This is a genomic window from Sphingomonas sp. (assembly GCF_039595165.1).
GTDB lineage: Bacteria > Pseudomonadota > Alphaproteobacteria > Sphingomonadales > Sphingomonadaceae > Sphingomonas.
In genome coordinates, this window is the sequence record NZ_JBCNMA010000018.1 from 1 (window position 1) to 48,606 (window position 48,606).

A 48,606-nucleotide genomic window follows, 5' to 3' on the forward strand; every position below is an offset into this window, starting at 1 on the left:
GTGCAGGCCTCCGGTGGCGTCCGCGATGTCCAGCCGCGCGAACCGCTCGACATGCTCGCGCCAGACGAAGGCGCGCAGCCGCAGCAGCTGCGCCGGATCGGTCAGGTCGACCGGCGCGACGTCGCAGCCCCAGATCGTCTCGAACCCCCAGCCCGGCGGCACCTCCGGCGGCCGCGGACCATGCCACTCCGGCGCGATCCGCATGCCGGACCCAACCGGCCCGACGCCCACCCCGCCCAGCTCGTAGCGATAGCGGTCGATCATCAGGTTGATCCCCGCGCTCGACCCGATCTCGTTGCATTCCCAGCGTGGCGGCAGCCCCTGCTCCGCCAGCCACAGCATCGCGGCGACATAGCCCCAGGAGCGTCCCGCCTCGTTGGTCTGCGGCGGCCCGTCGAGCCACGGCAGCAGCGCCGCATCGTGCCGCGCGATCGCCTCGCCCACCAGTCGCTCCGCATCGGCCAGCGCATCCGCCTCACCAGCATAGAGCGGCGCCAGTGCCGGCTCCGCCCCGGTCAGGTTGAGCGCATGCAGCCCAGCCGCCGCCCGCAGCGGCAGCGCATCGGCCATCGGCACGCCCTGCCACTCCCGGATCGCTTTCAGGAACACGCCCGGCCCGTCGATGTTCGCCAAGATCGCCTCGACCACCCGCATCGTGATCGTCCCGCCATTCGCCCGGCAATAGGCGACCTGGTTGGCGAACGCCGCCCGCACATCGTTCGAAGTCATCCAGTCCCGCATGCCCGAATCTCCCGCCGCTTGTTGCGCCCAGCCCACCCCCCAAGTAAAGGCGCGCCACCTATGTCCGAACCGATCATCCTCGCCGTGCCCAAGGGACGCATCCTCGAAGAGGCGCTTCCCCTGCTCGCGCACGCCGGGATCATCCCCGAACCGGCCTTCGCCGACGAAGGCAGCCGAGCGCTCCGCTTCAAGACCAATCGCCCGGACATCGACCTGATCCGCGTGCGCGCGTTCGACGTCGCCACCTTCGTCGCGCACGGCGCGGCGCAGCTCGGCATCGTCGGCTCGGACGTGCTCGCCGAGTTCGCATATTCCGAGCTCTACGCCCCGGTCGATCTCGGCATCGGCCATTGCCGCCTGTCGGTCGCCGAGCCCGCCGCGCTCGCCGCCACCGACGATCCGCGCGGTTGGAGCCATGTCCGCGTCGCGACCAAATATCCCGCGCTCACCCGCCGCCATTTCGAGGCGCGCGGCGTGCAGGCCGAGTGCATCAAGCTCAATGGCGCGATGGAGCTGGCGCCGCTGCTCGCGCTCGCCCCGCGCATCGTCGATCTTGTCTCGTCGGGCCGTACGCTCAGGGAGAACGGGCTGGTCGAGGTCGAGACGATCATGGAGGTGTCGAGCCGCCTCGTCGCCAACCGCGCCGCGTTCAAGACCCGGCCCGAGATCGTCCCGCTCGTCGACGCCTTCCGCCGCGCGGTCGAGCGCGAGGCCCAAGCCCCCGCAGGGACTAAAGCGTGATCAAGCTCTCCACCTCCGAGCCCGGCTTCGCCCGGGCGTTCCGCGACCTCGTCGAAGCCCGGCGCGAGGCCGATGCCGATGTCGCGCGCGACGTGCGCACGATCGTCGCCAGCGTCCGCGACGAAGGCGATGCCGCGCTCCACGCCTTCACCAGGAAATTCGACCGCCACGACCTCAACGACACCGGCTGGCGGATCGAGAAGGCCGATTGCGCCGCCGCGCTCGACGCGCTCGAGCCCAGGCTGCGCGACGCGCTCCGGCTCGCCGCCGACCGCATCACGGCGTATCACGAGAAGCAGAAGCCGGCCGACAGCGACTCCACCGACGCCGCGGGCGTGCGCACCGGCGCGCGCTGGCAGGCGGTCGAAGCGGCGGGCGTCTACGTCCCCGGCGGCCGCGCGGCCTATCCCAGCTCGGTGCTGATGAACGCGATCCCCGCCAAGGTCGCGGGCGTCGACCGGCTGGTCATGGTCACTCCCACTCCGGACGGCGAGATCAACCCGCTGGTCCTCGCCGCGGCGGAGATCGCCGGCGTCGACGAGATCTGGCGCGTCGGCGGCGCGCAGGCGATCGCCGCGCTCGCTTATGGCACCGGCCGCATCGCCGCGGTCGACGTGATCACCGGCCCGGGCAACGCCTGGGTCGCCGAGGCCAAGCGCCAGCTCTACGGCGTGGTCGGCATCGACATGGTCGCCGGCCCCTCGGAAATCGTCGTGGTCGCCGACGGCAAGAACGACCCCGAATGGATCGCCGCCGACCTGCTCAGCCAGTCCGAGCATGATCCGACCAGCCAGTCGATCCTGCTCACCGACGACGCGGTCTTTGCCGGCAAGGTCGCCGAGGCGGTCGATCGTCAGATCGGCACGCTCTCGACCAAGGCGGTCGCGCGCGAAAGCTGGGACGCCAACGGCGCGATCATCCTCACCGGCTCGCTCGACGAGGCGGTCCCGCTGGTCAACAAGCTCGCCCCCGAGCATCTCGAGCTTGCCTGCGACGATCCCGACGCGCTGTTCGCGCGCGTCCGTCACGCCGGCTCGGTGTTCCTCGGCCGCATGACGCCCGAGGCGATCGGGGACTATGTCGCCGGCCCCAACCACGTCCTCCCCACCGGCCGTCGCGCACGCTTCGCCAGCGGCTTGTCGGTGCTCGACTTCATGAAGCGCACCAGCTTCCTCGCCCTCGACGACGCCGGTCTCGCCGCGATCGGCCCCGCTGCCGTCGCGCTGGCCGAAGCGGAAGGTCTTCCGGCGCATGCGAAGTCGGTCGCCGTCCGTTTAGGAACCCTGTAATGCCCAGCTCTACCGCTAAGTCCCGCTCGAAAGCCCGCGCCGCAGCGCGCCTCGCCGCCGTCCAGGCGCTCTATCAGCAGGAAATGGAGAAGACCCCGCTTCCCCAGCTCCTCCACGAGTTCCACCAGCATCGCCTCGGCGCGACGATCGAGGACGTCGAATATGCCGATGCCGACGCCGATTTCTTCGACGACATCGTCAAGGGCGTCGACGCGCGCCGCGGCGAGATCGACGCGCTGATCGCGTCCAAGCTCAGCAGCGACTGGAGCTTCGACCGGCTCGACCGCCCGATGCGCCAGATCCTGCGCGCCGGCGCCTATGAGCTGCTTGCCCGCAACGACGTGCCCACCGGCGCCGCGATCAGCGAGTATCTCGACGTCACCGACGCCTTCTACGACCGCCGCGAAAAGGGCTTCGTCAACGGCCTGCTCGACGCCATCGCCAAGGCGGTGCGGAGCTAAGTCCGCCGAGCCCCTTGCGTCACCCCGGCCTTGAGCCGGGGCCGGGTTTGCTTTGCCCGCTTGCAATGTTGGAACTGATTTGCTCGACTCGGGGGGCGCGCCGGATCGCCGGCCCGCTCTTTGATATCGCAATCCGCAGGCCCGCGCGTTTGACTCCCTCGCGCGAAAACACCTCGATAGTGTCAACCTTCCGTCAACTTCGATCATTTTGGGCAGGCTGGTTTCCGCTTATCGCGGCGTCACATCCTTCACGCGTCCCAACGCGGGTGGATCGACCACCTGCCCGCGCGCGAACCATGCCTCCAGCGCGTCGAGGTCGAGCATCCCGCCCGCGACGTCCTTCCCGGCCTTGAGCGTCGAGAAGCCGTCGCCCCCACCGCCAAGGAAGCTGTTCACCGTCACGCGGTAGACGGCATCGTCGCGCATCGGCTTACCGCCCACCATCGGCGCGATGATCCGCTGCCCCTCCGGCTTCGACAGGTCGTAGCTATAGCTCAGCCCCGCCGGGAACAGCAAAGCGGTGCCGTCGGTCTTGGCGAATTGCTGCTCGAGCACGGCACGCAGTTGCGCCCCGCTCATCTCCTTGACCTGCAGATTGTTGCCGAAGGGCTGCACCGTGTAGATGTCGCCGAAGGTGACCTGGCCGCCCTCGGCACTGATCGAGGCGCGCACCCCGCCCGGGTTCATCAGCGCGACCTGCGCCCCGCTCGCTCGCGTCGCGGCGAGCTGCGAATCGGCGATCAGCAGCCCCAGCGGCGACTCCTTCATGTCGTCATGCTCGTCACGCAGGATCGGCGCGGAGGCGCGCCCCACCACCCGCCTGGCCCGCGGCTCGGCCGCGGCGGCGTAGCGCGCGACATGCGCCGCGACCGCCGGATCGGCGGCAAAGGCCGGGAAGGCGGCGCTGGGCTTTACCGGCCCCGCGCTGCTCGTCACGCCGTCGCCCTGCACGATCACCTGGCGTGCATGCTTCGCCGTCACGCGTTTCGTCGCGGGATCGAAGCTCAGGTCGATATCGGTCAGCATCACCCCGTTGTTGCCCGCGCTGGTCAGCAGCAGCGGCTTGGCTGGGTCGGTCACGCCGTAGTCGCAGATATAGGCACGGTGGGTATGGCCCGAGACGATCACGTCCACCGCCGGGGTCAGCCGCTTGGCGATATCGACGATCGGCCCCGACAGACCATCGCACTTCTCGGGCTGGTCCGAGCGTGCGGGATAGCCGCCCTCGTGCACCAGCATCACCACCGCGTCGGCGCCCTTGGCCTTGAGCTCCGCCGCGAGCTTGTTGGCGGTGTCCGCCTCGTCGGCGAAGCTGATCCCCTTGATCCCCGCCGGATCGACATAGTTGCCGGTCAGCCGCGTCGTCAGCCCGATGAAGCCGATCGTGACCTTGCGCCGCCCGCTGCCGAAACTGCGCAGCGCGGTGCCCGGGAACAGGCTGGTCCCGTCCGCCTGGATCGTGTTGCCGGCGAGGTAGGCGTAGCTCGCGCCCTTGAACGGCTCGAGCTGGCACGGCTCGGTCTTGGTCAGCTTGGCGCAGCCGCCGTTCTGCAGCCGCTTCAGCTCCGCAGCGCCGCGATCGAACTCGTGATTGCCCGCGGCGTTGATCTCCAGCCCGGCCATGCTCAGCGCCTTGACCGTCGGCTCGTCGAGGAACAGCGAGGAGACCAGCGGGCTCGCGCTGGTGAGATCGCCCGCCGCGACGACCACGCTGTTCGCCGCCTTGGCGCGGAGCGACTTCACGGCACTCGCGAAATAGGCCGCGCCGCCCGCCGGCACCTTGACCACCGATCCGTCGGCCGCCTGCAGGTCGATCGCCCGCCCCGGCGTCTCGAGCGCGCCGTGGAAGTCGTTGAACGCGACGATCTTCACCGTCAGCGGCGCGCCGTCCGGCCCCGCTGCCCGCGGTTGCGCACAACCGGCCAGCGCCAGCGCGCCGAGCGCTGCCACGGTGATCCGGTTCATGGTCAGCCGTCGCCGACGCGCTCGATATCGGCGCCGACACCCTGGAGCTTCTCCTCCAGCCGCTCGTAACCGCGGTCGAGGTGATAGATGCGGCTCACCTGAGTCTCGCCCTCGGCGATCAGGCCGGCGAGGATCAGGCTCATCGATGCGCGCAGGTCGGTTGCCATCACCGGCGCGCCGACCAGCTTGTCGACCCCGCGCACCACCGCGGTCCGCCCGCTCACCGTGATGTCCGCGCCCATCCGCGCCAGCTCGGGCACGTGCATGTAGCGATTCTCGAAGATCGTCTCGGTCAGCACGCTCGCGCCCTCGGCCTTGCACAGCATGGCCATGAACTGCGCCTGCATGTCGGTGGCGAAGCCCGGATAGGGCGCGGTCGAGAGCGTCAGCGGCTTGAGCGGCCCGTCGGCCGCGACGCGGACGCCGCCCGCCTTCTCCTCCACCGTCACGCCGGCCTCGACCAGCGCGTCGAGCGTGGCGCGCATGTCGTCGGCCTTGGCGCCCTCGAGCAGCACGTCGCCGCCGGTGATCGCCGCGGCGCAGGCATAGCTGCCCGCCTCGATCCGGTCGGGCATCACCTTGTAGGTCGCGCCGTGCAGCCGCTCGCGGCCCTCGATCGTCAGTGTCTCGCTGCCGATGCCGTGGATCGACGCGCCCATCGCCACCAGCAGGTTGCACAGGTCGACGATCTCGGGTTCGCGCGCGGCATTCTCCAGCACCGTCGTGCCCCTGGCGGTCGCCGCCGCCATCAGTGCATTCTCGGTCGCGCCCACCGACACCACCGGGAAGCGATAGCGCCCGCCCGCCAACCGTCCGCCCGGGGCGGTCGCCTTGACATAGCCCGCCGCCAGCTCGATCTCGGCGCCCATCGCCTCCAGCGCCTTGAGGTGCAGGTCGATCGGCCGGTTGCCGATCGCGCAGCCGCCGGGCAGCGATACCGTCGCCTCGCCCGCGCGGCCCAGCAGCGGCCCCAGCACCAGGATCGAGGCGCGCATCTTGCGCACGATGTCGTAGGGCGCGACCGTCGAGGTCAGGCGCGGCGAACGCACCGTGAGCACCCGCCCGAACTCGTTGGGCCGCGTGCCCTCGATCTCGGTCGAAGCGCCGAGCTCGTTGAGCAGATGCCCGAAGCCGTCGGCATCGGCGAGGCGCGGCAGGTTGCGCAGCGTCAGCGGCTCGTCGGTGAGCAGCGCGCAAGGCATCAGGGCGAGCGCCGAATTCTTGGCGCCGGAGATCGGGATTTTGCCGGAAAGGCGGTTGCCGCCGCGGATGAGGATACGGTCCATTTGCGGGCTTCTACCGCTTCGCAACGCCCGCGCAAGCACGGCGGACCGTTCGCCCGCTTGATCGATGTTAATGCATTGATTTCACTGCGCTGCTTTGCAGAGAACAGCGGGGGAAAGGTGTAGCGTGTCAGGCAGTTGTTTCGCGGACGTTCTCGGCGAGCTGGTTGAGCTCACGCCGGCCGAAAGGTCTGCGCTCGAGCGGCTGGAGGAGCGCCAGCGCAACGTCCGGCGCGGCGCGGCGCTGCTGCGCGAAAACGAGCCGGGCGGCGAGCTCTTCATCCTGCGCAAGGGCCTGATGATGAGCTATGTGCTGCTCGACGACGGCAGCCGCCAGATCCTGCGCTTCCTGTTCCCCGGCGACATGCTCGGCGTATCGAGCATGGTCTATCGCGAATCGCCCGAGACGCTGTACGCGCTCTCGGACTGCATCGTCTGCCCGTTCGAGCATGGCGCGTTCAGCGAACTCGCGGTCGCGCATCCCCGCCTTTCCGCGCTGATCCTGGTGTTCAGCCAGATCGAGCGCGTCGCGCTCACCGACCGGCTCGCCGCGCTCGGCCGCACCTCGGCCAAGGCGCGGATCGCCGCGCTGCTGCTCGACCTGCGCAATCGGCTGCGCTCGACCGACAAGTCGATCGACAAGGTGTTCGCGCTCGGCCTGACCCAGGAGGAGATCGGCGACGCGACCGGCCTCACCGCGGTCCATGTGAACCGCATGCTGCGCCAGCTCGAGCAGGAGGGGATGATCGGCCGCGAATCGGGCCGCGTGACGCTCAAGGACGTGCGCGCGCTGGCGAGCGCCGCCAATTACGTGAATCGCTACGAAGGGCTCGACCTCAGCTGGCTGCCACCGGCGCGGTAATGGACCGGCCAAAAACGGCGGCGGCGACGCATCGCGCCTAGACCGCTTCTCGCGGGCGGCGCTTGCGCTGCGATTCCGCCTTATCCAGCCAGTCGAGCACATGCCGCACATCGGCGGCCGCGAGCGTTCCCAGGCCGATCCGATGCGGACGGTCACTGCCATCGGTCGTAACGCGAACCTGCGCCGGCGGACTGTACTCGGAATAGGGATGCATGGTTTCGAAGCGAACGACTTCATCTGCGCGGATCGATCCGCGCCGGACCCAGACGCCGTCGAACCATCGAAAAGCCAAGCGGTCAGCCGTTAGCGTGATCGACACCGGCGCCACGCTAAGCATCAGATAGCCGCATAGGCATCCCATGAGCAGAATACCGCGCGGATCGAAATCATCGCCTCTCGCAAAGGCGACAAGGGTCGCGACGGTGACTAGCATGAGCGGGACAGCCCCAAGGCTCCCCATCATCCAGAATGCGGCCGGCGAAGCTGCGATGCGCCGTTCGTCAAGCGACGGAGAAGCGCTCAAGCTTTCTCCAGCGTACATTGCAGCGGGTGCTGGTTCTGACGCGCGAAGTCGATCACCTGCGCCACCTTGGTCTCGGCGACCTCGTAGCTGAACACCCCGCACACCCCCACGCCGCGCTGGTGGACGTGGAGCATCACCCGCGTCGCCTCTTCCATGTCCATCTTGAAGAAACGCTGGAGCACCAGCACGACGAACTCCATCGGCGTATAGTCGTCGTTGAGCATCAGCACGCGATACGGCGTCGGCTTCTTGGTCTTGGCGCGGGTGCGCGTGGCGACGCCGGTGGCGTTCCCGCCGTCGGTATCGTCGTCGCGGTCGGCATCGTCTGCCATGAGGATCGGAAACGGCGCTGTCATGAGGGCTTCAAAAATATGGCACCGGGGAATCGAGGGCAAGGGCGCTAACCTCAAAATTGTGCGGTATGACTTGGCGGTTCCCAATCCTCCCCCGCCAGGGGAGGTGGCGCCGAAGGGGACGGAGGGGAGGACTCCCCACAGTCGTGTCGTGTCCGCCCCCTCCGTCAGGCTACGCCTGCCACCTCCCCCTGGCGGGGGAGGATTCAGCTGCCATTATGACGCGCATCCGAACAAGAAGGGCGGCCGCTCGCGCGACCGCCCCTTTGTTCGGTTCCGAGCGAAAGGCTCAGGCCGCGGTCTTCACCTTCTCGACGGCAACCGCGAAGCGGTTCGAGACCGGCTGCGCGGCATCGCCGGCGAGCTTGATGAAGGCTTCGGTGTTCTTCGAGGTCTCGGCGACCATCGAGTCGAACGCCGAGCGGACATAGTCGCTCTGCAGCTTGAAGAAGTCGGCCGGGGTCTTGACCGCCGACAGGTTCTTCAGCGTGGCGGTCGCGTTCTCGAACGAACGGCGGCTGTACTCGGCGGCGTCCTGGCCCAGGGCCTCGAAGCCCTTGGCGGCGATCTTGCCGCTCTCGACGAACGCCTCGACATTGCCCTTGGCGAATTCGGTGAACTCGCCGGCGAGCTTGGTGTTCTTCTCGACCGCGGCCTTGGCGCGCTCGTTGAAGTCGGCGAAAAAGGCCTGGCTCTTCTCGATCGTGGTTTCCATGATGTCAGTTCCCTTGGTTGCGGTTTCCGCCATCCGGGGGGCGGTTTCCTCGACGATGTTGGTGACGGGTGCGGCTTCCGCGACCGTCTCGGCTGCAGTCTGCGTGACGTTCTGGGCGGCTTCCGCCGCGACTTCGACGGCCTTCGCCACCGGCTCGGCAACGATCACCGGCTTCGCCGTCTCGACGACCGGAGCCGGAACGGGCTCGGGCTTGGGAGCGACGGTCTTCTTCTCGGCCGGCGCAGCCGCCTTGGGCTTTACCGGAGCGGGGGTCTTGGCGGCCGGCTTCTTCGTGCCGGTGCCGGGAACCTTGCTGGCCATATACGGTCCTCGCAGCGATTGTTGCGACGCAACATATACGCGGCCGGCGAGACAGTTTCAAGACACTTTTTGTGCAGTGCACAAAAAGCCGCTATCGGGCTTGGACGTAGCGCCCCGGTGCATCGCCAAGTTCCTGATCATGCTTGGGAATTCGCGCACCTTTGGTAGCAACGCGCTTGCCGTCCAGCGCCTCGATCCAGCCGATCCAGTCGGGCCACCAGCTACCCTTGGTTTCTGTCGCACCCGCAACAAACTCGTCGAGGGTCGCCGCCGGCGCGTCGTTGGTCCAATATTGATACTTGCCCGCGGCGGGCGGGTTGACCACCCCGGCGATATGCCCGGATCCGGCCAGCACGAAGCGCATCGGCCCGCCGAAATGCCCGGTCATCTTCCACACGCTCCGGGCCGGCGCGATATGGTCCTCGCGGCCCGCCTGGATATAGGCGGGCACCGTCACCTTGCCGAGATCAACCGGCGTTCCGCCGATGCTCAGTGCGCCCGCCTGCGCCAGCAGATTGTCGCGGTACAGGTCGGACAGATAGCTCGCATGCCATTTGGCGGGCAGGTTGGTGACGTCCGAATTCCAGTGCAGCAGGTCGAACGGCACATAGTCCTCGCCGAGCAGATAGTTGCTCGTGACATAGTTCCAGATCAGGTCGCGCCCGCGCAGCAGGTTGAAGGTCGCCGCCATGTAGCGCCCGTCGAGGAAGCCCTCGGTGGTCAGCGACTGGATCAGCGCGAGCTGCTCGTCGTCGACGAAGACGTTGAGGTCGCCTGCCTCGGTGAAGTCGACCTGCGCGGTGAAGAAGGTCGCGCTCCGCACCTTGTCGGCCTGCTGCCGGGCGGCGAGCACCGCCAGCGTCGCCGCCAGCGTCGTCCCGGCGACGCAATAGCCGATCGCATGCACCGCCTCGACACCGAGCAGCTCGCGCACCGTGTCGATCGCGTCGATCTGACCGCGCTCGACATAATCGTCCCACACCACGTCGGCCATCGACGCGTCGGCCGACTTCCACGACACGACGAACACGGTCAGTCCCTGCTCCACCGCCCAGCGGATGAAGCTCTTCTCCGGGCTCAGGTCGAGGATGTAGAAGCGGTTGATCCATGGCGGGAAGATCACCAGCGGCGTCTCGAACACCGTCTCGGTGGTCGGCGAGTACTGGATCAGCTCGTAGAGCGGGGTGCGCTTGACCACCTTGCCCGGCGTCATGGCGATGTTCTTGCCGACCTCGAACACGCCCTCGGCGGTCTGGGTCATCTGCCCCTTGCCCAAGTCCTTGAGCATGTGCGCGAGCCCCTTGAGCAGGTTCTCGCCCTTGGTCTCGATCGTCCGCTCGAGCACGATCGGGTTGGTCGCCGGAAAATTGGACGGGCTCATCGCGTCGATGAAGCCCTGAGTGGCGAAGCGCAGCTGCTCCTTCTGCTTCGGGGTCAGCCCCTCGATCGTCTCGACGCCCTTGAGCAGGTGCCGCGAGAGCGTGAAATAGCTTTGCCGGATGAAGTCGAACACCGGCTGCTCGCGCCATTGCGGCGCCTTGAAGCGCTTGTCGCGCGCCTGTTCGGGCGTCTCCTCGAACGGCGCCGCCTTGGCCGGGTCGAGGAAGCGCTGCCACAAGCCCATCGTGTCGGCCCAGAAATCGGCGCCCGCACGCATCGCCGCGGCCGGGTCGAGCGGGGCCGCAGCGGGCAGCTGCGGCACCTTGGCCGCGAGGTCGAGCCCCTGCTCCATCATCATCTGCTGCGCGCGGCCGAGCACCCAGGTCCAGTGCTGCAGGTCCTCCAGCGTCGGGGCGGCCGCCGCCTCCGGTTCCGGGGCGCGATCGGGAGCGGATTGGCGTTCGCTCTTGGGCTTGTTCGCCGCGGGCTTGCGGGGCTTGGGTTCGGTCGCGGCCTTGGGCGCCGCCGTCTTTTTCTTTTCCGCCGCCACTCGCCTCTCCTCTGGCACCCCCGCCCGGGCCCTGTATAACGGCTGCGCGCATCCCGCGCGACCTTAAGAGGAGCTCATCGAGAAATACGATGTCCGAGGAATTCTACCGCATCAAGCGCCTGCCGCCCTACGTCATCGCCGAAGTCAACGGCATGCGGGCAGCAGCACGTGCGGCAGGCGAGGACATCATCGATCTCGGCATGGGCAATCCCGATCTGCCGCCGCCGCAGCACGTCATCGACAAATTGTGCGAGGTCGCGCAGAAGCCCTCGGCGCACGGCTATTCGCAGTCCAAGGGCATTCCCGGCCTGCGCCGCGCCCAGGCCAACTACTACGGCCGCCGCTTCGGGGTCGATGTCGATCCCGAGAGCGAGGTCGTCGTGACGATGGGATCGAAGGAGGGCCTCGCCAGCCTCGCCACCGCGATCACCGCGCCGGGCGACGTGATCCTCGCGCCCAACCCGTCCTATCCGATCCACACCTTCGGCTTCATCATCGCCGGCGCGACGATCCGCGCGGTGCCGACCACGCCTGACGAGCGCTATTTCGAGAGCCTCGAACGGGCGATGAACTTCACCGTGCCGCGGCCCAGCATCCTGGTGGTGAACTATCCGTCGAACCCGACGGCGGAGACGGTGGATCTGGCCTTCTACGAGCGGCTGGTGGCGTGGGCGAAAGAGAACAAGGTGTGGATCATATCCGATCTCGCCTATTCGGAGCTGTACTACGACGGCAAGCCGACTGTCTCGATCCTGCAGGTCAAGGGCGCCAAGGACGTGGCGATCGAGTTCACCTCGCTCAGCAAGACCTATTCGATGGCGGGCTGGCGGATCGGCTTCGCGGTCGGCAACAAGCAGCTCATCGCCGCGATGACCCGCGTCAAATCCTATCTCGACTATGGCGCCTTCACCCCGGTCCAGGCGGCGGCATGCGCCGCGCTCAACGGCCCGCAGGACATCGTCGGGAAGAACCGCGAGCTCTATCACAAGCGCCGCGACGTGCTGGTCGAGAGCTTCGGCCGCGCCGGCTGGGACATCCCCGCCCCGCCCGCCTCGATGTTCGCCTGGGCGCCCTTGCCGCCCGCGCTCGCGCATCTCGGCAGCCTCGAATTCTCCAAGCAGCTGCTCACCCATGCCAAGGTCGCGGTCGCGCCGGGCGTCGGCTATGGCGAGAATGGCGAGGGGTTCGTGCGCATCGCGATGGTCGAGAACGAGCAGCGCCTGCGCCAGGCCGCGCGCAACGTGCGCAAGTACCTCCAGTCGATGGGCGTCAACACCGGCGCGAAGACCGCCTGAACGGGACCGGCCGCGAAGGCCTGGACCGTTCGATCCGACTTCGCGTCCGCCCAGCGTCAACCGGGTCTTAACGCCGCGCGCCTAAGGGTCGGCTGCGATGGTTCAGCTTGCCCGAACCGGCCGGAGCTCCCTCGTCCTGGGTGGGGTGGGCTTCGCCTATTTCCTGCTCGCGCTGGCCGCGATCTCGTTCACGCGCCTCAGCGACAATGTGGCGCTGCTGTGGCTCGCCAACGCGATGCTGCTGGCGGCGCTGTGCACGCGCCCGTCGCGCGAGCATCGCCAGCTGCTGCTGGTCGCCGCCCTCGGCTCGTGCGCGGCGACGATGGTGGTCTCCCCCTTCTCGCCGCTCGCGCCGATCTTCGTCCTCGCCAATATCAGCGAGGCGCTGCTCGCCTGGATGCTGCTGCGCTATCTCGGCAACGCACGGCGCGTCTTCCTGCGGCTGCGCTCGATCCCGGCCTTCGTCCTCGCCGCGGGCATCGTCGCGCCGGCGGCAAGCGGCTCCATCGCCAGCATCACGCTGTGGCTGGCGCGCGGCGCCGATCCTGGCTTCACCTGGACCAACTGGATGATCGGCCACGGCCTGGGCATGCTGATCGGCACGCCGGTCGCATTGCTCGTGCTGGGCGGGCGCGCCTATCGGGAGGCGCTGACCCGCCGGCTCGACGTCCCGAATTTCCTCCTGGTAATGGCCGGCACGATCGCCGTCGCGTCGGCGACCTTCTCGCAGAGCACGCTGCCCTTGCTGTTCCTTCCGATCCTCCCGGCGATCATCGCCACCGCGATGTTCCGGTTCGCGGGGGCGGCGCTCAGCGTGTTCGCGATCGCGGTGATCGGCGGCCTGTTCACCATCGCCGGACAAGGACCGATCGAACTGGTCGCGGGCAGCATGGCGACGCATCTTCAGTTCTTCCAATTCTATCTCGGCGTGGTGTTCCTGATCGCGCTCCCGTTCGCCACGCTGATGGCCGAGAACCGCCGGCTCGCCGACGCCGTCGCGGCGAGCGAAGCGCGCTACCGCATGATCGCCGACCATGCGTCGGACGCCATGCTCACGCTCGACCCCTGGGGCACGATCCGCTTCGCCTCGCCGTCGGTGCGCGAGCTGACCGGCTTCGAGCCGCTGGCGCTGATCGGCCGCAATGCGCTCAGCCTCATCGCCGAGGACGATCGCGAACGCGTGCGCGCGGTCCATCTCGCCGCGATCGCCGCACCCGATTCCGCGCATCGCGTCGAATATCGCGGCATCGTCGCCGGCGGCGCCACGCGCTGGTTCGAGACCACCGCGCGCGCCGTCGCGAAGGAGAATGGGCGGATCGCCAGCATCGTCAGCGTCGTCCGCGACCTCAGCCAGCAAAAGGCGCGCGAAGCCGATCTCGAGCGGCAGGCGGCGACCGATCCGATGACCGGCGTGCTCAACCGCCGCGCCTTCCAGAAGCGGCTCGCCGAGATCCCGCCGCGCGATTTCGGCCATGTCGGCTCGCTGGCCGTGCTCGACCTGGATCATTTCAAGCAAGTGAACGACCGGCTCGGCCATGCCGCGGGCGACGCGGCGCTGCTCAGCTTCGCGGACGTGATGCGCGCCAACCTGCGCGGCGAGGACGTGATCGCGCGGCTGGGCGGCGAGGAATTCGCGATCCTCTTCCCGACGCTTTCCGCCTCCGCGGCGCTGGCGGCGTGCGAGCGGCTGCGCCATGCGCTGGAGACGACGGAGATCGTGACAGCGCCGGGCAGCTTCCGCATCACGGTGAGCATCGGGCTCGCGCCGATGCATGCCGGGGTGCCCGCCGACGAGCTGCTGCAGCGCGCCGACGCCGCGCTTTACCGCGCCAAGGCGGCGGGGCGGAACCGCACCGTACTTGCCGACTAGGCCGTTACTCCGCCGCCTCCTGCGCGGCGTGACGGCCCTCCCCCGCAACATCCTCGGGCAGGGACCAGAGCAGGTCGTGCTTGGTCAGCGGGCGGCCGTCATGGCTCATCACCTGCACCGGTGCGATGCGGCGGCGGTCGCGCGCGTCCACCAGCACCGGCGTTGCCGGCTCGCCGGTCTCCCAGCGTTCGCCCCATTGCCGCAGCGCCACCATCGTCGGCAGCAGCGCGAAGCCCTTCTCGGTCAGGCGATACTCCACCTTGCGCCGGTCGTCGTCGCAGGTCTGGCGGGCGAGGATGCCGTGATCGACCAGCCGCGCCAGCCGGTTGGCGAGGATGTTGCGCGCGATCCCCAGCTCCGACTGGAACTCCTCGAAATGATAGAGGCCGTTGAACGACGCACGCAGGATGAGGAAGGACCAGCGCTCGCCCATCGCCTCCAGCGCGGCCGGGAGGCTGCATTGATTTGCCAGCTGACGAAGCGGCTCTCGCAGTCCGTTATGACCCATGACCGATGAACCTACTCCAATTTCCCTTGCCGACAAACCGCTTAAGTTGCGGCGGCGCAGCACCAGTTTTCGATTGCAACTTAAAACCTAATCAGATAAGTAGCGATTCGCAACCTTTGTTGCGCCTACCCCAGGGAGAACCGCCATGATCCGCCTCGCCCCGCTCGCCGCCGCCGCGCTGTCGCTCGCGGCGTTCATGCCTTCGGCCGCGCTCGCCCAGTCGGGCGGCCACTACGCCGCAACCGCCGTCGATGCGCCGAAAAAGACCAGCTTCGTCACCCAGAACACCATCTGGAAGTGCAAGGACGGCGTCTGCATCGCGCCCAAGACCTCGACCCAGGACAAGGTGATGTGCGAGCGCGCCGTGCAGCGCATCGGCACGCTCTCGGCGTTCAGCGTCGGCGGTTCGGCGTTCGACGCGGAGGCGCTCGCCGCCTGCAACGCGCGCGCCAGGTAAGTCACACCAAAGCCACACCCGAGCGGGCATCGGCATCGCCGGTGCCCGCTTCGCATTGAAACTTATTGCAAAGCAGCAGTCCGCCGCACCATCTTGAGACCGTGCTGCGTCAATATGAACTGGTCGATCGGGTCCTTGGCTACGATCCTGAAGCGGATGAAGCGCTTCTCAACCGCGCTTACGTCTTCTCGATGCACGCGCATGGCAGCCAGAAGCGCGCCTCGGGTGATCCCTATTTCAGCCACCCGATCGAAGTCGCCGGCATCCTGACCGACCTGCATCTCGACGACGAGACGATCGCCACCGCGATCCTCCACGACACGATCGAGGACACCGTCGCCACCCCCGACGAGATCCTCGCCAAGTTCGGGCCCAGCGTCGCGCGGCTGGTCGACGGGGTCACAAAGCTGTCGAAGATCGAGGCGCAGACCGAGAACGAGCGCGCCGCGGAGAATCTCCGCAAATTCCTGCTCGCCATGTCGGACGACATCCGCGTGCTGCTGGTCAAGCTCGCCGACCGGCTGCACAACATGCGCACGCTGCATCACATCCCGAAGCCCGACAAGCGCCGCCGCATCGCCCGCGAGACGATGGACATCTATGCCCCGCTCGCCGAGCGGATCGGCATGTACGAGTTCATGAACGAGATGCAGACGCTGGCCTTCCAGCAGCTCGAGCCGGAAGCCTATGAGTCAATCACCAAGCGGCTCGAGGCGCTCAAGGTCGAGGGCGAGGACCGCATCTCGAAGATCGGCTCGGGCCTCAAGCTGCTGCTCTCGCGCGGCGGGATCGAGGCCGAGGTGTCGGGGCGCGAGAAGCACCCCTATTCGATCTGGAAGAAGATGTCGGAGCGGCACGTCAGCTTCGAGCAGCTCTCCGACATCATGGCGTTCCGCGCGATCGTCGGGAGCGAGGAGGAATGCTATCGCGCGCTCGGCATCATCCATCGTCGCTGGCCGATGGTCCCGGGGCGGTTCAAGGACTATATCTCGACCCCCAAGCGCAACGGCTATCGCTCGCTCCACACCAGCATCATCCATGCCGGCGACACCCGCGTCGAGATCCAGATCCGCACGCGCGAGATGCACGCCCAGGCCGAGTACGGCCTCGCCGCGCACTGGGCCTACAAGCAGGACAATGTCCGCCCCGACACACAGGTGCGCTGGATCCAGGACCTGGTCGAGATCCTCGAGACCGCCGAGAGCCCCGAGGAGCTGCTCGAGCATACGCGGATGGCGATGTACCAGGATCGGATCTTCGCCTTCACGCCCAAGGGCGAGCTGATCCAGCTGCCCAAGGGCGCGACGCCGATCGACTTCGCCTATGCCGTCCACACCGATCTCGGCGACCAGTCGGTCGGCGCCAAGATCAACGGCCGCGTCGTTCCGCTGCGCACCGAGATCGCGCAGGGCGACCAGGTCGCGATCCTGCGCTCCAAGGCGCAGCGGCCGCAGGAGAACTGGCTCAACTTCGCGATCACCGGCAAGGCGCGCGCCGCGATCCGGCGGCACCTGCGCCACAAGGAGCGCGACGAGACGATCGCGCTCGGCCGCAAGCTCTATGACGACATCGTCCGCCGCCTGCCCGTGCCGATCGGCGAGGAGGCGCTCGGCGCCGCGCTCACCCGCCTCAAGCTCGACGATGCCGATGCGCTCATGGAGGCGATCGCGCGGCAGAAGTTCACCGACGCGCAGGTGATGGAAGCGCTGATGCCGGGTTCGACCGAGGGCGACGCACCCGCCCTGCCCGCCGCGCGCGAGCCGATCTCGATCAAGGGCCTGACCCCCGGCGTCACCTTCACCCTCGCGCCCTGCTGCCACCCGATCCCCGGCGACCGCATCGTCGGGGTGCGCCAGCCCGACGCGCCGATCGAGGTCCACCAGATCAGCTGCCCCAAGCTCGATGATGTCGAGGACAGCGACTGGATCGACATCGGCTGGGGCGACAAGGCCGAGGGCGGCACCGCGCGCATCGCGGTCACGCTCAAGAACGAGCCCGGCGCGCTCGGTGCGGTCGCGACCTTGCTCGGCCAGCACAAGGCGAACATCCTCAACATCCGCTTCGACACGCGCGACACGACCTTCCACACCAACATGATCGACCTCGAGGTGCGCGACGCCGCGCATCTCATGAAGCTGGTCGCCGCGCTCCGCGCCGCCGATGCGGTGAGCTCGGCGGAGCGGGTGTGATTAGTTCAATCCTCCCCCGCCAGGGGGAGGTGGCAGGCGTAGCCTGACGGAGGGGGAGGGTTCCAGAACGCACGTTGGAAGTCCCCCTCCGTCGCCTTCGGCCGCCTCCGCCGCCGGAGGGAGATTTTTCCACGGGCCCACATAATTCGACCAACAGCGTTGCAATGTTGGAATTGATTTGCTTGCCTCTCCGGATGCGCTTGCGCCCACCCGCACCGGCCTCCTTCCGCTCCCGGCCGACCGGGGGGCGCAGGCGCGGGAAGCAGGCTCGATAGTGTCAAGCTAGTGTAAACTTCCGCGCTCCCGGCGGCTTGCCCGGCGCTCGACCACGCCCTGAAAGGAACGCTCTTGGACCGCCGTACCTTCCTCGCCGCCGGCACCGCGACCGCGGCGCTCGCTGCCTCTCCTGCCGTTGCGCGCACGCTTCAGGCGGCCGCGCCCCGGCCGGGCCCGGGCGATGCCGGGCTCAACGCGATCTTCGACGGGCTGCTCAAGGACATGATCCAGCGCGCGCCCGAACTCGCGACCTCGATCGGCTTCGACAAGGGCCCGGGTGCCGCGCTCAAGCGCCAGCTCACCGACCGCTCGCCCGAAGCCAAGGCCAGGGCCCAGGCCGACACCAAGGCCTATCTCGGCAAGATCGAGGCGGTCGATCCCGCGACGCTCTCCGACTCCTCGAAGCTCGACCGCGAGATCGTGATCTATTCCCTTAACAGCCAGCTGCTGCCGCGCGACAAGTTCCAGATCGATTCGGTGATGCGCCCCTTCGCGATCTTCCAGCAGGGCGGCGTCTATTTCTCGATGCCCGACTTCCTCAACACGACGCACACGATCGCCACCAGGGAGGATGCCGAAGCGCTGCTGTCGCGGCTCGAGCAGGTCGGCCAGGCGCTCGACTACAACACGCAGGAGCAGGCCGAGCTCGGCAAGCGCGGCGTGGTCGCGCCCGATTTCTCGCTCGACCTCACGATCGAGCAGATGGGCAAGCTGCGCGCTCCCGCCCCGATCGACAACACCATCGCCAGGTCGCTTGTCCAGCGCACCGCCGCCAAGGGGATCGCCGGCGACTGGGGCGCCCGCGCGGCGAAGATCATCGAGGGTTCGGTCTATCCCGCGCTCGACCGCCAGCTCGCGCTGATCAGGCAGCAGCGCGCCACGGCCCGCACCTCCGCGGGCGTGTGGGACGTGCCGCAGGGCGATGCGATCTACGCCGCGGCGCTGGCGCAGGCGACCACCACCAACTTCTCGCCCGACGAGGTCCACAAGATCGGGCTCGAGGAAGTCGCCGAGATCAGCGCGCAGCTCGACACGATCCTCAAGGCGCAGGGCCTGACCCAGGGCAGCGTCGGCGCGCGGCTGACCGCGCTCAACCAGCGGCCCGACCAGCTCTATCCCGACACCGCCGCGGGCCGCGCCGAGCTGCTCAAGTCGCTCAATGCCGACAATGAGAAGGTGGCGAAGCTCCTGCCCAGGATGTTCATCAATCCGACCGACGCGCCGCTCGAGATCCGCGCGGTGCCGGTCGAGATCCAGGACGGCGCGTCGAACGGCTATTACAACCGCGCCGCGCTCGACGGCTCGCGCCCGGCAATCTACTTCATCAACCTCAAGAGCGTGGCCGACTGGCCCAAATTCTCGCTGCCCTCGCTGACCTATCACGAGGGGCTGTCCGGCCATCACCTGCAGATCAGCACCTCGCAGCAGGCCGAGGGGCCGATGATCCGCAAGTTCAGCTTCTTCGGTGCCTATACCGAGGGCTGGGCGCTCTATGCCGAGCAGGTCGCCGACGAGCTCGGCGCCTATGCCAACGACCTCGAGCGCGCCGGCTATCTCCAGTCCTTCTTGTTCCGCGCCGCGCGGCTGGTGATCGACACCGGCATCCACGCCAAGAAATGGACTCGCGAGCAGGCCACCGATTACATGGTCGACACCGTCGGCTTCGCCCGCCCGCGCTCGCAGCGTGAGATCGAGCGCTACTGCACCCAGCCCGGCCAGGCGTGCAGCTACAAGATCGGCCACACCAGCTGGGTGCGCGCGCGCAAGAGGGCGCAGGAGATCGCCGGGTCGAAGTTCGACTTGAAGCAGTTCCACGAGGTGATCCGCCGCGGCGCCACGCCGCTCACGATCCTCGAGCGCCTGGTCGAGGAGGACGCGCGGCGGATGGCGGCGGGCTGATAATTACCGCCCGCCCAGCCGCAGGCTCAGCGAGGCGCCGTCAATTGCGCGGCGGCGCATGCGTGCAAATCCGCATGACGTTTCGATGGCGCCGCGCTAAAGCCGCTCGTCATGCAACGTCCCAAGCTTTCGGTCGTCGTGCCGTGCTACAATGAGGAAGGCTGTCTCGAGCTGCTGCACGGCCGCGTCTCGGCCGCCGTGCGCGCCGCGGTCGGCGACGATTACGAGATCGTGCTGGTCAATGACGGTTCGCGCGACGGCAGCTGGGCGGTGATGCAGCGCCTCGCCGCCGCCGATCCGCGGCTCGTCGCGATCAACCTGTCGCGCAACCACGGCCACCAGCTCGCGCTCACCGCCGGGCTCGACCTGTGCGCGGGCGAAGAGATCCTGATCATCGACGCCGACCTGCAGGACCCGCCCGAGCTGCTCACCGAGATGCGCGCGACGATGCGCGAGCAGGGCGCCGACGTCGTCTACGCCGTGCGCCGCAAGCGCGAGGGCGAGACCTTCTTCAAGAAGGTCACCGCCGCCTTCTTCTACCGCATGCTCGACCGCATCACCGACACGCCGATCCCGCTCGACACGGGCGATTTCCGGCTGATGACGCGGCGCGCGCTCGACGCCTTCCTGTCGCTGCCCGAGCAGGCGCGCTTCATCCGCGGCATGGTCGCCTGGGTCGGATTCCGCCAGGTGCCGTTCGTCTATGACCGGCATGAGCGGCACGCCGGCGAGACCAAATACCCGCTCGCCAAGATGATCCGCTTCGCGCTCGACGCGGTGACCGGCTTCTCGACCGCGCCGCTGCGCTTCGCCAGCCATGCGGGCTTGGCGCTCACCGGCCTGTCGGCGCTGCTGTTCCTCTACATCGTCATCGGCTGGCTGCTGGGCAATGCGGTGCAGGGCTGGACCTCGACGATGCTCGTCGTCGTCTTCCTCGGCGCGGTGCAGATGTTCGTGCTGGGCATGATCGGCGAGTATCTCGGCCGGCTCTACGTCGAATCGAAGCGGCGCCCGCTCTACCTCGTCGCCGATGTCGCCGGGCCGGTGAAGGGCCATGCCTCGCTCGGCTATCGCTTCGCCGATTCGGGCGAGGTCACCGTCTCGCCGCACGCGCCGGCGCGCGCCGGCCTGTCCGACGCCGTGGCGCCCGTCATGCCGCATGCTCCCGCCAAAGCGCCGCGCCGCAAGGCCGAGCCGCCGACCCTGCTCTGAAACACGCGCTCGCCCTTCTCGCGCTCACGCTCGCCGCGCCGCTGTCGGCGCAGCAGACGCCGCCGCTCCAGGCCCGCGTCGAGGCCGAGCTCGCCAAGGCCGCGGCCGGGACTCGGTTCGGCCTGGTCGTGACCGACGCGCAGGGCCGCGAGATCGTCGCGGTCAACCCCGACCAGCGCTTCATCCCGGCATCGAACACCAAGATCGTCACCACCGCGGCGGCGTTCGCCACCCTGCCCATGCTCGACCGGCCCGACGTGTCGGGCGGCGCCGCCGTGCGGCTCGACGGACGCGACGTGGTCCTCACCGGCCGGGGCGATGCGCGCCTCTCCAGCGCGCCCGGCTGCACGGCCAACTGCCTGTCGCAGCTCGCCGACGCCATCGCGGCGAGGACGAAGCGCGTGCGCAACGTCACCGGCGACGCGACGCTGTTCCCCGACGAGCGCTGGAGCGCGGGGATGAGCTGGAACAACATCCCCAGCCCCTATGGCACTGCCCTCGGCGTGCTGACGCTCGACGACAACGAGCTGCTCGCGACTGCCACGCCGGGGAAGGAGGGCGCGGTGCCGGGCGTTGTCCATCCCGGCTATCTCGCGATCGACAATCGCGCCGTCACCGTGGCCGCGGGCGGCACGACCGACCTCAATATCGACCGGCTGCCCTTCGACCGGACGATCCGCCTGACCGGCACCATCGCCGCCGACGCCAAGCCGCAGCGGATCCGCATGGGGATCGACGACCCTGCCCACTATGCCGCCTGGAGGCTCGCCGCGCTGCTGCGCGAACGCGGGGTCAGGGTTACGGGCGAGATCGGGTCGCGCTATCGCCCGATGGGCCCCGGCGACGATCCGCGCCAGCGCGCCGGAACGCCCCCGCTCCGGATCGGATTCGGCGCGCAGCTCGCCACGCTCACCCCGCCGCCGCTGCTCGACGACATCCGCACGATCAACAAGGACAGCCAGAACCTTCACGCCGAGCTGCTGCTCCGCCGCACCGGGCTGGCGCGCGGCACCGGCTCGGTCGCCGACGGACAGGTCGAGGTCGAGGCGATGTTCGCCAGGGCCGGCGTGCCGCGCACCGCCTGGGACTTTTCCGACGGGTCGGGCATGTCGACCTACAACCGCATCGCGCCGCGCGGGATGGTCAAGCTGCTCGGCTGGATCGCCGCCCAGCCGTGGGGCGCGGCGTGGCGCGAGACGCTGCCGATCGGCGGAGTCGACGGCACCCTCGCCCGGCGGTTCAAGGGCACGATCCTCGAGGGCCGCATCTTCGCCAAGACCGGGACGATCAACGCCACCAACGCGCTCGCCGGCTACATGACCGCGAAGAGCGGGAGGACGCTGACGTTCGCGGCCTATGCCAACGACGTGCCCTCCGGCACCGCCGCCACGCCGGCGATGGACGCGGCGCTGGTGGCGATCGCGGAGGCGAACTAGCCCTTCGGCTGCGCCAGCACGATCAGCGACAGGCCCGGCGGCAGCGGCACCCGGCCGACCAGGTGCCGTTCGAGCCCGAAGATCTTCTCGAACAGCGCGTTGATCGGCTTGGCCGGCGGCGAATCGTCGCTGTCGTCCTTGCCGGTGAGCTTGCCCGCCAGCCGCGCCGCGACCGCCGCGGGGAACAGCAGCGAGTTGAACCAGCCGAGCTTGCGCCATTTGAGCCCGGCGCGCTCGAGCGCCGCGGTCAACGTCGCCTTGGAATAGCGGCGCTTGTGGTGGTTCACCACATCGTGCGCGCTCCACATCCATTGATGCGCGGGCACGGTGATCAGGATCGTGCCGCCGGGCTTGAGCCGCTTGGCCATCGCCTGGAGCGCCGCCACGTCGTCCTCGATATGCTCGACGACGTCGAGCACGGCGATCAAGTCGTACTGCCCCTCGGCCACGCCCGTCAGCTCGGGCAGCGGCGAGCTGCCGACTTCCTTGCCAAGCCGCTTGCTGGCGATGCCCCGGGCCGCGGGATCGATCTCGATCGCATCGACCTCGCCGAACGCGCCGAGCATGGGGAGGTTGTGTCCGGTGCCGCAGCCGATCTCGAGGATGCGCGCGCCCTCGGGCGGGTTCACCTCGCGCGCGATGAAGTCGGCGAGGATGTCGCGGCGCGCCACATACCACCAATGGGTGGAATCATGCTCGGCCATGCGGTCGTAGACGATGCGGTCCATAACTTATCCAAACACCCATTGCCGATTGAGAGCGAAAGTCGCGAGCGGCGTGATCGTGACGATCGGGATCAGCGGTACCCAGTCGGGATAGTGCAGCAGGTCCGCCAGCACCCAGGTGAACAGCGCGTTGAGCAGCAGGCCGAAGCCCTGCACGATCAGGAACTTGAGGTGCTGGCGCCCGCTATTGTCGCGGCTGCCATGTCCCTTGAAGCTCCACATCGAGTGCATGAAGAAGCCGCACGTCACCGCCACCGCGAAGGCGAAGGGGACGGCGGCGACCGCCAGGTTCGGGAACACCCAGGTGACCAGCGGCATATAGACCGCGGCGTAGATGAGCGTCGACATCACCCCCGCCATGCCGAAGCGCACGAGCTGTCCCAGCACGCCGCTGCGCCGCAATTCACCGATTCTGTGGATGATCGCCGTCACGCCTGCCTTGCCCTGAAGCCGGGCGCCGCACTAATGCCCATCCAACGACAGGGGAAGCGGTTTTGGAATCGAAGCGATTTTCGGGCTTTGACCTCGAGCGGGAGCTGTCGGTCCACTGGCTGCGCTGGACGCTGCTCGCCTGGGGCGTGATCGCGGGCTGGTATCTGTGGAACCGGTGGGGCCAGATCAACGGGCTCGCGCTCGGCGACACCGACGACAACATGCGGCTGATGCAGGTGCGCGCGCTCCTCGACGGGCAGGGCTGGTACGATCTGCGCCAGTATCGCCTGAGCCCGCCGGGCGGCCTCGACATCCACTGGTCGCGGCTGGTCGACCTGCCGATCGCGGCGCTGATCCTGATCTTCAAGCCATTCATGGGCACGCCGATGGCCGAGCGGCTGGCGTGCGGCATCGCGCCGCTGTTCCCGCTCGGCGTGACGATGGCGGCGCTGGGCCTCACCGTCCGCCGCCTGATCGCGCCCGCCGCCTGGCCGCTGGCGATCATCATCCTGATGGGCTGCACCGCGACGATGCTGATGTTCGTGCCGCTGCGCATCGATCATCATGGCTGGCAGCTCGCCTGTCTCGCGCTCACCGTCGCCGGGCTCGCCGATCCCCGCCGAGCGCGCGGCGGGCTGACGGTCGGCCTGTCGAGTGCCGCCTCGCTGACGATCGGGCTCGAGCTGCTCCCCTATTGCGCGATCGCCGGCGCGATCGTGACGTTGCGCTGGGTGTGGGACGGCGGCGAGGTGCGGCGGATACAGGCCTATGCGCTGAGCCTGGCGGGCGGGAGCACGCTCGGCTTCGCGGTCTTCGCCTCCAACGCCAACTACGCGATGCGCTGCGATGCGCTGACCCCGGTGTGGCTCTCGGTGACGATCGCCTCGGGCATGCTGCTGTTCGCCCTCAGCCTGCTCAACCCGGCGAGCCGCGCGGCGCGCCTCGGCCTCGCCGCGGTCGCCGGCGCGGCGATCGCGGGCGGGTTCGCCGGGCTGTTCCCGCAATGCCTGTCGCGGCCCGAGGGCGTCTCGGACGAGCTCTACAACACCTGGCTCAACAATGTCCGCGAGGCGCGGCCGATCTACAAGCACAGCTTCGCCATGGGCTTCCCGATCGCCGTTTTACCGGTGATCGGCATCATCGGCGCGGCGGTAGCGGCGATGCGCGCGCGGACCGCCGACCAGCTCGTCGCCTGGGTCGCGATCGGGCTGTTCACCGCCTTCGCCGGCGCGATGCTGCTGTGGCAGATCCGCGCGGGACCGGCGGCGCAGTTGCTCGCCGTGCCCGGTGCGACCGCGCTCGCCTGGATCGTCGTGCCGTGGTTCCTCGGTCACAAATGGATGCCGGTGCGCATCCTCGGCTCGGCCGCGGCGTTCCTGCTCGTTTCGGGCCTGTTCGCCGGCTTCGTCGTCAAATATGTCAAGGTCGACACGCCGAAGCCCAACCGCGCAGTGGTCGCCCGTGCCAATGCGCGCTGCATGAGCGCCGCGGGCATGTCGCTGCTCGACCGTAGCCTGCCTCCTTCGACCCTGTTCACCCATGTCGATCTAGGCCCGCGGCTGATCGTGATGACGCATCACAAGGGCATCGCCGGCCCCTATCACCGCAACGAGCGCGCGATCCTCGACGTGCACCACGCCTTCACCGGCAAGCCCGAAGCGTTCCGGCCGATCGCCCGCCGCTATGGCGCGCAGTACCTGCTGGTCTGTCCCAACATGGCCGAGAGCACGGTGTATCGCGCCCGCGAGCCCAATGGCTTCTACGGCCAGCTCGCCAAGGGCAAGGTGCCCGCCTGGCTCGAGCCGGTGCGGCTGCCCAGGAAAGCGCCCTACAGGCTGTGGCGAATCCGTTACGATCGCCGTTAGAGCCCGAAGCTGCGCTTCACCCCGTCGATCACGAACTGGATCGCCAGTGCCGCGAGCAGCACCCCGAGCAGGCGGGTAATGACCGATTCGATCTTGGCGCCGAGCAACCGCATCAGCGGCCCCGCGGCGAGCAGCGCGACCAGCGTGAGGACCAGCACCAGCGCGAGCGCGCCGAACACCGCGGCGGTCTCGCCCGCCCCTTCGGCGCGCGACACCAGCAGCATCACGGTGGCGATCGAGCCGGGACCGGCGATCATCGGCATGCCCATCGGGAAAACCGAGACGTCCTCGACCTCGGGCGTCTCCATGATCTTGGTCGCGCGGTCCTCGCGCCGCTCCTGGCGCTTCTCGAACACCATCTCGAGCGCGATCAGGAACAGCATGATCCCGCCCGCGATGCGGAAGGCATTGAGGCTGATGCCGAGCGTCTTGAGCAGCGCTTCGCCGACCAGCGCGAAGACGAGCAGGATCGCGCTGGCGATCAGCACCGCGCGGATCGCCATGCCGCGCTGCTGCACCGGCGTCGCGCCCTTGGTCAGCCCGGCATAGATCGGCGCGCAGCCCGGCGGGTCGATCACCACGAACAGCGTGGCGAAGGCGGAGACGAACAGCTCGATCATGCGCGCTCCGCGAGCTTGCGCTCCCAGGCGAGGGCGTCGGTGACGATCCGGTCGAGATCGTCATGCTTGGGGCGCCAGGGCAGCGCCTCGAGGATCGCGCGATTGTCCGACACCAGTTCGTCGGGATCGCCGGCGCGGCGGCCCTCCAGGCGGCGCTCGATCTTGACGTTGGTCACGCGGTCGACCGCGTCGAGCACTTCGAGCACCGAATAGCCGCGGCCATAGCCGGCGTTGAGGAAATGGCTCCTGCCCGGTTCGGCGATCAGCAGGTCGAGCGCATCGACATGCGCGGCGGCGAGATCGCTGACATGGATATAGTCGCGCACGCCGGTGCCGTCGCGCGTCGCGAAATCGGTGCCGAAGACCGAGACGCCGTCGCGCTTGCCCGTCGCCGCCTCGACCGCGACCTTGATCAGGTGAGTCGCGCCCGCGGTGCTCTGGCCCGAACGGCCCTGCGGGTCGGCGCCGGCCACGTTGAAATAGCGCAACGCCGCGAAGTTGAGCGGATGCGCCGCGGCGACGTCGCGCAGCATGTGCTCGGTCATCAGCTTCGACATGCCGTAGGGATTGATCGGCAACTGCGGCGACGTCTCGCGCACCGGGACTTCCTCCGGAATGCCATAGGTCGCGGCGGTCGAGGAGAAGATGAAGTGGCGCACGCCCTCGCGCACCGCGCTCTCGATCAGGCTGCGCGACGCCGCAGTGTTGTTGCGGTAATATTTGAGCGGGTCGCTGACCGATTCCGGGACGACCACCGATCCCGCGAAATGCATGACCGCGACGACGCCGTGCTCGCGGATCGCGGCGCGGACCTTGTCGTCGTCGGCGACGTTGGCGACGACCAGCGCCGCACGCGGATCGACCGCCCAGTCGAAGCCGGTGACGAGATTGTCGACCACCACCACGCGCCAGCCCGCGTCGAGCAGCGCGAGCACGGCGTGGCTCCCGATATAGCCCGCCCCGCCCGTCACCATCACCGCGCCGTCACGCATAAAGCTCGTCCTCTTGGAGGGAAGCGGCACCGGCCCGCTCCCCCACCCGGCCACCCACGCCAGTATATCTTGATGGGTGGCCGGGTGAGGGAGCGGGCCGGTGCCGCCCTGTTTCAGCTCAGCTGAAACAGATACTAGTTGCACGCGATGCTCAACCCTATCTTGGGCGGCGTAGCAAGGAGTTGAGGCGAATGACTACCGAAACCGCAATCTTCGCGGGCGGCTGCTTCTGGTGCGTGGAAGCCGTGTTCAAGGACCTGATCGGCGTCGAGAGCGTCGAGAGCGGCTATATCGGCGGGCATGTCGACAACCCGACCTACAAGGCGGTGTGCGGCGGCGATACCGGCCACGCCGAGGCGCTCAAGGTTACGTTCGACCCCGCGCAGATCCGTTACGACGACCTGCTCGACATCTTCTTCGCAACGCACGACCCGACCCAGCTCAACCGCCAGGGCAACGATGTCGGCACGCAATACCGTTCGGCGATCTTCCCGCAGTCCCCCGAGCAGGAGGAAGCGGCGAAGGCCGGGATCGAACGCAACGCCAGCGAGTGGCCGGCGCCGATCGTGACCACGATCGAGGCCAACGACACCTGGTGGCCGGCCGAGGCCTACCACCAGGATTATTGGGAGGGCGAAGGCCAGCGCAATCCCTATTGCCTGGCGGTGATTCCGCCCAAGCTCAACAAGCTTCGCAAGAGCTTCGCCAACCGGATCAAGGAGGGGGCGGCGGCCTGACGGGACCGTCACCCCGGCGAAAGCCGGGGTCCCCGCCACAAGCTCTGCGCTTGCCGCACGAGATCCCAGCTTCCGCCGGGATGACGATGATCGTTATTCCTCCGCGGCCGGAAGCGGCGCGCCCTCGACCGGCGGCCGCTTGGCGGCTTCGGCGCCGAGCATCTTGTAGACCAGCCCGCCGATGATCCCGCCGACGATCGGTGCGACCCAGAACAGCCAGAGCTGCTGGATCGCCCACCCGCCCACCACCAGCGCCGGGCCGGTGCTGCGCGCCGGGTTGACCGAGGTGTTGGTGACCGGGATCGAGATGAGATGGATCAGCGTCAGCGCGAGGCCGATCGCGATCGGCGCAAAGCCCGCGGGCGCGCGGCTGTCGGTCGATCCCATGATGATCAGCAGGAACATCGCGGTCAACACGACCTCGATCGTCAGCGCCGCGCCCATGCTGAACTTGCCTGGCGAATGGTCGCCGAAGCCGTTCGCCGCGAGCCCGCCGGCGAGGTCGTAGCCGCCCGGCGCGCCGTTCGCGATGCAGTAGAGCAGCCACGCCGCGACAGCCGCGCCGATCACCTGCGCGATCACGTAGAGCGGGATGTCCTTGCCCGCGAAGCGTCCGCCCGCCCACAGGCCGAGCGTCACCGCCGGATTGAGGTGGCAGCCCGAGATATGCCCGATCGAATAGGCCATGGTCAGCACCGTCAGGCCGAAGGCGAGCGATACGCCGAGCAGCCCGATCCCGACATCCGGAAACGCCGCCGCCAGCACCGCGCTGCCGCAACCGCCGAAGACCAGCCAGAAGGTGCCGATCAATTCCGCGAGTCCCCGTTGCACATTGGTCATCATGCTTCTCCCACTCTCGTGTTCGAACACAGGCCCGGTACGCGGCGAGGAGGAGACTAGGACTCGTTGCGCGGGTGTAAAGGCCTAGCGATGCGCGGCACGGCGCAAGCGGTCGTTGATCGCGACGCCGATTCCCTCGTCGGATATCGGGGCGACGGCGATTGCCGCGCGGTCCGACTCATCGGCGCGGTGGAGCGCGTCGAACAGCTTCGCCGCCGCTTCGAGCAAGTCGCCTTTGGCGGAGAGCGTGTCATCGCCCGCCACTGGGCCGAAGCCGATCAGCCACTCGTCGGCGCAGCGCTCGGTCGCGTCGAGCCGTACCGGCTTGACGGGGGCGTAGTGACTGGCGAGCTGACCCGGCGCCTCGATCTTCTCGCTCCCGCCAGCCAGCCAGCGACCGATCTCACGCTCGATCGCCTCGGCCGGGACCAGGCCCGGACGCAGCAGCCGGGGCGATCCGCCCAGCGCGACGATGGTCGATTCGATCCCGCCGCTGGTCGGCCCGTCATCGACGATCAGCGCGATGCGGCCGCCGAGGCTGCCGTCGACGTGAGCGGCGCGCGTCGGGCTGATCGTGCCGCTGGCATTGGCCGAGGGTGCAGCGAGCGGCTTGCCCGAGGCGGCGAGCAGCGCCTGCATCGCGCGATGCTGCGGCACGCGGATCGCGACGGTGTCGAGGCCCGCGGTGACCAACCCGGCGATCGCGGCGTCCGGGCGGAGCGGCAGCACCAGCGTAAGCGGGCCCGGCCAGAACGCATCGGCCAGCGCGCGCGCATCGCGATCGAACAGCGCAACCCGTTCCGCCGCCTGACGATCGGCGACGTGGACGATCAGCGGGTTGAACGAGGGACGGCCCTTGGCGGCGTAGATGCCGGCCACCGCCTCGCGATTCGTCGCGTCGGCGGCGAGGCCGTAGACCGTCTCGGTCGGCACCGCGACGCATCCGCCCGCGGCGATCAACGCCGCCGCCTCGGCAATCGCCGCCTCGCCGTAGGGTAAGGCTCGGGTCTCGATCGGCGGATTTGGAGCGGCCATATCCGCTGGCTATAGCGAGGGAAAAATGACGGCAAGAGAGGACCGATGAGCTTCACCCCCGCCACCGCCGAGCAGCGCTTCGTGCTGGAGCATATCGCCGGCATTTCCGACCTGTCCGAAGCCGCGACGCCCGACCTGGTCGATGCCGTGCTGGAGGGCGCGGGCGCGTTCGCGGCAGGCGAATGGGCGCCGCTCGACCGCGTCGGCGACACCGTCGGCGCCAAGTGGACGCCCGAGGGCGTGAAGATGCCCGAAGGCTTCGCCGCGGCGTACAAGGCCTATGTCGCGGGCGGCTGGGGCACGATCGGCTCGCCCGAGGCGTATGGTGGCCAGGGCTTGCCGTTCACGCTGGCGACGGCGGTGCTGGAAACGCTGGGCACCGCGAACATGGGTTTCGCGCTCTGCCCGATGCTCAATGTCGGCGCGATCGAATCGCTGGTGCATCATGGCACGCCCGAGCAGCAGGACCTTTGGTTGCCCCGGCTCGCCACTGGCGAGTGGACCGGCACGATGAACCTGACAGAGCCGCAAGCGGGTAGCGACGTCGGTGCGCTCAAGACCCGCGCCGAGCCGCGCGCGGACGGCAAATGGTCGATCACCGGCACCAAGATCTTCATCAGCTTCGGCGACCACGACATGGCGGACAATATCGTCCACCTCGTCCTCGCCCGCACGCCCGACGCGCCGCCGGGGACCAAGGGCATCTCGCTGTTCCTCGTCCCGAAATACCGCCTGGATGCCGACGGCAGTCCGGACGCGTTCAACGACGTCCGCGTCGTCTCGATCGAGCATAAGATGGGGATCCATGCCTCGCCGACCTGCGTCCTCTCGTTCGGCGACAATGGTGATTGCGTCGGCGAGCTGATCGGACCCGAGCTCGGCGGCATGCGCGCGATGTTCACGATGATGAACAATGCGCGGCTCAATGTCGGGCTGCAGGGCGTGCAGGTCGCCGAGCGCGCGACTCAGCGCGCCGTCGCCTATGCCCGCGAGCGCATCCAGTCGGCGCGGGCGGGCGCAGGCCGCGAGCCCGTGGCGATCATCGAGCACCCCGACGTCCGCCGCATGCTGCTGCGGATGAAGGCGCAGACGATGGCCGCGCGGGCGCTGGTCTATCTGGCGGCGTCGATGGTCGATCGCGCCAATGCTGGCGACGCCGCGGCAAAGGCAAGGCTCGAGCTGCTCACCCCGCTCGCCAAGGCGCACGGCACCGATCTCGGCAACGAGGTCGCCAGCCTCGGCATCCAGGTGCATGGCGGCATGGGCTATATCGAGGAGACCGGCGCCGCCCAGCATTTCCGCGACGCGCGCATCACGCCGATCTATGAGGGGACCAACGGCATCCAGGCCGCCGATCTGGTCGGCCGCAAGCTCAGCATGGACAATGGCGGGACGCTGCTGGCGCTGACCGCACAGATGCGCGGCGAGGTGCAAGACGTCGGGCTGGCAGCGCTGATCGATGGATGCGAGGAGGTGGGGCGCCACATGCTGGCGAGCGAGATCGACGATCGCCTCGCCGGCTCCTATCCGTTCCTGACGATGCTGTCGGTCGCGGTGTGCGGCTGGCTGATGGAGAAGCAGGGCGGCATCGCGGCGAGCGCCGAGGGCGACCCGGCGTTCCTCGCGATGAAGCGGGCGGCGGCGCGCTTCTATGTCGAGCAGATCGTGCCCGAGGCGCTGGGGCTGAAAGCGGCGGCGCTGGCGAAAGCGGAGGTGCTCTATGTGGTTCAGGCGGAAATCTTTGCCGCTTAGCCCCTCGTTCGAACTAGGCGACGCGCCGCTGGAGCGATTACGCCGCTGGTTTGAACGGGAAGATGTCTCGACCGCGCCCGCAAGTGCAGAGCAGATCGCGCGGCTCGAAGCGCGCTATCAGGTCCGCCTGCCCGATGATTTCCGTGCCTATCTCGCTGCGATTGCCCCGGCAGTCGAGCAAATGGATGACGAATGCGGCACTTGGTGGCCAGTCGCTCGCATCAAAAATGTACCGGAGGAGTATAAATGGGGTGATCCTGCACTGACCAAGTACCTGTTCTTTGCCGATCATCTGATCTGGAGTTGGGCATGGGCCATCGCGTGCACCGATGATAAGAACCGTGGCCGCGTCCTGATCGTAGGCGGCGGCGACCGCTTCGTCGCTGACAGCTTCGACGAGTTCGTCGACAAATATCTGACCGACAACCGTTCGGTTTACTGAACCTCAGGCGATCTCACGGTCGAGCAACTCGTGCGCATTCAGGCCGAGCAGCGCGATATGCTCGCGCACCTTGGGCCAGTAGCTGGTCAGGAAGCGGTCGCGCTCGGCGACCTTCAGGCGCTCGACCGCGCCGGGCAGCACGAACATGCCGACGCCGCGGCGCACCTCGACATAGCCGTCGTCCTGGAAGCTCTGATAGGCCTTGGCAACCGTCAGCGGGTTCGCGCCATGCTCGGCGGCGAGCGCTCGCACCGACGGCAACTGGTCCCCCGCCCGGTATTCGCCGCGCAGAATCGCCGTGGCGATGCTGGCGCGCAGCTTCAGGTAAACCGGGCTGTCTTCATGCTCGAGCGCTGTCATGCTGCCTTAATACAGCATGGGAGCGGAAAGTTCCACCCTTAAGAAGGTTTCGTCAGATACCGTCCGTCGCGGTTCCGGCCCAGGTCGCCACCACCTTATCCCTGTCGGGACGCGGCCGCTCCTCCAGCGGCTTGCCGGGGGTACCGATGAACACGAAGCCGGCGATCCGCTCGGGCGCCGCACCGAACAGGTCGCGTACCCGGTCGCTATACGCCGCCCAGCCGGTGAGCCAGCATCCGGCATAGCCGCTGGCGTGCACCGCATGGAGCAGGTTCATCGTCGCCGCCCCCACCGACAATTCCTGCTCCCACAACGGGATATGGCTCTCGACCTTGGGCGAAGCGAGCACCACGACCAGCGCCGGCGCCTGGCGCGCGAACTGGTCCATCGCCTCGATCTCCAGCCGCCCCGCGCTCGGCTTCTCGGCGCGATAGGCATCGATGATGCCCGCCGCGAGCGCATCGCGCGCCTCGGCCGGCACCATGATGAAGCGCCAGGGCGCGAGCTTGCCATGGTCGGGCGTGCGCGTCGCGATCGCGAGAATATCCGCAAGCTCGTCGGCGCCGGGCGCGGGTGCGACCAGGTCGCGGGCCTTGGCGGAGCGGCGCGTGGCAAGCAGCGAGAGCGGGGTGGAGCGATCGTTGAAGGTCATGCCGGGCGCCCTAGCCGCTCCCGCAGTGGAGCAAAAGCGGTGAACAAGCGAAATCGATCGCTCAGCCAGGGTTCAGTTTCGTATGACACAATCCCGCTTCACATGGCGATTTTCGCCGTTAGGCTCCCGCGCAGCAATCCGCCCTGCACGTACGGGGCCGGAATTCTGTCTATAAAGGGGTTCGACGTTGCCGCATTTCAAAGACGTAGCATTATGGGCGGAGGCCGAGTGGATCGCCGTGATCGCCACGGTCCTGCTCTTCGCCTTCCTCGCCGGGGGCGCCTTGATCGCCGCCAGCAAGAAGCCGGAATTCGCGGGCCATCCCAAGGGCCTGTACATGCTGTTCTTCGCCGAGATGTGGGAGCGCTTCTCCTACTACGGCATGCGCGCGATCCTGATCTTCTACCTGACTCAGCACTGGCTGTTCTCGGACGGCAAGTCGAACCTGATCTACGGCGCCTATACCTCGCTGGTCTACATCACCCCCGTGCTCGGCGGCTATCTCGCCGACCGCTATCTCGGCCAGCGCAAGGCGGTGATCTTCGGCGGCCTGCTGCTCGCGGCGGGTCACTCGCTGATGGCGGTCGAGGGCACGGGCGGGCAGAATGATCCGACGATCAACGTCTTCTGGCTCGCGCTCGCCTTCATCATCGTCGGCTCGGGCTTCCTCAAGGCCAACATCTCGGTGATGGTCGGGCAGCTCTACAACTTGACCGACACGCGCCGCGACGCCGCCTATACGATCTTCTACATGGGCATCAACGTGGGCGCCGCGCTCGGCACGATCCTGGTCGCCTATCTTGGCCAGACGATCGGCTGGGGCTTCGGCTTCGGTCTCGCCGGCATCGGCATGCTCGCCGGCCTGATCGTGTTCGTGCTGGGCAAGGCTTCGCTGCACGGCGCGGGCGAGGCGCCGGCGCCGCTGCCGCGATCACGCGAATGGGTGCTCTATGGCGTGGGTTTCGCCTCGGTCGCGGTGATCTGGGCGCTGGTCCAGTATCAGGACGTGATCCAGACGCTGCTCGCCATCTCCGGCGTCGCGCTGCTCGGCTATGTCCTCTACGAGAGCTTCAAGCTGCCCAAGGAACCGCGCGAGCGCATGTTCGCGATCCTGTTCCTGATCTCGCTCAACCCGATCTTCTGGGGCCTGTTCGAGCAGGCGGGCGGGTCGATGAACCTGTTCACCGACGAGTTCGTCGACCGCGGCGGGGTGCCGGCCGGCATCTTCCAGTCGATCAACCCGATCTACATCATCCTGCTCGCACCATTGTTCGCGGGCCTGTGGCAGTTCCTCGGCAAGCGCGGACTCGAGCCGTCGGCGCCCGCCAAGTTCGGCCTCGCACTGCTGCAGATGGGCTTCGCCAACCTCGTGCTGGTGTGGGGCGCGCATGCCTGGGGCATCGCGGCGATGACCCCGGTGTTCCTGGTCTTCGCCTATTATTTCTTCGCCACCACCGCGGAGCTCTGCCTCTCGCCTGTCGGCCTGTCCGCGATGAACCGGCTCGCGCCCAAGTTCCTCGCCTCGCTCATCATGGGCGCATGGTTCTACATGACCGCGGTCGGCAACTTCGTCGCAGGCAAGATCGGCGAGGCGACCGGCGGCCATGACGGTCAAATGACCAAGGACGGCCTGCTCTCGATCTACGACCTGTTCGGCTGGATCGCGATCGGCGTCGGCGTGGGCGTGCTGGTGCTCAGCCCGATCGTGCGGCGCTGGATGCACCTCGACACGCTCAAGGACGACCGCGACCTGGCGGGCCAGCCGGAGCTGGCGGAGAACCAGGCGGCGGGCACGCGCCCGGATCTCGAGACCAAGCCGGTCTGACGAACGGCGCAGCGAAAACGGGCGTGGGGATCACCTCCCCGCGCCCTTTTTCATGCGGTCAGCCCAGCGCTTCCTCGTAGACGCGGCGCATCTCGGTGCCGAACGCGACCAGCGTCACCTCCAGATCGGGGTTTGCGGCAATCGCGGCGCGGCATTCGCGCACGGCGATCTCCGCAGCCCGGTCGACCGGGAAGCGATAGACGCCGCAGCTGATCGCCGGGAATGCGATGCTCCGGATTCCCGCTGCGGCCGCGATCTCGAAGCAGCGCCGGTAGCAGCTCGCCAGCAGCGCCGGCTCGCCCTTGTCGCCGCCCTGCCACACCGGCCCGACGGTATGGATGATGTGGCGCGCCGGCAGCCGGTAACCGCCGGTCAGCTTGGCATCGCCGGTCCTGCAGCCGCCCAGCGCGTACAGCTTGCGGCATTCCTCGATCAGTCCCGGTCCCGCCGCCCGGTGGATCGCGCCGTCGACGCCACCCCCGCCAAGCAGGGACGAGTTCGCCGCATTGACGATCGCATCGACATCGAGCCGGGTAATGTCCCCCTCGACGACGCGAAGGCTCATCGCACCCGGTTCGCGACCAGGTCGTCGACCACCGCCGGATCGGCGAGCGTACTCGTGTCCCCCAGCGAAGACACGTCGCCTTCGGCAATCTTGCGCAGGATGCGGCGCATGATCTTGCCCGAGCGCGTCTTGGGCAGGCCCGGCGCGAACTGCAGCGCGTCGGGTGTGGCGATCGGGCCGATCTCGGTGCGCACCCACTTGACCAGCTCGGCGCGCAGCGCGTCGTCCGCCGTCTCGCCGGCGTTGAGCGTGACATAGGCGTAGATGCCCTGCCCCTTCACGTCGTGCGGCATGCCCACCACCGCCGCCTCGGCGACCTTGGGATGGAGCACCAGCGCGCTCTCGACCTCGGCGGTGCCCATGCGATGGCCGCTGACGTTGATCACGTCGTCCACCCGTCCGGTGATCCAGTAATAGCCGTCCTCGTCGCGGCGGCAGCCGTCGCCGGTGAAATACTTCCCCGGATAGGTGGTGAAATAGGTCTGGAAGAACCGCGCGTGATCGCCCCACACGGTGCGCATCTGCCCCGGCCAGCTGCGCGCGATGACGAGGTTGCCCTCGGTCGCGCCGTGCAGCACCGCCCCCTCGCTGTCGACCAGCTGGGGATCGACGCCCGGCATCGGCTTTGTCGCGGAGCCGGGCTTGAGCGCGGTTGCGCCCGGCATCGGCGCGATCATCGCGCCGCCGGTCTCGGTCTGCCACCAGGTGTCGATGATCGGGCAGCGTCCCTCGCCGACCACTTCGTGATACCAGCGCCACGCCTCGGGGTTGATCGGCTCGCCGACCGTGCCGAGCAGCTTCAGCGACTTGCGGCTGGTCTTGGCGACGAACTCGTCGCCATCCTTCATCAGCGCGCGCAGCGCGGTCGGCGCGGTGAAGATGGTGTGGACGTTGTGGCGGTCGACCACCTGCCAGATGCGGCTGGCGTCGGGCCAGTTGGGCAGGCCTTCGTACATCAGCGTCGTCGCGCCGTTCGAAAGCGGGCCGTACAGGATATAGCTGTGCCCGGTGACCCAGCCGATGTCCGCCGCGCACCACCACACGTCGCCCGGACGATAGTCGAAGCACAGCTCATGGGTCAGGCTCGCCCACAGCAGATAGCCGCCGCTCGTATGCAGCACGCCCTTCGGCTTGCCGGTCGAGCCGCTGGTATACAGGATGAACAGCGGATCCTCGGCGTTCATTGCCTCGGCGGGGCAGTCGGCGGAGACGTTCGCCGCGGCGTCATGATACCAGACATCGCGCTCCGCGGTCATCGCGATCTCGCCGCCGGTCGCCTTGACCACGATCACCGTCTCGAGCGACGGCGCGCGCTTCGCCGCCTCGTCGACATTGGCCTTGAGCGCGATGCGCTTGCCGCCGCGCCGCCCCTCGTCGGCGGTCACCACCACCTTGCTGTCGCAATCGGTGATGCGCCCGGCCAGCGCCTCGGGCGAGAAGCCGCCGAACACCACGGAGTGAATTGCGCCGATCCGCGCGCAGGCGAGCACCGCGAACGCCGCCTCGGGGATCATCGGCATGTAGATGGTGACGCGATCGCCGCGGGCGACGCCCTTCGCCTTCAGCACATTGGCGAAGCGGCACACCTGCTGGTGCAGCTCGAGATAGGTGAAGCGGCGGGGCTCCTCGGCGGGATCGTCGGGCTCCCAGATGATCGCGATGTCGCCGCCGCGGCTGGCGAGGTGGCGATCGATGCAATTGGCGGCGACGTTGAGCTTGCCGTCGGCGAACCAGTTGATCCGGAAATCCGCCTCGTCGAACGACCAGTCGCCCGCCAGCTCCGGCCGCTTGATCCAGTCGAGCCGCTTCGCCTGATCGAGCCAGAAGCTGCCCGGATCGGCGAGCGAGCGCCCGTAGAGCCGCTCATAGCCCGCCGCATCGTAACGCGCGTTCCGTGCCCATTCCGCGGGAACGGGATAAATCTCGCCGGTCATCGCCTCTCCTCTCGGGCGCGACCTTTAACGGGCGGCGCGCGCCGCGTGCAAGCGAGGATCAGGCCTTGGCGCGGGCATATTCCTGCGTCCCGCGCGTGATCACGCGGTCGCCATCGACGATCTCGGCGATCGGGATGTCGGGCTGGGCCAGGATCTCGCGATAGAGCGGGGCGAAATCGCTCTCGACCGTGACGCGGAGCAGTTCGTCGAAGCTCGGGATGACGAAGTAGTTCTGCTGGAAATCGTCGATGCGATATTCGGTGCGCATCACTCGCTTCAAGTCGAAGCCGATGCGGTTGGGGCTGTCACTATCGAGCGCGAAGCGGCTCTCGCCAAAGCTCGATACGATGCCCGAGCCGTAGATGCGCAGCCCCTCGGCTTCCTCGATCAGCCCGAATTCGACGGTGTACCAGTAGAGCCGCGAGAGCTGCGTGAGCGCGCCGAACTCCATCGCGCGCTGCCCGCCGCGGCCATAGGCCTCCATGTAATCGGCGAACACCGGATCGGCGAGCATCGGGACATGGCCGAACACGTCGTGGAACACATCCGGCTCCTGGAGATAATCGAGCTGGTCGGGCCGGCGGATGAAATTGCCCGCGACGAAGCGGCGGTTGGCCATGTGATCGAAGAACACCTCGTCGGGGACGAGGCCGGGCACGGCGACGACCTGCCAGCCGGTCAGCTTCATCAGCCGTTCGGACAGCTCCTCGAAATTGGGGATGCCCGATTCCGACAGCTTGAGCAGCTCGAGGCCGTGCAGATAGGCCTTGGAGGCGCGGCCCGGGAGCAGCTTGATCTGGCGCTCGAACAGCGTGTCCCACACCGCGTGCTCGGCGGGCGTGAAAGCCTTCCAATCCTGGTCAATCGTCCAGTCGGCCGCAGCGCCTTCGGGCGGGCGGTCGAGGACATGGGTTTCACTTGTCATTCCTCCCCCATAACATGCGCGGCGCATGGACGGAAACACGCGGGGATATCGGGCACGAAAGGCGCTGCGCTGGCTGTTGCGCGGCGTGGCGACGGCGCTTGTGCTGCTGCTCGGCTATGGCGGCGCGGGCTGGGTCGGCGGACTGCTCCCGGCGAATGGCGCGTGGGAGGAGCCGGCCCAGGGCATCCGCATCTATGTCGAGGACAATGGCATCCACACCGGCATCGTGCTGCCCGTGCGCGCCGCGGACGTGGACTGGAGCGACCTGGTGCGCGGCGAGGACCTGCGCGACCCGCGCTTCGGGGGGCATAGCTGGCGCAGCTTCGGCTGGGGCGACCGCGACTTCTACCTCAACACCCCGACCTGGTCCGAATTGCGCCCGGGCCGCGTACTCAAGGCAGCGGCTGGCAGCCGCGACACGCTGATGCATGTCGACTTCATCCCCGAGCCGACCGAAGGGCCGAACGTGCGCGCGATCGTGCTGCGGCCGGAGGAGTATCACCGGCTCGCCGCCTTCATCCGCGCGAGCTTCCGCACCGGAGCGGACGGCCGCGCGGCGCGTTACCCGGGCTATGGCAGCTATGATGCCTTCTACGACGGCACCGGCACCTACAGCGCGATCCGCACCTGCAACGCTTGGACCGGCGAGGCATTTCGCGCGGCAGGGGTGAAAATGGGAATCTGGACCCCATTTCCATCTACGGTGATGCGATGGTTGCCCGTGGAGAGCATGCGATGACTCCAACCGAGATTTTGCCGCCGCCGCGCGCTTCCTTCTACGCGGAGGCGCCGCGCCTCGCCTGGGCGCTTGCCGAGCTCGCGACCAAATGGCGCAGCCTCAAGGATGCGCCATTGGGCGACGGCCGGCCGGTGCTGCTACTGCCTGGCCTTGCCAATGGCGACGCGTCGATGGGGGCCATGCATCGTTTCCTGCGCGGGCGCGGCTATCGCACCTGGCGCTGGCGGCTGGGCATCAATCTCGGCGTCCGATCGGTCGGCGGCGACGTCGAGCGGCTGATCGCGCGGATCGAAGAGGTCCATGCCGAAGCCGGCGAGCCGGTGACGCTGATCGGCGTCAGTCTAGGCGGGATTCTCGCCCGCGTCGCCGCGCACCGCCGCCCCGATCTGGTGCGCGAAGTGGTGACGATCTCCTCACCCTATGCCGGCCCGCCCACCGCGACCAATGTCTGGCGCCATTTCGAAGTGCTGACCGGTCAGAAGATCGACGATCCCGCGGCACGCGCGATGCTGGCCGAAGCGGCCGCGCCACTGCCGATGCCCGCGACCTCGATCTGGAGCCGCAGCGACGGCTTCGTCAACGGCAGCATCTGCCATGAAGGGGATCACGACGGCGCACGCTCCGTCGAGGTGGTCAGCAACCATATCGGCGTGCATTTCCGTCCGCAGGTGCTGCGCGCCATCGCCGAGACGCTGGCCGGCAGCGCGAGCCGCGCCTAGTCCGCGTCGCCCTCGGGATCTCCGGCGCGATAGCCCTGATAGGGGCCGCAATCGTCCGGGGCCTTGCGGCACGCCTCTTCATGCTTCTTGCGCTCGCGGCCTTCGCGGGCCTCCTGCTTGCGCAGCTTGCGCCCGGCGTTGCGGTCGGCCTCGTCCTGGCTGGTCGTCGCCCAGTCGGCGGTCTGCCCTACCGCCTTGACCGGCAGCGTGACGACGTCGAACGCGGTCTTGGCGATGCAACCGCCCGCCAGCAGCGGCAGCGCCGCGATGACCAACATGAACTCCTTGCGCATCGCGCCCATCTCCCAGTCGATCAGCGGGACTGCCGATCGCGCGCCTGAACCCCGTGATAAGGGTAATCGGTGAAGAAACCATCCACCCCGGCGGCGAGATGGCGCGAAATCTCCTCTTCCAGCCGCCCATGGCCGGCCGGGTTGATGCCCGAGCGCAGGCTCGCCGGGAGGAAGAAATTCTCGGCGCGGAAGGTCCAGGGATGCACCGCGAGCCCCGCCGCGTGCGCATCCGCGACGAGCGGCATGGCGGTGCCGTCGTTCTTCACCACCAGCGACTTGTTGGGGCCGATCCCCGCGGCATAGACGGCGATCGCCTTCAGCCCCTCGGGCGTGATCATCGCGGCGTAGCTCGGCTGCGCCTTGTCGGCGGGGCCGCCGTCGGTATCGAGCAGCTGGATCAGCCGGACCTTGGTCTGCTTGCTGAGCGCCTTCAGATTGTCCACCTCGAACGACTGGATGAACACCGGCGCATCGGCACGGTCCCAGCCGGCCGCCTGAAGTTCGGCGAGCAGCTTCGCTTCCATCGGCAGGCCGATCGATGCGAAATAGGTCGGATGCTTGGTCTCGGGATAGATGCCGACCGGGCGCCCGCGCGAGACCGCGGCCGATTTGGCCAGCGCGATCACCTCGCGCAGCGTCGGGATCTCGAACTGGCCGTCATATTTGGTGTTGTCGCGGCGGAGCATCGGCAGCCGCTCCCTGGCGCGCAGCGTCTTGAGCTCGGCAAGGGTGAAATCCTCGGTGAACCACCCAGTGTACTTGACTCCGTCGATCGTCTTGGTCGTCTTGCGATCCTTGAACTCGGCGCGCGACCCGACGTCGGTGGTCTCGGCGATGTTGTTCTCGTGCCGCGCGACCAGCTCGCCGTCCCTGGTCATCACAAGATCGGGCTCGATGAAGTCGGCGCCCTGCTCGATCGCGAGGGTGTAGGACGCCAGCGTATGCTCGGGACGTTCGCCGCTGGCGCCGCGATGCGCGATGACGATTGGCTTGGTGGCTGGCATGATCGCATCCTTCGCAGCGGCGGGCGCCGCGAGCATAATCAGTGCAAGCGCCGCTCGCCACATCCCCGCCATCGCCCTATCTCCTTCGAAACGCTCGGATCGGCTAATCGATTCGGGTGACAGCATTGAGGCACAGCGATGGTGAGGAAGCCGGATGATCGAGGCTGAACGCGTTGCGCTGGTGCTGCTCGCCGCAGGCCGCTCCGAACGGTTCGGCGGAGACAAGCTGACTCAGCTCTATCTCGGGCGCCCGGTCGGGCTGCACGTCGTCGTCGCGCTCGAGGCGGTGCCGTTTCGCGAACGCATCGCGGTGGTATCGGAGACCCGGCTGGATCTCGCCGGGTGCGGCTACCGCATCGTCCACAACGACGACCCCGCGGCTGGGATGAGCCGCTCGCTGCGCCTCGGCGTCGAAGCGGCGTGCGCCAGCGGCGCGGAAGCGGTGCTGATCGCGCTCGCGGACATGCCCAAGGTCACCGCCACGCATATCTATCGCCTGCTCGACCGCGCCGAGGGCCCCGACGCGATCGTGGCGTCGAGCGATGGCGAGATTCCACGTCCGCCGGTGCTGTTCGGCTGCAGCCATTTCGACGCGCTGCTGCGCGCGGAAGGCGACATGGGCGCGCGCGAGCTGGTCAAGCATGGCCACCACGTCGTCACCTCGCCCGCCGAGCTGGTCGACATCGACACGGTCGAGGATCTCGACCGCCTGATCCACGCCAAATAGACGCCAGCCCTATTCGTGCCGCAGCGCGTCGATCGGGTTGAGGCTCGCCGCGCGCCGCGCCGGGAAGAAGCCGAACACCACGCCGATCGCCGCCGCGATGATGAAGGCGATGATGTTGATCTGCAGGTCGAACGTCCATGGCACCTGCATGATCGGCGTGATGATCGCGATCACCAGCTGCGCCAGCAACAGCCCGATCACCCCGCCCAGCATTGACAGCACGATCGCCTCGACCAGGAACTGCAACAGCACCTCGCTCGCGATCGCGCCGATGGCGAGGCGGATGCCGATCTCGCGCGTGCGCTCGGTCACCGAGACCAGCATGATGTTCATGATCCCGATCCCGCCGACGATCAGGCTGATGCCCGCCACCGCCGCGACGATCTGGGTGAGCAGGGTGGTGGTGCCGGTCAGCGTCGCGCTGATCTGGGCGGTGTCAAAGATGTTGAAATTGTCCTCGGCGCCGGGCTCGAGCCGCCGCCGCTCGCGCAGCAGATCGGTGAGCGCGGACTGGACCTGCTGGGTGTCATAGGCCTGGTCGACCCCGACCAGCATCAGGCGGATGTCGCGATTGCCGGTGAAGCGGCGCTGCACCGTCTTGATCGGCATGATGATGACGTCGTCCTGGTCGCCGCCGAACCCGGCCTGGCCGCGCGTCGAGAGCGTGCCGATCACGTCGCACGAGACGTTGTTGACGCGCATCCGCTGCCCGACCGCACGCCCGCCGCGGAACAGGTTCTGGCGCACCGTGTTGCCGATGATGCACACCGACTTGCCCGCCGCCTCCTCCGCCGGGGAGAAGGTGCGGCCGGCGGTCAGCGGCCAGGGCTGGACCTTGAAGAAATCGTTGGTGGTGCCGTTGATCGTGGTCGACCAGTTGGCACCCTCATGGATCGCGGTCGCGGTCGACTGGGCCTGCGGCGCGACCGCGGTCACGCCGGCGACCTGCTCCTTGACCGCCTCGACGTCGAGCTCCTCGAAATCGGGCGGGCGCGGTCCACCGCCGCCGCGGCCGAAGCCCTGGCCGGGGCGCACCTGGAGGATATTGGTGCCGAGGCTGGCGATCTGTTGCTGGACCGCGGCGGTGGTCGCTTTGCCCAGCGTGACCATCGCCACCACCGCGGCGACGCCGATGATGATGCCGAGCGTGGTCAGGAACGAGCGCAGCTTGTGGCGCAGGATCGAGCGGATCGCGAGGGTGAGCGTGGTGCCAAGCATCAGACGTGCGCTCCCGCCTTGCGGCCGGCGCCTTCACCTTCCTCGATCCGCTCGACCAGCCCGTCCTTGAAGTGGACGATGGTATGGGCGAAGGCCGCCATGTCGGGCTCGTGGGTGACCATCAGCACGGTGATGCCGCTGTCCTGGTTGAGACTGGTGAGCAGTTCCATGATCTCGATCGAGCGCGCCGAATCCAAGTTGCCGGTCGGCTCGTCGGCGAGCAGCACGGCGGGGCTGGTCACGATCGCACGGGCGATCGCCACGCGCTGCTGCTGGCCGCCCGAGAGCTCGGCCGGGGTATGGTCCCACCAGTCGGCGAGGCCGACCTTCTCGAGCGCCGCCATGCCGAGTTCGCGCCGCGTCTTCTTGTCCTCGCCGCGATAGAGCAGGGGCAGCTCGACATTCTCCAGCGCATGGGTGCGCGAGAGCAGGTTGAAGCCCTGGAAGACGAAGCCGAGATATTTGCGGCGGACCAGCGCGCGCTCGTCGCGGTCGAGCTTCTCGATATGCACGCCCTTGAACAGGAACTCGCCCGAGGTCGGCACGTCGAGGCAGCCGAGGATGTTCATCGTCGTCGACTTGCCCGAGCCCGACGGCCCCATCACCGCGACGAAATCGCGCTCGGCGATGTCGAGGTCGACGCCCTTCAGCGCCTGGAACGCCGTCGCGCCCTCCCCGAACACCTTGGTGATGTTGCGCAGGCGGATGATCGGGTCGGCGTCAGCCACCATTGCCTCCGCCACCGCCGCCCTGACGCCGCTGGCCCCCGCCACCGCCGGACTTGCGCTGGCCGGAGCGCGACGATTCGCCCGCATATTGGCCGGTGATGACTTCCATCCCCTCCTTGAGCTCGCCCGACAGGATCTCGGTCATCTGGCCGTTGGTGTCGCCGGTGGTGACCTGGATCGCGCGCGGCTCGCCATCCTCGCCCTTCACATAGAGCGTCTGGCGCGCGCCGCGGCCGATCGTCGCCGACTTCTCCGCCGCCTGCCCGCCACGCCGACCGCGCCGCGGCACGAGCGCGCCGGCCATGCCGCCGCCCGTCTGCTGGGCATTACCGTCGCTGGGGGTGAAGCGCAGCGCGGCGTTGGGAACGAGCAGCACGTTGTTCTTTTGCAACGTCACGATCTCGGCGGTCGCGGTCATGCCAGGGCGCAATTTCTGCTGGGCGTTGGCGACGCTCAGGATCGCGGCATAGGACACGACCTGCCCGGTCGTGCTCGACGTGCTGGTCGAGGACGAACTGGTGCTCTGCGCCGACAGGTTCGAACCGACATCGACGCGCTGGATCGTCGCCGGGAAGGTCTCGCCGGGGAAGGCGTCGACGGTGAAGTTCGCCTTCTGCCCGTCCTTGACCTGGCCGACATCGGCTTCGTCGATCGCGACCTGAAGCTCCATCGCGCCGAGATCCTCCGCGATCACGAACAGCGTCGGGGTGTTGAACGAGGCCGCGACCGTCTGGCCGGGCTCGACCTGCCGCGCAAGCACCACGCCGTTGACGGGCGAACGGATCACCGCCTTGTCGCGCTGCGTGACGTTGGAGCGCAGCGCCGCCTGCTGCGAGACGACCTGCGCCTGGCTGGCGCGCACCGTCGCTTGCGCGCGGGCGACTGCGGCGCGGGCATTGTCCATCTCGGTCTTGGCCGGGACGCGCCCGCCCGACAGCCGGCTCACTTCCTCGAACCGCGAAAGCTGGCTGCGCGCCTCGGTCAAGGTCGCCTGGTTCTGCGCGACCGTCGCCTGCGCGGCGGCGACCGCCGCTTCCCCCTGCTGGATCGTGTCGTTGAGGCGCGACTGGTCGATCAGCGCGAGCGGCTGGCCCGCAGTAACGCGGTCGTTCACGTCGACCAGCACCTTGGTGATCAGGCCCGACAGCTCCGAGCCGACCTGCACCTGATTGGTCGGGGCAAGCTTGCCGGTCGCCGAGACGGTGACGGTGAGCGCGCCGCGTTCCGCCTTCTGCGTCGCATAGCCGGCCTCGGCGCTTCCGCCGAAGAAGCGAGAGACGCCGAAGATCACCGCGATCACCACCAGCGCCAGCGCGACCCACTTGGCGTAGCGCTGCCATGGCGGAGTCACCTTGCCGCCGAGGAATTCGTCGAGCTTGGGGCTGGGGTTCGCATCGGCCATCAGTTTTGTCCGGTCTTGGAAAGGGTCGCGGGCGCGGGGACGCTCTGCGGGGTGGGCACGGCGCCGGCATCCCAGCCGCCGCCGAGCGCGAGATAGAGCTGGATCAGCGCCGAGGCCTGGTCCGAGCGCGCCTGGAGCAGGCCGTTGCGCGCCGAGATCAGCGACGCCTCGCTCTGGCTCAGCGTCAGGAAGTCGGCGAGCCCCGCACGGTACGAGCTGCGCGAGAGGATCGCACTGTTATTCGCCGCGTCGAGCGCGATCACGAACTCGCGCTCGCGGCGCTGCGCGGCCTGCAGCGCGACGATCGCATTCTCTACATCCTCGAGCGCGGCGAGCACGGTCTGCTTGTAGGCGACGAAGGCGCCGTCCGCCGCTGCCTGCGCCGAGCGGACCTGCGAGCGCGTGCGGCCGGCGTCGAAGATCGTCTGCGCGATGCTCGCGAAGAGGCGGCCAGTGATCACGTCGAAGATGCTGCCGAGGTTCGACGCACCGGCATCGATGCTGCCGCCGAGCGAGAGCTGCGGATAGAGCTGCGCCTCCGCCACGCCGATCTGCGCGACTGCGGCGGCGAGGTTGCGCTCGGCCGCGCGCACGTCGGGGCGCTGGCGCAGCGTGTCGGCGGGGATGCCGACCGCGATCGCCGCCGGGCCCTGCGGGACGGGACGCACCGCCTCCATCTCGCCCTTGAGCGCGCCCGGAGCCTGGCCGGTCAGCACGCCGAGCCGGGACACGGCGCTGTTGTAGCTCGCCTCGATATTGGGAATCGACGCCGCGGTCTGCGCGCGGCTCGCGCGCGCCTGCTCCTGGTCGAGCGAGGAAACGAGGCCGGCCTGCACGCGGAAGCCGGCGATCTCGAGATTGTCGTCCTGGATCGCCAGGCTGTCGCGCGCATTGGCGAGCTGCGCCTGTGCCGCCCGCGCGAGGATGTAGTTGCGCGCGATCTCCCCTTGGATCGAGATCAGCACCGTGGCGTAGTCATAGCCGCTCGCCTCGAGCTGCGCGCGGCTCGCCTGCACACCGCGGCGCACGCCACCGAACAGGTCGGCCTGATAATTGACGTCGGCACCGAGCGAGAAGCTCGAATTGCCCCCCTGCGATACGGTCGTCACGGTGCCGTCGGGCAAGGTGATCTGGCTGGTTGCGCCGCGGATCGGCTCGCTGCGCGACGCGCTCCCGCCGGCACTCACGCTCGGCAGCAGCGACGCGCGCGACTGGACCAGTGCCTCGCGCGCCTGGCGCAGCCGTACCACCGCCTGCGCCACGTCGAGATTCTGCGTCGCCGCCTGCTCGACCAGCTGCGTCAGCAGGGGGTCGTTGAACGCGGTCCACCATTGGCGCAGATCGGCCTGCGCCTGCTGCTGCGCCTCGACCGACCAGGCGGCCGGCACGCCGAGCTCCGACGCGCCCTTCGGCCGGTAATCCGGGCCGACGGTACACCCCGCGAGCGGCACCGCGATCAGCATCATGAGGATCGTCGGACGGTTCATCATGGCTCCGAAACTGGTCAGCGGCAGGCGCAACGTCCACCAAAACATTGTCGCAAATTGTATGCGATGTGCCTGAACGCAGCCGAAACGATCCGGTTGCGTCGCCGTCACCAGCTCCCGAAACCCGGAGCGAGCCCGACCCCGTCCGGACCTGGCCGCGACACCCGGTCCCAGCCATAGCGCGCGCGCTTGCGCAGCCGCAGCGCGGGCCAGTCGCCCATCGGAACCCGGCCTGCCAGCCGCAGCCCGTGGCGGCGATAGGCGTGCGCGACGCGCTCGGCCTGGGTCTCCAGCAGCCCCGCGAGCACCAGCGTCCCGCCCGGGGCGAGCGCCGCGGCGATGCTCGGCGCCAGCTCGATCAGCGGCCCGGCCAGGACGTTGGCGATGATCAGGTCATAGGGCGCGCGGCCGATCAGCAGCGGATGCTCCAGCCCGGGCGCCGCGGCGAGCGCGAGCTGCCCCGCGCCGTCGCCCAGCGCGACGTCGTTCGCGGCGGCGTTCTCCGCCGTCACCTCGACCGCCACCGGATCGATGTCCGACGCCGTCGCATAGGCGCGCGGCCACAGATGCATCGCGGCGAAGGCGAGCAGCCCAGTGCCGGTGCCGACATCGAGCAGGTTGCGCACCACCTCTCCCCGCGCGCGCATCGCGTCGAGCGTCAGCAGGCAGCCGCCGGTGGTCTCGTGCGTGCCGGTGCCGAACGCGCGTCCGGCCTCGATATGAAAGGTCTTGGCGCCGTCCGGCACGTCGCCCTTGTTGCTCGCGGTGTGGACGTAGAAGCGGCCGGCATGGACCGGCTCGATCCCCGCCTGGCTCAGCGTGACCCAGTCCTCGTCGGGCAGCTTCTCGGTCACGGGCTTGGCATTCCCGGCGCTCGGCACCAGCGTGCGCAGCGCGGCGATCTCGGCCTTGCCCGGCTTGCCCTCGAAGAAGGCCTCGAGCTGCCAGGCGAGCGGGTCGTCGGGGATGGTCTCACTGGTCAGCAGCACCGGCGCCGGATCGATGCCGAGCAGCTCGGCGCCCTCGAAATCGATCGCCTCCGCCTCGTCGCGCGTGCAGGGCAAGATCACTTTCCAGCTGCTCATTGTTTGCGCCCCGCCGAACGGAAAACCGGTGCCCACTTTTCCTGGCGGATGCTCATCGAACGTAGCTCGCCCCGTTCACATCGAGCACCGCGCCGGTCATCGATGCGGGCGCCTCGAGCGCGCAGAAGCGCGCCATCGTCGCCACTTCCTCGGGCATCGCGACGCGGCCGAGCGGGATGTCGGCGAGAAGCTTGTCGCCACCGCGGCTCGCCATATAGTCCTCGGCCATTCCGGTCATCGTGAACCCCGGGCAGATCGCGAAGGCGAGGATGCCCTCGCGCGCGAAGCCGCGGGCGATGCTCTTGGTCATGCCGACCATGCCCGCCTTGGACGCGGCATAGTGCCAGTGCGCCGGGCTGTCGCCGCGATAGGCGGCGCGGCTGGCGATGTTGACGATGCGCCCGCCGCTGCCGCGTACCTGCCAGTGCTTCACGGCAAAGCGCGAGAGCTGCGCGGCGGCGGTCAGGTTGACCTGCATCGTCCGCTCCCAGGCGTCGAGCCAGTCGTCATCGTCGAGATCGACCGGCGCAGCCTCGAAGATGCCGGCGTTGTTGATGAGCACGTCGATGCGCCCGTCGAGCGCGTCGATCGCCGCCTCCCACAACGAGCGCGGCGCGGCCGGATCGGTGAAGTCGGCGGGGATGCCGCTGCGCGTCCCCTGCCCCACCGCCTTCACGGTGGGGAGGTCGATCGCCTTTAGGATCGCCGCGCCGATGCCCCGGCTGCTGCCGGTGACCAGAATATGGATTGTCATCCCCGTTCTCTACCCGCCCGGATCGGGCGAAGTCGAGACGGCGCGCTTACGCCGCGACCGAGGCCGAGAAGCTGCCGGCGGCGTCGCTGAGCTGGTTCAGCCGCTCGTCGATCGCGCCGAACTCGTGCTGCAGCGTGTCGATCTCTCCGGCGACGCTCTTGGTATCCTCGCGGATCGCCCCGATCGTCGCGGACATCGAGTCGGCGGCGAGCGCGGTCTCGTCGACGGCGGCGGTGATCGCGGTGACGGTCTGGGCCTGGACCTCCATCGCGGTGCGGATGCGGTCGGCGCTGGCCTGCACCTCGAGCACCGTGTCGCGGATCGAGGCGTTGGTATCGACCGTGCCCTTGGTCGCCGACTGGATCGCGGCGATCTTGGCGGCGATATCGTCGGTCGCCCGCGCGGTCTGGTTGGCGAGGCTCT

Annotated in this window: 46 protein-coding genes and 1 pseudogene; 19 read left to right on the forward strand and 28 right to left on the reverse strand. The window is 68.4% G+C overall.

The window, feature by feature from the left end; genetic code table 11:
* Positions 1-741, reverse strand: a 741-nt coding sequence (locus ABDV68_RS05150) for a DUF2332 domain-containing protein (protein ID WP_343518608.1), incomplete at its 3' end; no start/stop codon positions are given.
* Positions 742-801: 60 nt separating this feature from the next.
* Between ABDV68_RS05150 and hisG the strand changes: the two genes are divergently transcribed.
* Genes hisG through nusB form a run of 3 tightly spaced genes read left to right on the forward strand, consistent with a single transcriptional unit; the run spans position 802 to position 3,232 of the window.
* Positions 802-1,482: an ATP phosphoribosyltransferase gene (gene hisG, locus ABDV68_RS05155; protein WP_343518610.1), complete on the forward strand. Its 681-nt coding sequence runs from the start codon at positions 802-804 to the stop codon at positions 1,480-1,482.
* Positions 1,479-2,771 (forward strand): histidinol dehydrogenase, encoded by a 1,293-nt coding sequence (hisD, locus tag ABDV68_RS05160; protein WP_343518611.1) that lies wholly within the window; start codon positions 1,479-1,481, stop codon positions 2,769-2,771. Before hisG ends, hisD begins: the two co-directional genes overlap by 4 nt.
* On the forward strand, positions 2,771-3,232 hold the full coding sequence (nusB, locus tag ABDV68_RS05165) for a transcription antitermination factor NusB (RefSeq protein ID WP_343518612.1): 462 nt from the start codon (positions 2,771-2,773) through the stop codon (positions 3,230-3,232). Before hisD ends, nusB begins: the two co-directional genes overlap by 1 nt.
* 228 nt (positions 3,233-3,460) lie before the next feature.
* Here the strand turns inward: nusB and ABDV68_RS05170 are convergent, their stop codons facing one another.
* Positions 3,461-5,197 carry a bifunctional metallophosphatase/5'-nucleotidase gene (locus ABDV68_RS05170; RefSeq protein WP_343518613.1) on the reverse strand — a complete coding sequence of 579 codons (1,737 nt, stop codon included), beginning with the start codon at positions 5,195-5,197 and terminating at the stop codon, positions 3,461-3,463.
* Between the two features lie 2 nt (positions 5,198-5,199).
* Positions 5,200-6,483 (reverse strand): UDP-N-acetylglucosamine 1-carboxyvinyltransferase, encoded by a 1,284-nt coding sequence (gene murA / locus ABDV68_RS05175; protein WP_343518614.1) that lies wholly within the window; start codon positions 6,481-6,483, stop codon positions 5,200-5,202.
* Positions 6,484-6,607: 124 nt separating this feature from the next.
* On the opposite strand from murA, the gene ABDV68_RS05180 reads away from it, so the two are divergent.
* Entirely contained in the window at positions 6,608-7,342 is a 735-nt protein-coding gene (locus ABDV68_RS05180; RefSeq protein WP_343518615.1) for a Crp/Fnr family transcriptional regulator, read from the forward strand.
* A gap of 37 nt (positions 7,343-7,379) precedes the next feature.
* On the opposite strand, the gene ABDV68_RS05185 is transcribed toward ABDV68_RS05180, so the two are convergent.
* The 4 genes from ABDV68_RS05185 to phaC form a co-directional block, all read right to left on the reverse strand.
* The gene (locus ABDV68_RS05185; RefSeq protein ID WP_343518616.1) at positions 7,380-7,865 is read right to left on the reverse strand and encodes a hypothetical protein; all 486 of its coding nucleotides are present in this window, start codon (positions 7,863-7,865) and stop codon (positions 7,380-7,382) included.
* Positions 7,862-8,197, reverse strand: a complete 336-nt coding sequence (clpS, locus tag ABDV68_RS05190; RefSeq protein WP_343518617.1) for an ATP-dependent Clp protease adapter ClpS — start codon at positions 8,195-8,197, stop codon at positions 7,862-7,864. Before clpS ends, ABDV68_RS05185 begins: the two co-directional genes overlap by 4 nt.
* A 310-nt stretch (positions 8,198-8,507) precedes the next feature.
* Complete coding sequence (locus tag ABDV68_RS05195; protein WP_343518618.1) at positions 8,508-9,254, reverse strand: phasin family protein; 747 nt, start codon at positions 9,252-9,254, stop codon at positions 8,508-8,510.
* Positions 9,255-9,345: 91 nt separating this feature from the next.
* Positions 9,346-11,040, reverse strand: a complete 1,695-nt coding sequence (gene phaC, locus ABDV68_RS05200) for a class I poly(R)-hydroxyalkanoic acid synthase (protein WP_343518657.1) — start codon at positions 11,038-11,040, stop codon at positions 9,346-9,348.
* 233 nt (positions 11,041-11,273) lie between these two features.
* On the opposite strand from phaC, the gene ABDV68_RS05205 reads away from it, so the two are divergent.
* Both ABDV68_RS05205 and ABDV68_RS05210 read left to right on the forward strand, forming a co-directional pair.
* Positions 11,274-12,479, forward strand: a complete 1,206-nt coding sequence (locus ABDV68_RS05205; protein WP_343518619.1) for an LL-diaminopimelate aminotransferase — start codon at positions 11,274-11,276, stop codon at positions 12,477-12,479.
* 97 nt (positions 12,480-12,576) lie between these two features.
* Complete coding sequence (locus tag ABDV68_RS05210; RefSeq protein WP_343518620.1) at positions 12,577-14,349, forward strand: diguanylate cyclase; 1,773 nt, start codon at positions 12,577-12,579, stop codon at positions 14,347-14,349.
* Between the two features lie 4 nt (positions 14,350-14,353).
* Here the strand turns inward: ABDV68_RS05210 and ABDV68_RS05215 are convergent, their stop codons facing one another.
* Positions 14,354-14,857, reverse strand: a complete 504-nt coding sequence (locus ABDV68_RS05215) for a helix-turn-helix domain-containing protein (protein WP_343518621.1) — start codon at positions 14,855-14,857, stop codon at positions 14,354-14,356.
* A 145-nt stretch (positions 14,858-15,002) separates the two neighbouring features.
* Between ABDV68_RS05215 and ABDV68_RS05220 the strand changes: the two genes are divergently transcribed.
* From ABDV68_RS05220 to dacB, 5 genes are all read left to right on the forward strand, one after another.
* A complete protein-coding gene (locus tag ABDV68_RS05220; RefSeq protein WP_343518622.1) occupies positions 15,003-15,314 on the forward strand; it encodes a hypothetical protein in 312 nt (103 codons plus the stop codon).
* Between the two features lie 101 nt (positions 15,315-15,415).
* Entirely contained in the window at positions 15,416-17,503 is a 2,088-nt protein-coding gene (locus tag ABDV68_RS05225; protein WP_343518623.1) for a bifunctional (p)ppGpp synthetase/guanosine-3',5'-bis(diphosphate) 3'-pyrophosphohydrolase, read from the forward strand.
* 348 nt (positions 17,504-17,851) lie between these two features.
* Positions 17,852-19,678: a DUF885 family protein gene (locus ABDV68_RS05230; RefSeq protein WP_343518624.1), complete on the forward strand. Its 1,827-nt coding sequence runs from the start codon at positions 17,852-17,854 to the stop codon at positions 19,676-19,678.
* Between the two features lie 111 nt (positions 19,679-19,789).
* Positions 19,790-20,890 carry a glycosyltransferase family 2 protein gene (locus ABDV68_RS05235; protein WP_343518625.1) on the forward strand — a complete coding sequence of 367 codons (1,101 nt, stop codon included), beginning with the start codon at positions 19,790-19,792 and terminating at the stop codon, positions 20,888-20,890.
* Between the two features lie 41 nt (positions 20,891-20,931).
* A complete protein-coding gene (gene dacB / locus ABDV68_RS05240; RefSeq protein ID WP_343518658.1) occupies positions 20,932-22,326 on the forward strand; it encodes a D-alanyl-D-alanine carboxypeptidase/D-alanyl-D-alanine-endopeptidase in 1,395 nt (464 codons plus the stop codon).
* On the opposite strand, the gene ABDV68_RS05245 is transcribed toward dacB, so the two are convergent.
* Together ABDV68_RS05245 and ABDV68_RS05250 are read right to left on the reverse strand one after the other, a co-directional pair.
* The gene (locus tag ABDV68_RS05245) at positions 22,323-23,054 is read right to left on the reverse strand and encodes a class I SAM-dependent methyltransferase (RefSeq protein ID WP_343518626.1); all 732 of its coding nucleotides are present in this window, start codon (positions 23,052-23,054) and stop codon (positions 22,323-22,325) included. The genes dacB and ABDV68_RS05245 overlap by 4 nt on opposite strands.
* A gap of 3 nt (positions 23,055-23,057) precedes the next feature.
* Positions 23,058-23,438: a GtrA family protein gene (locus tag ABDV68_RS05250; RefSeq protein ID WP_343518627.1), complete on the reverse strand. Its 381-nt coding sequence runs from the start codon at positions 23,436-23,438 to the stop codon at positions 23,058-23,060.
* Between the two features lie 107 nt (positions 23,439-23,545).
* On the opposite strand from ABDV68_RS05250, the gene ABDV68_RS05255 reads away from it, so the two are divergent.
* Complete coding sequence (locus tag ABDV68_RS05255; protein WP_343518629.1) at positions 23,546-25,348, forward strand: AcrB/AcrD/AcrF family protein; 1,803 nt, start codon at positions 23,546-23,548, stop codon at positions 25,346-25,348.
* On the opposite strand, the gene ABDV68_RS05260 is transcribed toward ABDV68_RS05255, so the two are convergent.
* Together ABDV68_RS05260 and galE are read right to left on the reverse strand one after the other, a co-directional pair.
* On the reverse strand, positions 25,345-25,968 hold the full coding sequence (locus ABDV68_RS05260) for a MarC family protein (protein WP_343518630.1): 624 nt from the start codon (positions 25,966-25,968) through the stop codon (positions 25,345-25,347). The genes ABDV68_RS05255 and ABDV68_RS05260 overlap by 4 nt on opposite strands.
* Positions 25,965-26,960 (reverse strand): UDP-glucose 4-epimerase GalE, encoded by a 996-nt coding sequence (galE, locus tag ABDV68_RS05265; RefSeq protein ID WP_343518631.1) that lies wholly within the window; start codon positions 26,958-26,960, stop codon positions 25,965-25,967. The genes ABDV68_RS05260 and galE overlap by 4 nt, the downstream gene beginning before the upstream one ends.
* Positions 26,961-27,151: 191 nt before the next feature.
* Between galE and msrA the strand changes: the two genes are divergently transcribed.
* On the forward strand, positions 27,152-27,697 hold the full coding sequence (msrA, locus tag ABDV68_RS05270; protein WP_343518632.1) for a peptide-methionine (S)-S-oxide reductase MsrA: 546 nt from the start codon (positions 27,152-27,154) through the stop codon (positions 27,695-27,697).
* Between the two features lie 93 nt (positions 27,698-27,790).
* Here the strand turns inward: msrA and aqpZ are convergent, their stop codons facing one another.
* Entirely contained in the window at positions 27,791-28,537 is a 747-nt protein-coding gene (gene aqpZ / locus ABDV68_RS05275; RefSeq protein ID WP_343518634.1) for an aquaporin Z, read from the reverse strand.
* Between the two features lie 84 nt (positions 28,538-28,621).
* Complete coding sequence (locus tag ABDV68_RS05280; protein WP_343518635.1) at positions 28,622-29,572, reverse strand: L-threonylcarbamoyladenylate synthase; 951 nt, start codon at positions 29,570-29,572, stop codon at positions 28,622-28,624.
* A gap of 45 nt (positions 29,573-29,617) precedes the next feature.
* Here ABDV68_RS05280 and ABDV68_RS05285 point away from each other — a divergent pair, with 45 nt between their 5' ends.
* Both ABDV68_RS05285 and ABDV68_RS05290 read left to right on the forward strand, forming a co-directional pair.
* Positions 29,618-31,324 (forward strand): acyl-CoA dehydrogenase, encoded by a 1,707-nt coding sequence (locus ABDV68_RS05285; protein ID WP_343518636.1) that lies wholly within the window; start codon positions 29,618-29,620, stop codon positions 31,322-31,324.
* A complete protein-coding gene (locus ABDV68_RS05290) occupies positions 31,314-31,766 on the forward strand; it encodes an SMI1/KNR4 family protein (protein WP_343518637.1) in 453 nt (150 codons plus the stop codon). The genes ABDV68_RS05285 and ABDV68_RS05290 overlap by 11 nt, the downstream gene beginning before the upstream one ends.
* 3 nt (positions 31,767-31,769) lie before the next feature.
* On the opposite strand, the gene ABDV68_RS05295 is transcribed toward ABDV68_RS05290, so the two are convergent.
* Both ABDV68_RS05295 and ABDV68_RS05300 read right to left on the reverse strand, forming a co-directional pair.
* Positions 31,770-32,126: a GntR family transcriptional regulator gene (locus ABDV68_RS05295; RefSeq protein WP_331028131.1), complete on the reverse strand. Its 357-nt coding sequence runs from the start codon at positions 32,124-32,126 to the stop codon at positions 31,770-31,772.
* A 52-nt stretch (positions 32,127-32,178) separates the two neighbouring features.
* On the reverse strand, positions 32,179-32,778 hold the full coding sequence (locus ABDV68_RS05300) for a nitroreductase (RefSeq protein ID WP_343518638.1): 600 nt from the start codon (positions 32,776-32,778) through the stop codon (positions 32,179-32,181).
* A 187-nt stretch (positions 32,779-32,965) separates the two neighbouring features.
* On the opposite strand from ABDV68_RS05300, the gene ABDV68_RS05305 reads away from it, so the two are divergent.
* On the forward strand, positions 32,966-34,603 hold the full coding sequence (locus ABDV68_RS05305; protein ID WP_343518639.1) for an oligopeptide:H+ symporter: 1,638 nt from the start codon (positions 32,966-32,968) through the stop codon (positions 34,601-34,603).
* 58 nt (positions 34,604-34,661) lie between these two features.
* Here the strand turns inward: ABDV68_RS05305 and ABDV68_RS05310 are convergent, their stop codons facing one another.
* From ABDV68_RS05310 to phhA, 3 genes are read right to left on the reverse strand one after another with little or no spacing between them, the layout of a single operon-like run.
* The gene (locus ABDV68_RS05310; RefSeq protein ID WP_343518640.1) at positions 34,662-35,168 is read right to left on the reverse strand and encodes an O-acetyl-ADP-ribose deacetylase; all 507 of its coding nucleotides are present in this window, start codon (positions 35,166-35,168) and stop codon (positions 34,662-34,664) included.
* The gene (acs, locus tag ABDV68_RS05315; RefSeq protein WP_343518642.1) at positions 35,165-37,102 is read right to left on the reverse strand and encodes an acetate--CoA ligase; all 1,938 of its coding nucleotides are present in this window, start codon (positions 37,100-37,102) and stop codon (positions 35,165-35,167) included. Before acs ends, ABDV68_RS05310 begins: the two co-directional genes overlap by 4 nt.
* 58 nt (positions 37,103-37,160) lie before the next feature.
* Positions 37,161-38,027, reverse strand: coding sequence for a phenylalanine 4-monooxygenase (phhA, locus tag ABDV68_RS05320; protein ID WP_343518644.1), 867 nt, complete (start codon positions 38,025-38,027; stop codon positions 37,161-37,163).
* Between the two features lie 85 nt (positions 38,028-38,112).
* On the opposite strand from phhA, the gene ABDV68_RS05325 reads away from it, so the two are divergent.
* Positions 38,113-38,766 carry a TIGR02117 family protein gene (locus ABDV68_RS05325; protein WP_343518645.1) on the forward strand — a complete coding sequence of 218 codons (654 nt, stop codon included), beginning with the start codon at positions 38,113-38,115 and terminating at the stop codon, positions 38,764-38,766.
* Positions 38,763-39,485: an alpha/beta fold hydrolase gene (locus ABDV68_RS05330; RefSeq protein WP_343518646.1), complete on the forward strand. Its 723-nt coding sequence runs from the start codon at positions 38,763-38,765 to the stop codon at positions 39,483-39,485. Before ABDV68_RS05325 ends, ABDV68_RS05330 begins: the two co-directional genes overlap by 4 nt.
* On the opposite strand, the gene ABDV68_RS05335 is transcribed toward ABDV68_RS05330, so the two are convergent.
* Positions 39,482-39,778 (reverse strand): hypothetical protein, encoded by a 297-nt coding sequence (locus ABDV68_RS05335; RefSeq protein WP_343518648.1) that lies wholly within the window; start codon positions 39,776-39,778, stop codon positions 39,482-39,484. The genes ABDV68_RS05330 and ABDV68_RS05335 overlap by 4 nt on opposite strands.
* Positions 39,779-39,798: 20 nt before the next feature.
* Positions 39,799-40,782: a glycerophosphodiester phosphodiesterase gene (locus tag ABDV68_RS05340; RefSeq protein WP_343518649.1), complete on the reverse strand. Its 984-nt coding sequence runs from the start codon at positions 40,780-40,782 to the stop codon at positions 39,799-39,801.
* Positions 40,783-40,936: 154 nt separating this feature from the next.
* Here ABDV68_RS05340 and ABDV68_RS05345 point away from each other — a divergent pair, with 154 nt between their 5' ends.
* Positions 40,937-41,509 carry a nucleotidyltransferase family protein gene (locus ABDV68_RS05345; protein WP_343518650.1) on the forward strand — a complete coding sequence of 191 codons (573 nt, stop codon included), beginning with the start codon at positions 40,937-40,939 and terminating at the stop codon, positions 41,507-41,509.
* A gap of 9 nt (positions 41,510-41,518) precedes the next feature.
* On the opposite strand, the gene ABDV68_RS05350 is transcribed toward ABDV68_RS05345, so the two are convergent.
* From ABDV68_RS05350 to ABDV68_RS05380, 7 genes and pseudogenes are all read right to left on the reverse strand, one after another.
* Entirely contained in the window at positions 41,519-42,727 is a 1,209-nt protein-coding gene (locus ABDV68_RS05350) for an ABC transporter permease (protein ID WP_343518651.1), read from the reverse strand.
* Entirely contained in the window at positions 42,727-43,458 is a 732-nt protein-coding gene (locus tag ABDV68_RS05355) for an ABC transporter ATP-binding protein (protein ID WP_343518652.1), read from the reverse strand. The genes ABDV68_RS05350 and ABDV68_RS05355 overlap by 1 nt, the downstream gene beginning before the upstream one ends.
* Positions 43,448-44,857: an efflux RND transporter periplasmic adaptor subunit gene (locus ABDV68_RS05360; RefSeq protein ID WP_343518653.1), complete on the reverse strand. Its 1,410-nt coding sequence runs from the start codon at positions 44,855-44,857 to the stop codon at positions 43,448-43,450. The genes ABDV68_RS05355 and ABDV68_RS05360 overlap by 11 nt, the downstream gene beginning before the upstream one ends.
* Positions 44,857-46,344, reverse strand: a complete 1,488-nt coding sequence (locus tag ABDV68_RS05365) for an efflux transporter outer membrane subunit (RefSeq protein ID WP_343518654.1) — start codon at positions 46,342-46,344, stop codon at positions 44,857-44,859. Before ABDV68_RS05365 ends, ABDV68_RS05360 begins: the two co-directional genes overlap by 1 nt.
* A gap of 107 nt (positions 46,345-46,451) precedes the next feature.
* Entirely contained in the window at positions 46,452-47,429 is a 978-nt protein-coding gene (locus ABDV68_RS05370; RefSeq protein ID WP_343518655.1) for a 50S ribosomal protein L11 methyltransferase, read from the reverse strand.
* A gap of 52 nt (positions 47,430-47,481) precedes the next feature.
* On the reverse strand, positions 47,482-48,183 hold the full coding sequence (locus ABDV68_RS05375) for an SDR family oxidoreductase (protein ID WP_343518656.1): 702 nt from the start codon (positions 48,181-48,183) through the stop codon (positions 47,482-47,484).
* A gap of 46 nt (positions 48,184-48,229) precedes the next feature.
* Positions 48,230-48,606 (reverse strand): annotated as a pseudogene (locus tag ABDV68_RS05380) (chemotaxis protein); the annotation flags it as partial.

Bases quoted from the DNA above. Each gene is read 5' to 3' on its own strand.
- hisG (WP_343518610.1), top strand. From the start codon at position 802: ATGTCCGAACCGATCATCCTCGCCGTGCCCAAGGGACGCATCCTCGAA.
- nusB (WP_343518612.1), top strand. From the start codon at position 2,771: ATGCCCAGCTCTACCGCTAAGTCCCGCTCGAAAGCCCGCGCCGCAGCG.
- ABDV68_RS05170 (WP_343518613.1), bottom strand. From the start codon at position 5,197: ATGAACCGGATCACCGTGGCAGCGCTCGGCGCGCTGGCGCTGGCCGGT.
- murA (WP_343518614.1), bottom strand. From the start codon at position 6,483: ATGGACCGTATCCTCATCCGCGGCGGCAACCGCCTTTCCGGCAAAATC.
- clpS (WP_343518617.1), bottom strand. From the start codon at position 8,197: ATGGCAGACGATGCCGACCGCGACGACGATACCGACGGCGGGAACGCC.
- ABDV68_RS05195 (WP_343518618.1), bottom strand. From the start codon at position 9,254: ATGGCCAGCAAGGTTCCCGGCACCGGCACGAAGAAGCCGGCCGCCAAG.
- ABDV68_RS05205 (WP_343518619.1), top strand. From the start codon at position 11,274: ATGTCCGAGGAATTCTACCGCATCAAGCGCCTGCCGCCCTACGTCATC.
- ABDV68_RS05210 (WP_343518620.1), top strand. From the start codon at position 12,577: ATGGTTCAGCTTGCCCGAACCGGCCGGAGCTCCCTCGTCCTGGGTGGG.
- ABDV68_RS05215 (WP_343518621.1), bottom strand. From the start codon at position 14,857: ATGGGTCATAACGGACTGCGAGAGCCGCTTCGTCAGCTGGCAAATCAA.
- ABDV68_RS05220 (WP_343518622.1), top strand. From the start codon at position 15,003: ATGATCCGCCTCGCCCCGCTCGCCGCCGCCGCGCTGTCGCTCGCGGCG.
- ABDV68_RS05235 (WP_343518625.1), top strand. From the start codon at position 19,790: ATGCAACGTCCCAAGCTTTCGGTCGTCGTGCCGTGCTACAATGAGGAA.
- ABDV68_RS05245 (WP_343518626.1), bottom strand. From the start codon at position 23,054: ATGGACCGCATCGTCTACGACCGCATGGCCGAGCATGATTCCACCCAT.
- ABDV68_RS05260 (WP_343518630.1), bottom strand. From the start codon at position 25,968: ATGATCGAGCTGTTCGTCTCCGCCTTCGCCACGCTGTTCGTGGTGATC.
- galE (WP_343518631.1), bottom strand. From the start codon at position 26,960: ATGCGTGACGGCGCGGTGATGGTGACGGGCGGGGCGGGCTATATCGGG.
- msrA (WP_343518632.1), top strand. From the start codon at position 27,152: ATGACTACCGAAACCGCAATCTTCGCGGGCGGCTGCTTCTGGTGCGTG.
- aqpZ (WP_343518634.1), bottom strand. From the start codon at position 28,537: ATGACCAATGTGCAACGGGGACTCGCGGAATTGATCGGCACCTTCTGG.
- ABDV68_RS05280 (WP_343518635.1), bottom strand. From the start codon at position 29,572: ATGGCCGCTCCAAATCCGCCGATCGAGACCCGAGCCTTACCCTACGGC.
- ABDV68_RS05285 (WP_343518636.1), top strand. From the start codon at position 29,618: ATGAGCTTCACCCCCGCCACCGCCGAGCAGCGCTTCGTGCTGGAGCAT.
- ABDV68_RS05295 (WP_331028131.1), bottom strand. From the start codon at position 32,126: ATGACAGCGCTCGAGCATGAAGACAGCCCGGTTTACCTGAAGCTGCGC.
- ABDV68_RS05300 (WP_343518638.1), bottom strand. From the start codon at position 32,778: ATGACCTTCAACGATCGCTCCACCCCGCTCTCGCTGCTTGCCACGCGC.
- ABDV68_RS05310 (WP_343518640.1), bottom strand. From the start codon at position 35,168: ATGAGCCTTCGCGTCGTCGAGGGGGACATTACCCGGCTCGATGTCGAT.
- acs (WP_343518642.1), bottom strand. From the start codon at position 37,102: ATGACCGGCGAGATTTATCCCGTTCCCGCGGAATGGGCACGGAACGCG.
- phhA (WP_343518644.1), bottom strand. From the start codon at position 38,027: ATGACAAGTGAAACCCATGTCCTCGACCGCCCGCCCGAAGGCGCTGCG.
- ABDV68_RS05330 (WP_343518646.1), top strand. From the start codon at position 38,763: ATGACTCCAACCGAGATTTTGCCGCCGCCGCGCGCTTCCTTCTACGCG.
- ABDV68_RS05335 (WP_343518648.1), bottom strand. From the start codon at position 39,778: ATGCGCAAGGAGTTCATGTTGGTCATCGCGGCGCTGCCGCTGCTGGCG.
- ABDV68_RS05340 (WP_343518649.1), bottom strand. From the start codon at position 40,782: ATGCCAGCCACCAAGCCAATCGTCATCGCGCATCGCGGCGCCAGCGGC.
- ABDV68_RS05345 (WP_343518650.1), top strand. From the start codon at position 40,937: ATGATCGAGGCTGAACGCGTTGCGCTGGTGCTGCTCGCCGCAGGCCGC.
- ABDV68_RS05350 (WP_343518651.1), bottom strand. From the start codon at position 42,727: ATGCTTGGCACCACGCTCACCCTCGCGATCCGCTCGATCCTGCGCCAC.
- ABDV68_RS05355 (WP_343518652.1), bottom strand. From the start codon at position 43,458: ATGGTGGCTGACGCCGACCCGATCATCCGCCTGCGCAACATCACCAAG.
- ABDV68_RS05360 (WP_343518653.1), bottom strand. From the start codon at position 44,857: ATGGCCGATGCGAACCCCAGCCCCAAGCTCGACGAATTCCTCGGCGGC.
- ABDV68_RS05365 (WP_343518654.1), bottom strand. From the start codon at position 46,344: ATGAACCGTCCGACGATCCTCATGATGCTGATCGCGGTGCCGCTCGCG.
- ABDV68_RS05370 (WP_343518655.1), bottom strand. From the start codon at position 47,429: ATGAGCAGCTGGAAAGTGATCTTGCCCTGCACGCGCGACGAGGCGGAG.
- ABDV68_RS05375 (WP_343518656.1), bottom strand. From the start codon at position 48,183: ATGACAATCCATATTCTGGTCACCGGCAGCAGCCGGGGCATCGGCGCG.